The following is a 57671-nucleotide window of genomic DNA, read 5'->3' as shown; positions in this document are numbered from 1 at the left end:
CATGTTTTCTTATTTCGTTTTTATGTATTTTAATATCTTTTCTTGTAATTTATCTCTCGTAATAGGTTTTGTTATATAATCGTCAAAAATAATATTTATCTTTTCATCGTCCGCATCTTCAGCATTTGCAGTTAATGCTATTATCGGAATTTTATTGAATTTACTTTCGGCACGAATTATCTTTGTTGCTTCATATCCGTCTAAAACAGGCATTTGTATATCGAGTAAAATAATATCGGGTGTTAATGTTTCCAAAAGTTCCAACACTTCTTTTCCGTTATTTGCTTCAATAAGTTCAATATTATCATTTTCAATTAACATTTTAAAAACTTCTCTGTTAATTTCTAAATCATCGGCATAAAGCAGCTTAATATTTTCTTTTTGCGTAACAATTTGTTCGGCTTGATTCGTATTAACATCATTACCTGCATATATTTCTACATCTTTTAAACAAACTCTGAATTCTGAACCTTTATTGTTGCTTTTTACGAAGATTTTACCTCCCATCATCTCAACAAGATTTTTAGTAATTGACAAGCCTAAGCCGGTTCCTCCGAATTTTCGTGTGCTTTGTCCGTCGACTTGCCTGAATACATCAAATATTGAATTTATTTGATCTTCGGGAATACCGATACCTGTATCTTTTACGGTAATATGCAAATCTAATTTTGATTTTCTTTTATTATCAACACTTAAATTTACCGAAATTACTCCTTCATCAGTAAATTTAACGGCATTTCCTATTAAATTAATCAGTACTTGTTTTATTCTTAGCTCATCAATTATTAATGAATCGGGAATATCTTTTATTTTTGTTATATTATATTTTAATTTTTTATCATTTATTTGTTGTGAAAAAATTTCAGAAGTTTCATCCAATATAAGACATATATCAGCAGGAGTTTTATAAATTCTAAGTTCATTTGCTTCTATTTTAGATAAGTCTAAAATATCATTTATCAGATTTAGCAAGTTATTTCCGCTTATCAGAATTTTATCAACAAATGATCGATGCCTTTTATCAGTTAATTGATTATTAAGAATATCAGAAAATCCCAGTATTGCATTCATCGGGGTTCTTATTTCATGTGACATATTTGCTAAGAATTGACTTTTCAATTGATTTGCTTCTTCGGCTGCTTCCATAGTAGCAACCAATTGTTTCTCAATTCGTTTTCTGCCTGTTATGTCAACCATCGACACTATAACTTTTTTATAATTATCAAATACAAATAACTTCAGGTAAATATCTATACTGTTACCGTTTTTATCTTTCAAGACTAATTCGTCATAAAATGTTTTTTTATCATCGGCAAAAGCTATTAATATTTTTTTAAATAGTTCTAGTGTTTGTTCGGTAAAAAATCTAAGCGGGTTATTAATAATTTCTGTTTTTGAGTCAACTTTCAGAAGTTTTAAAGTTTCTTGGTTTACATTATTTACAATATAGTTTGAATCGCACAGTTCTACAAAATCAGGGTTAGAGTTAATATATTCTTTAAAATCTGAAATTCCTTCTGCTTTTTTATCATCCAGCAACTTTTTAATTTTCGAATAATCTTCTTCCCATAAAGAAACAGGGTTGTTTTCGAATAACATTCTATAATTGGATTCACTTGCAATAAGTTTTTCTGCCGCAATTTTTTCTTCGGTTACGTCTCTTACAATTGCAACAGTTCCGTAATGTGTTCCGTTCTTTATTTTTGGGATGGCTTTTACATTAATCAGCCTGTTTTTTTTGTCATTCTCTCTTATTATAGTTAATTCATAATTTCCGCTTTTACCTTTTGCTCTGTTTTTTGTTTCTTCCGAAATAAGTTCAATTTGGTTATTATCTAAAAAATCTTTTAAATTCCTGCCGATTAATGAATTATTATCTACACCGAAAATTTTATGTGCTGTTTTATTGGCAAAAACAAAATTTTCCTCGGGATCGTTCAAACATACACCTTCTGATAAATTATCAATTATATCTTTGTACCTCTCCTCACTTTCTGCAAGAGCTTTTTCTAATGTTTTTTGTTTTGTAATATCAATTATTATCCCGTTAAAGAAACGTTTTCTGGTCTTATCGTCTATAACTTGATTTGAAATAACATGCAACCATATCCATTGTTTTTTTAATTTATTATAATAACGAAATATTTCATTAAACATTTCGCCTGTTTTTCCTGAACGAATATTAGCTGCAGTAATTCTGTCGTAATCATCTTCATGTACATTTTCAAACCATTTACCGTAATCTTCGGGGTTGTCAATACCTAATATTTCTTTTATTGAAGGGCTGAAAAACACAGGTTCGCCGACACTATCTTTATTGTAAGCAACTTTAATTCTGTATATTACAAAATCGGTAGCATTATTCATAAATGATTCCAGATGGGCTTCGTTTACCTGAAGTTTGTGTTTAATTTCAGACTTTTCCTTTTTTTGTTTCTTAATTTCGTCAATACTTTCTATAAGTTTTATATTCTTTTTTTTAATTCTTAAACTAAGAAAAACTAGAAAAGCTGAAAGTATCACAAGAAACAAGACTCCGAATACAAGGTATTTTTTAATGCTTTGTTGTACTTCAATATTCTTTTTTGCGATAATCTGATTTTCCTTTAATAACTTGTTTTCTTTTTCTTTTTTTTCATATTCATAAGAAATTATCAGTTCTTCAATTCTTTTATTTTTTTCTTTCTTAAAAATAGAATCATTCAATATTTTTGCTTTCTCATAATATTTTAAGGCATTTTTATAGTTCTCGTTTTCTTTAAATAAGCTATACAGTTTTAAAAATGCATCTGATTTTATTTTTTTTGCTCCTATTTGTTCTGCAATTAATACAGCTTCTGTAAAATATGTTTCTGCCGTAGTTAACTCATTCATTTTATAATACATTTCGCCCATTCCCAAATATATAGACGCAATACCTTCTTTATTTCCTACGACATTATTCTCTTCTATTGCAGACTCGTAATACCTTTTAGCTTTATTGTATTTTTTTTGTTCTCTGTATGCATCTGCAATATTTTCGTAACATGTAGCTATGCCTATTAAATTTTTTAATTTAATATTTATTTCTAATGCTTTCTTATAATAATGCAAAGCATCTTCATATCTATTCTGTTTGAAAAGTAAAATCCCGTAATTAATAAAATATGTAGCAATACCGGTTTCATCTTCTAATTCTTCAGCTATTTTAAAAGATTGGTTTAAATATTTCCGGGCATTCTTAAAATCATTATTCGTAAGGTAAATTAAACCTATATTATTATATATAAAGCCTGCATCTTCTTTGTTTTCAATTTTCTCAATTATTTCCAATGCGGCAAAATAACTATCCAATGCTTTTGAATAATTAGCTTTACTGTCATTAACAACACCTATACCGTTATATGCTTTTATTAAATAGGCTGAATCATTAACGCTTTTTGCAATAAACAGAGATTTTTCAAAATACTTCTCTGCTAAACTCAGGTATGATTTATAATAGTAATTTATTCCGAAAGAATAGTTTATTTTTACAAGACTATATTTACAATTATTTTTTTTTGCAATCTTTAAGGCTTTTTCACTATAAAAAAGTGCAGAGTCAACTAAACCCTTCGATGCAAGATTTAAAGAAATTTTAATAAAAATGTCTGACCGTTCTATACTGCTTTCAGTTTTATTCACAAGCCTGAGTAAACTATCTACTTTTGAGTTTTGAGCATCCGATAAAAAATAAAAAAACAATAATATAAAATGTAAAATTATGTTTTTAAAAACTTTCATTTCATTTTCTTTAAAATAACTTATAAAAATAACAATTTTAAAATACAATTACAACAAAAAAAATGTAATTATTAATTTTAATTTCCTTTACAAATAAATTTTAGTAATTTTGAGTAAAATACAATTTACTAATAAACGTTTATTAAAATTTTAATACAATGAAAATTGAAAAAATCAAAGCCGCAGAAGTTTTGGATTCCAGAGGAAACCCTACAGTTGAAGTTGAAATCACACTTGAATGCGGTGTAAAAGCAAGAGCAATTGTTCCTTCGGGAGCCTCAACGGGGAAAAAAGAAGCTGTTGAATTACGAGACGGAGATAAAAAACGATACGGAGGAAAAGGTGTTTTGAAAGCAATTGCAAATGTAAACGATATTATTGCTCCTGCAATTATAGGTATTGATGCTTCAAAACAGCGTTTAATTGACCAAACAATGATTGAACTTGACGGAACCCCTAACAAAGCAAAACTCGGAGCGAATGCAATTCTAGGAGTTTCAATGGCTGTTGCTCGAGCTGCTGCCGAATGTTTTGATATGCCGTTATACAGATATCTCGGCGGTGTAAATGCTCATATACTCCCCTGCCCTTCAATGAATGTTATTAACGGCGGTTCTCATGCGGGAAACAATGTTGATTTTCAAGAATTTATGATTGTTCCTCATAACGCACCGTCTTTTAAAGAAGCAATAAGAATGGGTGCTGAAACATTTCATGCATTAGGAAAAATACTTAAAGAAAAAGGTTACAGCACAGGCGTAGGTGATGAAGGCGGTTATGCTCCGGAATTAAAATCGAATGAAGAAGCTATGGAAGTTATTATGGAAGCTATTGAAGCTGCCGGTTATAAACCCGGTGATGATATTTCTATTGCTCTTGACCCCGCAACAAGCGAAATGTTCAGAGACGGAAAATATGTTTTCTTTAAATCAGACCAATCAACTAAAACTTCCGGTGAAATGATTGCTCTTTGGAAAGAATGGTGTGAAAAATATCCGATTATTTCGTTGGAAGACGGTTTGGATGAAAACGATTGGGAAGGATGGCAAAACTTGGTTAAAGAACTCGGAGATAAAATTGAACTTGTAGGAGATGATTTGCTTTGTACAAATAAAGCAATTTTGCAAGAAGCAATTGATAAAGATGCGGCAAATTCTATTTTAATTAAAGTTAATCAAATAGGTTCTGTTACAGAAACACTTGAAACTATTGAACTTGCCGGTAAAAATAATTTCAACTGCTTTGTTTCTCATCGCTCGGGCGAAACAGAAGATACAACAATTGCCGACCTTGCAGTTGCGATTTCATCAGGTAAAATTAAAACCGGTTCAGGCTCAAGAAGTGAGAGAATTGCAAAATTCAATCAACTTATTCGTATAGAAAACGAACTGGGAGATGCTGCCGTTTATGCAGGACTAAGTGCTTTTAAAAATGCAAAATAGTAATTGACAAAAAGTACAGGTTAAAAACTATAAAGCCCCTAAATTACAGGGGCTTTTTTCATGCATCAAAATGAGCAAAAAATAATTGCTTTAAAAGAAGGCTTTTGTATTCTTTACTTCCGCGAATATCACTGATTGGTGAAACTTCCGAAACTAAAACTTCACTTGCTTTTTCGATATTATCGTTATTTAATTCTTTGCCTGTCAGAAATTCCCTTGTTCTATTAAAATATTTAGGAATTGCCGCAAGCCCACCTCCTGAAATATGAATATCCTCAATTACATTTTTTGCCAAAGTGTATGAAACTGCAGTATTTACACTTGCAATATCTAAATGTGTTCTTTTGGAAACTTTTTCAAAATTAAATTTGAAATCTTTTGAAGGAATTTTAAAAGTTAATTTCTGAATTATTTCATCTTCTTGTAAGTCAATTTGTTTATAATCTTTAAAGAAATCTTTAAGAGCAACAGTTCTTTCGCTGTCTCTTGCATCTTTTATAATCAGTTCAGCATTTAAAGCTAAAAAGAAAATAGATAAATCGCCAATAGGAGAAGCATTTACAAAATTTCCGGCAATGGTTCCTGCATTTCGGATTTGCTCGGATGAAATAAGTTTAAACCATTGTTTTATTTTAGGAAAATATTTATTGAAAATTTCAGAGTGCATTATTTCATTTGCCGTAACGGAAGCTCCGACGGTAATTATTCCGTTTTCTTCCGAGATTCCTTTTAATTTTTCAAATGAGAGCACAAATGACGCTTTGCTGTCAGAAGTTTCATCGGCTTTCTGAACATATAAATCTGTTCCGCCGCCTATTATTTTTTCACCTTTCGGAAGTTTCGGGAATTCAATTTCTTCAAGTCGATTTGCAATATCCGAGAAATAATCGGGCAAATATTTATTTTCAATTAACCAATCAAGCGAATTATTTTTGGTTTCTTTTAAACCTTCCGAAATATCTTTCGTTGCTCGTTCAATTGATTTATATCCCGTGCATCGACAAATATTTCCGGAAACAGAATTTATGGCTTCATCATACTTCCCGAAATCTTCTGATAATGCGTGCCCGGTTAAGGAAACTACAAAACCGGGTGTACAAAAACCGCATTGTGTTCCGGCATGATCGTCAAGTGCATGTTGAACAGGGTTTAATCCTTTATCGGAATTTAAACCTTCAACGGTAACAACATGTTTGCCTGCAATATTTCCGAGAGGCGTAAGGCAAGATGCTATACTTTTATAATTAATTTTTCCGTTTTCCAAAGTTCCTGTAAGAACTGTACAAGCACCGCAATCACCCTCTCGGCAACCTGATTTTGTTCCTTTTAAATGTTGTTCGTACCTGATAAAATCGAGTAAAATTGAACTTGCCGGTTTTTCGGTTTTTATGAGTTTGTTGTTTAGGATAAATTGTATCATTGATTATATTGTTAAAATGCTGAATTGTTTTATTATTACATTGTTTATTAAATTCTTAAATAATTATATTGTTGAATAACTGTAAAATTACTCCTATCATAATTGCGATACCGAAACTTAACATTGTTCCGATTAATACATATTCGGCTTTTTGCGTTTGTGCTTCTTTAAATCTTAATATTGATTTTGCAGCCATAATAAAACCGATTGCAGCATATTGTCCAAGAATTATTAATGTCAATGTTAAAATTCTTTCTGTTATTCCGATTAGTTTTCCTGCATTCGGAAGTTCGTCTTTTTCTGCTTCTAATTTATCAAGTTTAATCTCATAAAACTTAAATATTTCTCTGATTAAAATATTTGTCGGCTTTAGAATTAAAATATAGGCAAAAATATATAATAAATATTTTATATCGAGAATTTCTGTTAAAAAGTCAATTTCAAAAAATTTATTAAATAAAAATACAACAAAACCTATAATTGACAAGTGTAATATTTGATCAAAAAAGAACAGGTGTTTTTTAATCAGCCTAACATTTAACAGGAAACTTTTAATTCCGTCAAGAAAAAAATGTGAGGCTGAAATTATAAGCGAGAAAAGAATAAAAGTAAACTGAAAAGATAAAAATGCAGAAATAAAAAATGTTACGGCAATATGTTTGTATAAAAATTTTGATTTAAAACTATCCTTTTCTTTTTTATCTGAACAATTCTGACTTTGAAAAATAAAATCTGAAAGAAAATGAGCAATAAATTGCAAAATTAATAATTTATAAATATCCATATTATTTATTCTTTTCCTTTAACAAGATGCTCAAATCTTAAAACTGCTTTTTCAATTGCATTCCAACCTCCGCCTGTTGAATGCTGATTAATAGTCGATTGATTTCTATTTATTTTTATCGCAATGTCTTTTTCATCATAACCTCTTAACTTATAAAATATTATTTCCGATTGTTTTGCAGTATTTCGATTTATTATTTCATCTATTAAGCTTATTAACGGAATAAACTCATTTGTAAGTCTTTCATCATTTGTATGTATGTATAATGTTTCTTTAATTGATATTTTATTCTTATCGGAAGTCGTTTTTTTACTTAATAATCTTCCCGAAAAATATATAGCTTCTCCGTCAATTATCCCTTTATTAATATCTAATCTTGATAATTCACCGATACCGATTGCTAATCTTATTCCATATTTACTAAAATACAAGATTCTCTTATCTTTACTCTTAGAATTTTCGACAATTTCTTTTGCTATTGCCTTTATATAAGATTTGATAACTAAAGTAACTCTCAAAACTTTATATACATCAGGAACATAACATTCAATATAATCACCTTTTATAAGCCTGGAGAATACATTAAATTCATTTTTTAAAACTTCTGTTAGAGCAAGAATTTTATTATCAAATAAATTTTTACCTTCCTTATTTAAACTTGTGTATGCTATTATATCACCTGAAATTATTGCACTATTCATTCCTTTTTTTTACAAATATACAAAAATATCGGTATAAAGAACGATTTTATACATTTATCGGCCATTTTACCGATAAATAACAATTATCGGCTATTTTACCGATAAAATATTTAAGGGTAATTATTTTTCTTACAAAAATTTCCCGCAACAATGCTTATATTTCTTTCCGCTGCCGCACGGACAAGGCGAATTTCTGCCTGTTGTTTTTCGTTTTTTTATTTTGAAACGGCTTATACCGTCAGTTTTAAATATCTGTTCAAGCAATTTATAAAGTTTCGGATGTTTCTTCTTCAATAATTCAGGGCGTTCAAAAAAATATTCGCTGATAACAGCAAAAAATTCAGATTTATTTGTTGCTCCATACGGATTTATATCAGATTTCCCTTTATAAATTTCATCAATTTTTTGTTTTATTAAATCAATCCAAGGAATAGTGTATTGTTTTGCTAACAACAATTCAGGAACACCGTCAATTGCTCCGTCAGATTTATCGATTAAATGAACAAATTCATGAATGGCAGTATTCTTTTTATCTGTTTCGTTTCGAAAACCGTTGATTAAGCTTTGTTTCGACAAAATCATTTTGCCTTCCATATATCCGGAACCGACCATCCCGAGGACAGAACTTCCGGAATTAATATCAAAATTTGTATCAAAAGAAGCCGGATATAAAAGAACCTCATCAATATTCAAGTATTTCCACTCGGGGAATTCAAAAATAGGAATAATTGCACTTGAAGCCACTAACAATTTATCAGTTTCTGCAACCGTTGTTTTTATACCGGTTATTCTGCAATTCAATAAAAATTCTTGTATTTTATACTCAAATAGTTTTTTTTCTTCTGAATTTAAATTATTGTAAAAGATTATTTTTTCGGTAAGAATAATACGCCAATTTACAGGAAATTTATCTTTTGGAATTTTCCATGCGTTTTTCTTTCTGATGTATCTTATTATGATAATAACAAGAATGATGAAGATTGCTAAAAATATCTTTTCGAACATAATAAGCTATTGAATTTTGAACAAATATACTAACTTTGAGTAATTATTTTTCTTATCGACAGTTTTCATGACAATAAAAGAACAATACGACTACATCATCATCGGTTCCGGATTCGGAGGAGCAGTTTCTGCATTAAGGCTTTCTGAAAAAGGTTATAAAGTTTTGGTAATTGAAAAGGGGAAGCATTACAAAGATAATGAGTTCCCGAAAACAAATTGGAATTTAAAACGATGGTTGTGGATGCCTGCATTCAGACTTTACGGTATCCAAAAAATCGCATTTTTAAAACATATTTCGGCCATGAGCGGTGTGGGTGTAGGCGGAGGTTCGCTGGTGTATGCCAATACTTTACCGAAACCAAGCAGTCCGTTTTTCAATCATGGTTCTTGGACAGGACTTGCCGATTGGGAAACAGAACTTGCACCACATTACAAAACCGCATGGGAGATGCTCGGAGCAACAGAAAATACCTACTTCGGAGAAAGTGATTTAGCATTTAAACAACTTGCAAAAGAAATCGGTCAAGAGGATAAATTTAAAACTGTAAAAGTTGCGGTTTATTTCGGAGAGAATGATGTAACCGTTAACGACCCGTATTTTAAGGGCAAAGGTCCGACAAGAACCGGCTGTATTCAATGCGGTTCGTGTATGACAGGTTGCCGACATAATGCAAAAAATACTTTGGACAAAAATTATTTGCATTTGGCACAACAGCTCGGTGCTGAAATAATTGCCGAACAAGAAGTGACTGATATAATTCCGCTTGACGGAAAAAACGGAGCCGCAGGTTATGAAATAAAATTCAGGACTTCAACAAAATTTTTCAAAAAGAAAGGAAGCATAAAAGCAAAAGGAGTTATTTTATCCGGAGGAGTTCTCGGAACAGTACCTTTGCTTTTAAAACAGAAAAAGAAAAATTTGCCGAATTTAAGCGATAAAGTCGGCGATAACATACGAACAAATAACGAAGCTCTGATTTTGACGGTAACGGCAGATAAAAACAAAAATATGTCGGAAGGAATTGCAATAGGTTCTATTATTGAGCTTGACGAGAACAGCAATATTGAACCGGTAAGATACGGCAAAGGTTCGGGATTTTGGCGACTTTTGGTTATGCCTATGGTTAGCGAAAAGAATTTCTTTTTAAGAATTTTAAAATTATTTATTATTCCGTTTACGGCACCTTTAATGTGGCTGAAAATATTTTTTGCGCCGAATTTCGGCAAGCAAACTTCTGTTATTTTGTTTATGCAGCATCTTGACAGCACATTAAAATTAAGACGTAAATTTTTACGAACGGGAACCAAACTCGAAAAAGGCAAAAAACCGACTGCATTTATCCCGGAAGCTCATGAAGTTGCACACAAATACGGTAAAATAATAAACGGAAAACCTACGGTTATGCTTACGGAAACTCTTACAGGTATTCCTTCAACTGCTCATATTCTCGGCGGTGCAGTTATGGGTAAAGATGCAAAAGAAGGAGTTATAGACAAAAACAATAAAGTGTTCGGCTACGAAAATATGTATGTTTGTGACGGCTCTATGATTTCGGCAAATCCGGGCGTAAACCCGGCATTAAGTATAACGGCAATCAGTGAGCGGGCTATGGATTTAATTGAAGAAGATAGTGGGCAGTAGGCTGTTGACAATATTCAGTCAGCAGTCATCAATATAGGGAGCATCCATTGACAATCTTGTGATTTGGGAGGTTTGAAATTTACGGATAAAAAAAGTGTTATAATAACAAACTTTTATCGTCATCTTCTTTGCCGGTATTCTTTTGCTCAAATTCCATAAGATGGTTGTAGAAGTATTTCATGTCTAATTTTGAAACCATATCGGCACCGAGTTTTATTACCCGAAAAGTTAACCGCCCGCCCATTGACAGCAGAAGTGCCGCAATAATGTACCCTACAATGCTCCCGGACATTGTTATTGCATCTCCGCCCATTGAAATAACTTTAATTTCTTTCGGGAAACTTAACATTTTACCGAGGAATGTTATATGCTGTATATTCGTGAATATCATATAAATAACAGATATAATAATGTATGCCGCCCATAATCCGACAACGATTAATAATATTGCAATAAAAATTTTAGCAAAAAGAATTGAACTTGCAGCACTTTTAATATTTGAGTTTGATTCCGTTTTCATAATAATTTATATCAAATAGCTAATCTTCCGCTAAAACAATTATTTTATCTCCTTCTGAGAAAGTAATCATTTTATCTTTATCGGGATTTACTTTTATGCCGTAATTATCAGGCACAGAATGAGCATTTTTAATTATTCTGTAGCCTATTGCTGTTTCATTCTTGTAAGATGCCGCTTCTAAAATTGAGTAAAAATTAACAGGGGTATCTAATTTCACATAATCTTTAATATCTTTTAAATAAAACTCTGAACCTTCCGCTTCAAACAGAATATCCATTACTTTTTTCAAATCAGGGGTTTCCGAAAGTTGTGTCAAAAACAGGCTGATTAAATCTTCACTTATAATAAAATCATCGGCTTTTGTAACTTCGGCAAGTTCTCTGTTTTTTTGGTCGAACATTTCGCTTACAATACTAACTTTCTTAGCTTGTTTGTCTGCCATATTTCTGATATGCAACAGACAAATTAATGTTTTTGCATCAGCTTCTTTTACATCAATATCGTAATAGCTTAAAATTATAATATTATCGTAAGATGTAATATCATTTTTTTGAAGTTCTGCACTTCTTGTAATATCTCCGTGAATAAACTTTATTTTTTGGTTTTCTAAAATAGGTTCTAATTCAGTTTTTATTTCTTCCGAATTTTCAATATTTGAAATTACATGAATTTCCGAACCTTTTTCAACATATTCATCAAGTTCTCTTATTATTATTTTTGCTCTTTTATTCCAACCGAGAATAACATTTCGTTCTTTTTTTACCGAAGAAACAGCCTCTGTTTTAATTACGGCATCATTTTCAATTTTATAATCGGAGATGCCGGATAAAATAATTGTATCATCGTCTTCTGTTATTGCCAATATTTCGTCACCTTCCTTCAATACTGTATTCATCGGCGGATTTATATTAATTTTGCCGCTTTTATCTTTATACCCGAGAACAGCTGAATTATTATAAGAAAAAATTGCATCCTTATAGGTTTTCCCGATAAGTGAGGGTTCATTTTTAAAATACATTTCATCTCCCTCATAACAAAACAGTTGTTGGTATATTATACTTAAGCCGGATTGGCGACAAGTTTGTGCAGTAATTCGAGCAGTTAAATCGGGTGAGAGAACAAACATTGCTTCATCTTTTCCTACTATTCGAGCCACTTCCATGTTTTCTTCATCTTTAACTTCTGCAACAATATGATATTTGCCTTCTTTTCGTTCGGGGTTAAGTGTTAATGCTAAAATTGACTTAATAACATAAGTGTCGGCATTTTCTTTTTCGGGAGAAATTATTATAATCGAACGTGCACCGTCGGGACTAACAATCTTTAAATCAACTAAATCCAAAGGACTTCCTGTTCTGCAAATAATTTTTGTATTTTGTGTGTCCGGAATTTGCTCTCTTATCTCATCTTCCATTATTACCTTATCTTCTTCAGCAAGAATAACAATTCGAGGTTTAGTTTGGTTTTCATTTGCGATAATTAATTCGGAAATAATATGAATAACTTTGGGCGACCATCCGAGTATTAATGTATGATTTTCTTCAATAACCAAAGAACGTCCTTTCCTTAATTTATCAAGTTTTTCGTCTAAGCTTGTAGTCAGCACACCGATTAATGTACTTAAAATAAATATTCCGCCGATTGTTATCAGTAAACCTATAAGTCTGAAAACCCAACCTGTATCGCCTGCCATTGTTCCGGGGTCTATAGAACGAAGAAGTGTTTGCCACATTGATTCAAAGAAGTTCATTCCTTCTTCGCCTTCCATATTTATTCCGCTTACGGCATATAATATTCCGAAAACAATAATAACTAAAAGAGAAAGTATTGCCAACCACATTATAATTGCACTTGTTCCCTGCGATAATGTATTATCAAAATAATATTTGAGTTTTTGTTTTACAGTGTGTTTTCCTGACATAATTATTTATTTTAATTGTCTAATTATCTTATAAATAACAATATAATCCCCTACTCTGCTTTGAACGGTAGGATCATCCGTATCCCAAAGCCCGAAAGTTTTATATCCTTTAATTTTAATATTCTTATTATATATTTTTACAATTTCATCTCTTTTTACTTTCCCTTCCGAAATTTTAATAAAAATTTTATCGCCTTCGGTTTGAAAAAAATAGTTGAAAGCATCCTCATGAACACGTCCTGCTTTATCAACAAAATTAACTTTAACTATTTTTCCTTCATATATCGTCAAAGGTATTTTCATATTTTGTTCTTTTGTCAGTTCTTTGTTCAGTCCGCAATTAAAATTTAACAGGCCGAACAGAACGATAAATAAAAAATTTGCAAACTTCATAAAACAAAAATAAAAAAATTGTCGGAATAAAATCCCGACAGAGCAAAATAAGTTTGTTTTTTATAAATAACCGTACAAACTTGTTTATTATACGGTTTCTCTTTTATGCTTCCAACGTTTATGCGACCAAAGCCAATTTTCGGGGTTTTCTTTTATTATTTTTTCTAACTTCTGCATATATCGTTGTGTAAGTTCTTGCGGCTTTGTTTGAGCAGGATTTTTCTCAAAAATTGAAAGTTCTACGGTATAATAGCCTCTTTTTACTCGTTGAACATTACCAAAAACCATGGGGACATTAAATTTTACGGCATAATTTTCGGCACCGTGTAAACAAGCCGTGTCTTGATTCAGAAATTTTACCCATACAGCTTTTTTAACATTTGAAGGGCTTTGGTCTGATACCATAAAGAAAACTGCAGGTTTCTCATGCTTTTCATTAAATGCTTTAAAAGTATCTTTTATAGGAACTAAATTCATTCCCCAAGCTGCTCGAGATTTTTTAACATAAGAATCAATATATTTATTTGATAAAGGTTTATACAGTCCCACACTTTTATGCTTAAACTGAAATCCGAAACTGATAACGCCCCATTCCCAATTTGTATAATGAGCTGCAAGGCCTATAACATTCTGTCCTTTATTAAAAAACTCGTCTAATAATTCAATATTTAATACAGGGTATCTTTTTAATAAAGTTTTTTTACTCATAGACAAGCCTTTGATACTTTCAAGAGTAATATCGCTTAAATTTGTATAAAACTTTTTGGCAATACTATGAATTTCTTTATCTGCTTTGTCAGGAAAAGATTTTCTTAAATTATTATAAACAATTTTTTTTCTGTATCCGAAAACATGAAAAAAGAAAAAATAAAGAATATCGGAATAAAAATATAATGCCCAAAATGGTATCAGTGAAAAAATAAATACCAAAAACCTGAAAAATATGTATCCGATATATTGCATAATTGAATTTTTCTGAAAAAGTATTATATTTGAATAATAAAACAAAGATAAAACTTTAAATATGAAAAAAATAATACTGCTTACAATTATTAATTTTACATTCATTTTATTATACTCACAACAAATACCTAACGGTAATTTTGAAAATTGGACAAACGATTCTGATGCCGAAGGTTGGAACTCGGTAAACATAGGATTTCCCGTAAATTTCTATTCTGCACAACAAACAACAGACTCATACCAAGGCACTTATGCTGCAAATCTAACTACAGAATCAACAGCCTTAGGTGTAATACCCGGGATAATTACTCTCGGAGAAATTGATATTGAAAACCAGACTATTACCGGCGGAATTCCTTTTACCGAAAGACCTAACGGAATAAGTTATTTTTTTAAATATGTGCCGCAAGGAAACGACACATCTGTTATGATAAGTATTCTTACTAAATGGAATGAAACAACACAAGAAACTGACACAATAGCTATGACAGCCTATTTTACAGCTGATCAATTTGATGTATATACTAAAGTTGCTGTTCCGTATATATATAATTCAATTGATTCTCCGGATTCTTTAAATGTTATTTTTATATCTTCCGGATTTTCGGGAAATGCAGGAAGCTCATTACTAATTGACAGCATAGCTCTTGAATACGGTACCGTTGTTTCTCCTACAATATGTTTTCCGGCAAATGACACAACATCAACTCAGTTTACTGCAAATTGGATGCCTGTACCCGACCTTGCCTTAACTTCTTATAGTATTGATGTTTCCGATAATAATGTTTTTTCAACATTTGCCTCAGGCTATGAAAATGCTGATGCAGGTTTAAATACTCTTTATACTGTTACAGTACCTGCCGGGTTATATTTTTACAGAGTAAGAGTACATTACGGCACGGAAGTAAGCATTAACTCAAACACCGTTGCGATTCCGATGCCTGCGGAATGTTATGAAGCAACGAACATCACATACAACTCATTTACAGCCGGTTGGCAGGCAACGAACAATGCAACAAATTATTATATTGATGTTTCGGAAGATGTAAATTTTACAACATTTGCAGGCGGTTATGAAAATTACTCTGTCGGGAACAGCACAAATATTTCAGTTTCAAGTTTAAACCAAAATACAGAATATTTTTACAGAATAAGAACTGAATATGATACTTATGTAAGTAAAAATTCAAATACAGTTTCTGTTAATACAACAGCATCAGAAGTAAGTGATATTGAAAAAAGTAATGTAACAATTATTATTAAAAATATGGATGTTATTATTTATTCCGACATTAATAATATTGCAAAAAATATTGAAGTTTATGACATAAGCGGAAAGTTGATAAATAAAATTATCAGAACAAATGCTTATGAGAAAATTACTTTTAAAAACAAAGGAATATATTTATTAAAATTTGAATTTGACGATTATATTATAACAAAAAAGGTAATTATTTAACAATAAAAAGAGGTTACTGAATTTCAGCAACCTCTTCTTTATTTTCAATTAGTTTATTTATTCTTTTTCAATTAATTCAAATGAATTAAAGAACTTATCAACATTAGATTGGCTTGCAAATGAGCCGTCTCTCATTATTGCAATTTGATAAAGCCTGTTATTGACTAAGAATATTCTGTAATTTACATAAAATTGCGGGCTGTTTGCTCTAAATTCAAGTCCTTTATGCTTGCCGTAAGTTATTTCTTTTTCTTCAACAATAGTTGCTCCGAGATTACCGACTGCTCCTTCTTTTGCACCCTGTAACATATCATCGGGGTTACTTGCTTTAACCATAGCAGAGGGATAATCTGAATATGCAATCATTTCAGCCTCTGTTATACTTTTTTCATACATAAACATATACATTTCAATATTCCCCACATCAGTAGGAACACTTTCATTTGAAACATCAGGTGTTCCGCTGAAATTTACTTTAAATCTTCCGTCAACTGAATGATATTTATCAGACGAAGTATTATAGGCAGTTTCATCATTGTCGGCAGTTTCATCGGCTAAATCGTTAAGAGAATTTATAATCTCGTCAGCTTGTGCCTGAACTTCCTCGTCAGAAGGTTCGTTGCAGGAGGTTACAAAAAAAGAACCGATAAATAGTGTTGCAATCACAAAAAAGTTAATTTTCTTCATTTTTTTTTATTTAAATTTATATAATATTAACAAATCTAATATTTTTTTTTATTTGAGGGCTTCTAAAATTATTTTTTTACGGAAAAATTGATGAACGGTAAACTTATTTATTTAAAAAAATTATTTTTGTTTCAAGAAACCTTAAAATGAAAATTAATCAAGAATATTGGAATAATTTATACAAGAATAAAACACTTGGCTGGGATATCGGATACATCAGCCCGCCGTTAAAAGAATATTTCAATCAAATTGCCGATAAAAATCTAAAAATTCTTATTCCGGGAGGAGGAAGCGGTTATGAGGCAAAGTACCTTTATAAAAATGGCTTTATTAATACTTTTTATTTAGATTATTCGGAACTTGCAATTAACAACTTCAAAACCGACCACCCTGATTTTCCTGACACTCAAATAATTAATCAAGATTTTTTTGAGCATTGCAACAAGTATGATTTAATAATTGAGCTTGCATTTTTTACTTCCGTTGAGCCTGAGAACAGGAAAAAGTTAGCAAACAAAATGTATGAACTTTTAAATACAGGCGGAAAATATGTCGGTTTATTTTTTAATCACGAATTCAAATTAAACAAACCGCCCTACGGAGCAATAAAAGAAACCTATTTGGAGCTTATAAAAGATTTATTTGACGTGAAAACATTTGAAATTGCACACAACTCAATTAAGCCGAGAAAAGGCAGAGAATTATTTTTTATTTTTGAGAAAAAATAGGGTTAATTTATTTTTTTAGATATTTATTTTTCTGCTAATCATTAATTCATAATCTGAAAAGTCTTCAAACGCATATTTTCTGTATAGATTTGCTGCCTTACTATTTTCTTTATGCACTTCTAACTTTACTTGAAATCCAATTTCTTTGATTAATTTCATTGTTTCATCCATCAATTTATTTGCTAAACCCAGCCCTTGAAAATCGGGGTGAATACCGAAATGATGTAAATATGTTCTTCTGAAATCATGAGTTAACCAAACAGTTCCGATAATTTTGCTGTTTTTTTCCATAACTAAAAATCTTCCTCCTCCGCTTAGGCTTCTTGAAATTACTTCATCATCATCTTTCCTCTCTTTTCCTCCTAATCCGGTTAAATTCCACAAATTCTGTATTTCATCAAAATCATTCGGTTTATAATCCCTTATTTTAATTCCGCTTTTCATTTTTGAAAGTTCATAATTATAAATATGTCCTAATTTACAAACAGCCATGACAATTAGAATAAATTAAATTGCTAATATCTTAATTTTAATTAATTACGGCAAATGTTTTACAGTTGCTTTCAAAAATTACAAAATTAATTTTCAGCATTAACAAAGTATTCTTACTTTTATATCCTCTTATTAAGCATTTGTATGAGAAAAAGGTTTTCTGCACATAAAAAGGAAATTACAATTTCACCGAAAGAATTTGTAAAAGTTATTAAAGCCCCTGCATCTAAAAGTATCATGCAGCGAGTTACAGCTTTAGCAATATTATCTGAAGGAAGAACATTGGTAAGAAACCCGTCTTTTTCGGGAGATTCTCTTTCTGCAATAAGACTTGCAGGAGCTTTAGGCTCTTCGGTACAATATACAGCAGACCGCATTGCTTTTGAGCGAACTGAAGAAGTTACGGAAACAAATATTAATATAGGAGAATCCGGACTCGGAATAAGAATGTTCAGTCCTGTTCTTGCATTATTTAACAAGGAGTTTAATATTACCGGAACAGGAACACTTTTAAAACGTCCTATAAGTTCTGTTGAGGATGCTCTTAGGCAAGCCGGTGTGAAATCTGTTTCAAATAACGGGTATTTACCCTTACAAATTTCAGGAAAGCTAAAAGGCGGAAAAATTGAAATTGACGGTTCTTTAAGTTCTCAGGTTTTAACAGGTTTATTAATTGCATTACCAAACGCTGAGGAAGATTCAGAAATTACAGTTCACAAACTCAAAAGTAAACCGTATATTGATTTAACTCTTCAAATTATTAAAGATTTTCGTGTTAAAATTGAGAATTATAATTACACAAAGTTTATTATTAAAGGAAATCAAAAATATATAGCACAAGATTATACTGTTGAAGGCGATTGGAGCAGTTCAGCTTTCCTGTTGGTTGCAGGTTTAATTGCGGGAGAAGTTAAGGTTACAGGGCTTAACGCTGAATCAAAACAAGCAGATATTGAAATTTTAAAAGCAATTAGAAATGCAGGCGGAAATTTATCTGTTGAAAATGACTGCGTAATAACTAAAAAAACTAAACTTTCTGCTTTTGAATTTAATGCTGTTGATTGTCCTGATTTATTTCCTCCGCTTGTAACGATGGCGGTATATTGTAAAGGAGTTTCAAGAATAAAAGGCGTTTCAAGGCTGAAAAACAAAGAAAGCGACAGAGCAAATGTGCTAAAAAATGAATTTGCAAAAATAGGAGTAAGAATTGAAATAAATGAAGATGAAATGTATATTCACGGAGGCAAAGTTTCGGGCGGAACAATTGATTCCCACAACGACCACAGAATTGCAATGGCAGCAGGAATTGTCGCTCTCGGAGCAGAATCTGAAATTACAATTTTAAATGCAGACAGTATTAAAAAATCATATTCTCGTTTTTTTAGAGATATAATAAAAAAGTCCCGTTGATTTAACGGGACTTTTTTCAGTAATTTGAAATTAATACCTTTTAACCGGCCATTTATCTTCTCTTTCTTTTGCCAATTTTTCCCATTTAGGAAGTAAGTTAATTTTAAACAATTCCTTTTCTTTTTTCAACTTTTCTATATCTAAACCTATAAATGCCTGAGCTTTTGCTTTTGTAGATATGTCAGGATAAGGAACTTCCTCGTTATGTCCTAATTCAGCAAATAATCTTGCAAGTTTAATTCGTGTTTCTTGTGCTTCTGCAATTCCGCTGCTGATAACACGACCAATTTCAACAGGAGAATGAAAAGAACCTCCGTGACTTGCCGCAGCATAATCCCAACGCCACTGTGCATGCCTTATTCCTTGTAAAATATCTTTCATTTGCTCATCCGTTGCTCCCCAATCCCAAGCTTGTTTTGCTTCAACATGGGCTCTTACAATTAATTCTTCAAGTTTATCTCTGTTTTCAATAATTTTATCTTGTCGGTCATAAACATTCTTCACTAAAACATCTGTTTCTTCTCTATGGCAAACCTGACAAGAGTTTGCAATATTATTCAACGGACTTTGCATTTGATGATTTGTAAATTTTTGTCCTCCTTCTGTTTTATACGGCATATGGCAATCTGCACACGACACACCTCTTTCTGCATGAATTCCGGTCATATACACCTCGTAACCGGGGTGTTGAGCTTTCAACATAGGAGCTTTGCTTAATTTGTGAGTCCAATCTTTAAATTCAATATCATCGTAATATTTCTCCATTTCCTCAACAGAAAAACCGTTATCCCAGGGGAAAGTAAGATAAGGAACACCTTCTTCAAATTTGTTCTTTTTATTGAAATAATATTCCGAGTGGCATTGAGCACAAACTAAAGAACGCATTTCTTGGTGTGAAAATGAGTTTATATCTTTTCCTTGACGTTCCAAAGCCTCAACCAAAGCAGGTCTGGTTAATGTAAGATTCATTGACTCGGGTTCATGGCAATCGGCACAACCGATATGATTTACAATTTCATGCCCTTTTCCTGCCCATTTTCCTTTATAAAACTCAACAGGTCCCATTTCACTCATTAGCCTCGGAACATCAGGGCTTTTGCAAGTCCAACATGTTGCCGGCATAGGTCCGTCGTCAGCTCCGGTCGGTCCTCCCGTTCGTAAAGAATTAACCACATCATCAACGGCATAAAAATGCCCTCTTCCTTGTTTATAATCTTTTGAAAAACCGTATCCTGCCCATAAAATAACTAACCGAGGGTCAACTTCCAGCATATCAATCATTGCGTTTCCGTTGTATTTACTTCTGAAAGAAGTATCGGAAGTTTTAATATAAGATTGATATTGCCTTTCAAAATTTTCTCCCCAAACTTCATTTCTGGGTTCCCATTCCGCTAATTTTACTTTTGGTTTATAAACGAATGATTCTTCTGCTTTTCGCTCAGTAACCGAAGATGCTAACATCCCTAAACTAAAAACGACAACTGCGGTTATTGCAAAAATCAACCAGTTAATCCAAGATTTTCTTTTCTTTTCCATAATTTTAATATTAGATATTGATATTTTATTTTCTGTTTTCTATTTGTTTTTTAATCCAATCGGGTGTTTTAATTTTTTGTTGCGGTAAAATTACATTCGGTGTTGACGACAAGCTGTGTACTTTTCCGTGAGGAACTTCTCGGTGGCAATCCCAACAAAGTTTTCCGTTACCGGAATGAACATCTTTTATGTTCCAGTTATTTGCTGAAATGTTTTCATTAACGAAACCGTGGCAACGTTTGCAATTATTTTGCACGACTTCAATTCCTGCTTCTTTTATTTTTATAACTTCGGGTTCTTTACGCAATGTGAACATAGTTGCATGCCTTATTCCGTCGCCTGCTTTAAAATAATATTTATGAATCATATTATCATGCGGTACGTGACAATCATTGCAATTTGCATGTTCTCTGTGCGAACTGTGGTTCCAAGAAGCATATTCAGGTACCATAACATGGCAATTTATACAAGTTTCAGGTGCATCAGATAAATATGAAGTTGCATTTGAAACTTTAAATAAATAGATTGACAAACCGATAAAAGCACCTAAGAGAATTGCAACAGGCATTCGCCATTTTTTCGGAGGTTTTATATATTGTTTCATAAATTTAATATTTAATACAAAGTTAAGGTAAAACAGTTATTTTACTTGTATCATATGTTACTTTTTTAAGAATTGCTTATATGTTATTTAACAATCGAAAATCTGTCCGTCAAATTCTTTTTTGCATAGAAAATCCTGAGTTATTTTCAAAACTCAGGATTAAATATTATTAATTGAATTTATTTTTTAAATGTCCAGTTCGGTTTTACCGATAACATAATCCAGGCCCAATTATTTGTTCCTATATCATTATTATCTGTAATTGTTACACCTTTAAGCCCGTACATACTTTCTGTTGCAAACATTTGAGAATACCCGAATTGAATACTTGCAACTTTCGGTACTATGTGATAACCGGCCCATAAATCAATTTCTGTACCGAGAGCACCGAGGTTTTGAGTTGCTCCGTCTTTATCAACATAAGTTCCTTTTCCGGCAGGCAGAAAATAATGAGGTATAAGTTTAACAAAGAACTTATCTTTTTTATAAATAAATTTTGCATTGAAATCTTGAAGCCCGACATTGCTTCCGTGATTTCCTACATAAAAATAATCCATCCAACCGTTGAATTTATGATTAGTTCCGTATAAAGGAGCAAAAGCGTTGTCATCTGTTCTGTTTGCATCGGTAAAATCATTTCCTGAAAGCATTTCAAAACCGAGCCCTGCCTTAAAGTTGTCAGAAACTTTATACATTGCATCAAAAGCAATATTATATGCTGATATTTTTTGACCCTGACCTGCTTTATCGGCTAAACCTAAATCAGCAGCAACAACTCCTGTCGGCAAACTTTTTGCATCAACCCAATTTGCTGCCTTTTTGCCTGTTTGATAATATGTGTTAACAGCAAAACTTAAAGCTCCTAACTTATATGTAAAACGACCGCCTGCAATTTGACTGTAAGCATTTCCTTCTGCAACTCCTGTAAAAGTGGGGTCTGTCGGGTCTGAAAAATCTGCCCAAACACCATTTTCTGTTTTTCCGTTATTTAATGCAAGAATGCTGTATCCGAAATCACCGGATTTTCCGTTTATCCAAAGGAATTGCATTGCTTTGTATGCATCATTTATAATTACGTTTCCGTTTGCATCCGCAAAAGGACCGCCGTGAAATGCTATACCGAGATGTGCTTTAAAATTCCCTTCATATTTGAACAGAGCCAAATCATGTGAGCGAGCTTGTTGTGCCCAACCGACATTACCGAGAATTCTGTGATCGTCATATACAAGTTCCATTCGCCCTGCTTTTAAAGAAAATTCTTTTGTAAAGAAAACTTCACCCCATGCTTGATGTACAGAAACAGAATTTGCTTCATTTGCAACAAGTTGTTTTTGGCTTCCCCAGGTTCTTACGTCTTGAAGTACCATTCCGAATTTTACTTTATTTGCTTTATAGTTTAAATTTAGGCGAGACCTTTGACTTGTGTAGAGACTTGGGGGAGTTTTATAATAATCTTGTATCAAAAACTCGGTTACGGGTGTTTTATATCCGTGGTAATATTCTGTTCTTGGTCTTATTTCAACACCAATTGTAATTTCTTTTTTATTTTCATCTTTAACTACGTCCTGTGCCGTAATTTCGCCGAAGAAAAACAAAAAGCTAAATGCAATTATTAGATTTAATCGATTCATGATAAACTTTTTTATGATTAATAATAATTTTCAAAAATAAATAATATTCATTTGTTATTTTGTACCATATGTTACCTTATAACTATGTTTTGTAATATTTAATTTGTATCATCATTTAACAGCGGGATAACAGCAAATCAATATTTCTTTTTTAAATCACCTTGATATATAATATTTTTTGCATCAATATCACTGTTCATCCATTCCGGAATTTTATCATCAATGTTTTCTCTTAACTTGTCGAGTTCGTCTTCGTCATAAGAATAAACCATTTCGGCAGAAATAACATTTTCGATTTTTTGAATTTTCTGCAATTTCGAAATTTCTTCTTCTACTCCTTTGCCTTCAACAGTAATAATAATTTTACCCTTTTCATCATTCATGTGATACTCACATAATCCGCTGTTTTTAAGAGAACTAATCACATTTTCTATATGCTCTTTTTTTGTTTGAACTATAATACTTGATAAAGCCATTCTTTTAATTTAAGTTCCAAACCGTTATCATTTCATCTTCACGTGAGTTGATAGGTTTGTGTTGGTTTATAATGAACAAAATACTAAATTTAACTAAGTTTACTTAACTCCTTCATTTATTCTTTGGTCTAAATCAGATTTACTTTTGCTTTTATCGTTTCTGAATTCTGCTTCAAAAAGATTTCTCACATCAAGCCTCGCATTAGTTTGAGGAACATGACATTGCTCGCAATTGTACCTTGCAGGGCTTAGTTTACCGTTTAAATCTTTTGCAACGGTTAAACTTTTATTTGATTCTTGATAACGGTTACCTGATTTAACTATTTCGGGACGATAATTTGTAAAATGAGAAGCAGGCAAAGGAGTTGAACCTACTGCTTCTGCTTTATCAGGCATGTGACACGATAAACAAATATTATTTTTTTGAGTAATAGGGAAGAAGCCTTCAACCTTATGCGGAATTAAAGGTGGTGCATTTTCAAAGGCTCTTTCTTCTCGTTCATTTTTTCCGGGAGCATTGGCTGTTACAACAGCTTTTTCTCCTAAGCTGAAATCTTCAGAAAACAAATCTCCTTTTCTGAATGAAGTTCCGTTTTGTCTTGTATTATTTTTTTCATTTTTACACCCTGCTATGATAAGTGCTGCAAATAAAACTGACAGTAAAAAGATTTTTTTATACATAATTACATACTTTATATTATTCAAAATTAATCTGTACTATTTATTAATATTTTTATATTTAATAATTGAAAATTTTAAAGAAGCATCATCACAAACATCAATGCATCTTCCGCAGTTTGTACATTCACTTCCGAAAATTTGAGAATCTTTTATATTTATTATATTTACCAAAACTTGTTTTTCCGGACAAACAATAAGGCATTTGTTACATGCTGTACATTTATCTTTAATATGTTTAACTTTAAAAAGGCTTATTTTATTTATTAAAGAATAAAAAGCTCCCAAAGGGCAAACATATCCGCAAAATCCGTTCTGCAGAACAAATAAATCGAAAAAGAAAACCAACAATATAGCTGCCCAGCCGACTCCCATTCCAAAAATAATTCCTCTGTGAATCATTGATACAGGACTGATTAGTTCAAATGCGGCTACACCGAATATTGCAGAAAGAATAATGCTTAATGCTAAAATCCAATAACGCATATTCCGTTTTACGGGAATTTTCACATCTTCTTTATACATTTTAAGTTTCTTTCTTAACCAATTTGCGGTATCCGTAATAATATTAACAGGACACACCCAACTGCAAAAGGATCTTCCTCCTATTAAAGAATAGAATACAAGAATTATTAAGCCTCCTAACAATGTATCAATTGCAACAACAAAGCCTGATGCTAAAATTTGCAAAACCATGTACGGGTCAGCCATATAAAAACTGTCAAGTACTTTTGCGGAACTTAAATTACCGTCCAAAATTTTTAAAGCAAATTTATTTGATGCAATAAACAGAAGCAATATTGAAACTTGCACAATCCTCCTTAAAATAAGGAACTTATTATTTATGATAATATTACTCATCAATAAGATCTTTCCAGTCGCTGTTTAAATATTCCATTGCTTTGTTATTACTCTCATCATCATTATATTTTTCATCATCAGCTTTTTTCAGTCTGTTTTCATCATCAGGATCCCAACCTTTAATATAATGCGAACCTACTTCGCCGAGGACAATATTTCTCGGAAGAACTTTTATTGCAGGAATATCCGTTACACATACTTTTTCACATAATCCGCACCCCGTACATACTTCATTATTGACAACCGGTTTTAAAAAAGCATGCTTACCTGTTCTTTCATTCCGTTCATACTTAATACTTATTGCCTCATCCATCAACGGGCAAGCCCTGTAACATAAATCACATTGAATACCCCAAAAAGCAACACAAGTATTAGCATCAATTATTGTTGCTCCCATTTTTGCTTTGTTAATATCAAGTCTGTTAGTTTTTTCTTCATTTACGGAAGAAACCAAATCAATATCTAATGCACCGGACGGACAAACAGGAACACAAGGAATATCGGGACACATTTCGCAAGGAATATCTCTCGGTTCAAAATAAGGAGTTCCGACAGGCTTATTATCACCGGGTATTGCAAGTTTCAACGTATCATACGGACATGCAGTTACACAAGCTCCGCACTTAGTGCAAGCCTTTATGAAATCTTCTTCCGGAATTGCTGCCGGAGGTCTGAGGATAATATCAACAGCTTTTGCTTCATCAATATAAGCCCCCCAAGTTAAGCCGCCTAAACCTAAAAACCCGGCACCTTGCAGCATTTTTCTGATTGTTTCTCGCCTGGTTGCCATCTTGTCTTTTTTCATTAAGTATTTTTAAAAAAGCACAGCAAAGGAGTGTAAGTCCTTTGCTTATTTTTATGCTTTATAAACTTTTACTGCACATTTTTTATAATCAGGTTCTTTTGACATCGGGCAAGTTGCATCCAAAGTTACTTTGTTTATGAACACTTTCTCATCAAACCAAGGAACAAAGATTAAACCTTTCGGCGGTCTGTTCCTTCCTCTGGTTTCAATATGTGTTTTTACACGTCCTCTTCTTGATTCTATCCAAACCGTATCTCCTTGTTTAAATCCTTTTGCTTCTGCATCTTTCGGATTCATATAACATAATGCTTCCGGTACTGCTCGGTATAGTTCCGGAACTCTCATTGTCATAGTTCCGCTGTGCCAATGTTCTAAAACACGACCTGTTGACATCCAGAACGGATAATTTTTATCGGGCATTTCAACAGGATCCATGTACGGACGGAAGAAAATTTTTGCCTTATTGGTTAAATCATATTTGGGTTTCTCTTTATCGGGACCTTTTAAGTTTCCTTGCGGCATTTTTTTCAGAGCTTTACCGTAAAATGCAAATTCGCCGGTTCCGGCTTTTCTTGCATAAGGGTCATATTTTGAATTAAACCTCCATTGAGTCTCTTTTCCGTCAACTACCGGCCATTTTAAACCTCTTACTTTATGATAAGTATCGAAATCGGCACGGTCGTGTGCATGCCCTAAACCGAACTCGCGATATTCTTCCCATAGATATTTTTGAATAAAGAAGCCGTAACCTTTCCAGTCTTCGTCATGAGAACCTTTTATTGCTCTTTTATCTCCTTCGGCTTCGGTATTTTGAAATCCTTCTCCGGTTGGGTCAGGCCAAGCAAATGATTTTGCTTTTTCGTTTGCAAATAATACATCGTAAAGTGTATCTGTATGCCTGTAGCCCATTTCTATTGCAGAGTTAATAACATCGGGCAATCCTTCTTCTAGTCCGGGTATTTTTTGAGCACCCCAAACATCTCTTAATTGAAATCGTTTTGAGAATTCTACGATTTGCCAAATATCAGGCATTGCATCACCTACCGGAGTTACCTGTTGTTTCCAGTGTTGTGTTCTGCGTTCTGCATTTCCGTATGCTCCCCATTTTTCATAAATCATTGCTGTAGGTAAAACAAGGTCTGAAACTTTTGCAGAAATACCCGGATAAGGATCACTTGTAACAATAAAGTTATCCATTTGTCGTGCTGCTTTTATCCAATGATTTGCATTTGGAGCATTCTGATAAGGATTATTTACTTGCACCCAAATAAATTTAATTTTTCCGTCTTCAACATCTCTGTGTATTTTCATAAAATGAGAACCGACTTTAGGGTTTAGGGTTCCGGAAGGCAGTTTCCATATTTTTTCTGAAAATTCACGATGTTTAGGATTTTTAACAACCAAATCAGCCGGTAATCTGTGGGCAAAAGTGCCTACTTCACGAGCTGTTCCGCATGCTGAAGGCTGCCCGGTTAAACTGAATGCACCGTTTCCGGGTTTTGCTTGTTTTCCTAAAAGAAAGTGTATCATATAAGCTTGCTCATTAACCCAAGAACCTCTTTGATGTTGGTTAAACCCCATTGTCCAGAAAGAAACAACTTTTCTTCCTTTTTCTATATAATAAGCAGCAAGTGATTTAAGTTTGGCTTTAAAATCATCAATTGATTCATCCGGATTTCCTTTTGCAAGGTTTGCAACAAAATCTAAATTATAAGGTTCTAAGGCTTTCTCAAAATCTTTTCTTGAAATTATCCAATGTTTCAGTGCTGATGCTCTGCTTTTCATTTCGATTTTATCTCCTGATTTGTAATCAAGATATTTTAAGGTAATTCCTTCGTGTTCAGAAACTGTTTTGTTTGTTTCTTTTTTAGCTGTTTCAATTTCTTTCTCTGAAAATTTTTGATGATCGGAAGTTCTCATACCGTAACCGGTATCAACGGGCCCTGTTGCAAATACGTTATATTTCCTTACAAAGGCCTCATCAATTGCTTCCGGGTGGTTATAAACAATTTCGTGAGCTATATAATTCCAAATTGCTAAATCCGTATGAGGTTTAAAAATAATTTCGGTATCTGCAAGATCGGAAGTTCTGTTTGTAAAAGTAGTAAGATTAAAGATTTTAACTTTATCAGGGTTTGATAACTTCCTGTCGGAAACACGAGACCATAAAATAGGATGCATTTCTGACATATTTGCTCCCCAAGAAACAATAGTATCAGTTATTTCAATATCATCATAACATCCTGAGGGTTCATCAATCCCGAAAGTTTGGATAAACCCGACAACTGCCGAAGCCATGCAAAGTCTTGCATTCGGGTCAATATTGTTTGACCTTAAACCTGCTTTCACAAACTTAACTGCGGCATAACCTTCTTGAATTGTGTATTGTCCCGATCCGAATATTCCGATACCGGAAGGTCCCAGTTCTTTTAGAGTTTTTTTCATGTGCTTTTCCATTTCATCGAAAGCACGCTTCCAACTTACAGGCTTAAATTTTCCGTTTTTATCAAATTCTCCTGCTTCATTAACTCTTAAAAGCGGTTTTGTCAGCCTGTCTTCTCCATACATGATTTTTGCATTAAAATATCCTTTAATACAATTCAAACCTCTGTTAACCGGAGCAGCCGGATCACCTTTTACTGCAACAATTTTATCGTTTTTTGTTGCTACCATTATGCCGCAACCTGTACCGCAAAATCGACAAACTGATTTATCCCACCTCCAATCACTTTCTATTTTATTTTTAGCAGCTTTCATTTCTGCGGGAATGCTCAACCCAATTGCAGTTGCAGCAGTTGCAACAGCTGATTGTTTAATGAAGTCTCTTCTTGATATACTCATAATAAATAAATTCAATATTAAACATTAAGGCAACTAATATAAGAAAAAACAAAATACTGTTTTGTGTCATTTGGTACAAAACAATATCTCGCCACCAATTTAGAACAATTCTAAACAAGGTAAAATACACATAACATCGTGTAAATTAGCAAACTCTAATTTACCGACATAACAAATATATAAAAATTGTTTAGGTTTAAAAAGTTAAAATAATATTTGGTTTTTATAAATAAACAAAAAAGGAAGTTCGAACTCGAAAACTGAGAATACTACACAGAATGAATATGGTCTTCATATTTCAAATATGCTGAAATTTTTTCTTTATCTTTAATTTCAATATATTTTCCTTTTACCGTAATACAACCTTCGTTTGCCAATTGTTTTACAGCTCTTGCAACCGACGGGCGAGTAGCTCCGAATATTTCAGCAAGTTCAAGCTGTGTGTTTTTAAGTTTAACGGAAAAAGAATTTTGTTGTTGAGCTAATTTTAATAAATAAAATGCAAACTTTCCTTTTAATGTTCTGAATGATAAAAATCTGATTTTTTTAATAACATGCTGCGTTCTTGCGGAGATTGTATTCAAAAAATTTATAAGAAATTGAGGACACAAATTGAAGAATTTCAAAACTTCTTCTTTCGGCATTAACAAAACCTGAACATCTGTTTTTGCAATTATATCAACCGGCAACAAGTTTGAATTTCCGAATAAGAAAGCAGGTGCTAAGCTTTCATACTCTTTTATATCTGCCATTTTAACGGTTGCTCCTTTAAAATCAGTCATTTCTGTTTTAACAATACCTTTAATAACTATCATTAAGTTTTTATACTCCGTATTTCTTGCGGCAATAAAAGTTTCTTTTTCAAAAGATTTTATTTGAAAGTGTATTTGCTCAAAAGTTTCGTAAAGTCTGTTAACTTCAATATTTGAAAATAACTTACAATTTTCTATATTTTTGTCTTTTAAACTATTCATATTTATTTTTTGCAAATATACACCGGCTTATTTAAATCTTGAACTTTTTACACAAAAAACCTAATGATTCAAATAAAAAAAGCCTGTCAAAACAGACAGGCTTTTAAAAAGTTTCAGATAAATATTAAACTAATTTAACATCTACTGCGTTAAGACCTTTTTTTCCTTCTTTTAAATCAAATTCTACTGCATCGCCTTCATTAATTTCATCAATTAATCCTGATACATGAACAAAATATTCATTTTTTGATTCATCATCAACAATAAATCCAAATCCTTTGGATCCGTTAAAAAATTTTACTGTTCCTTTTTTCATTTTAATAGTAATTGTAATAAATATATAAAACGCAAATTTAATTAATATTCTTGAATAAAGAAATTTTAAAGATTAATTGTTGTTATTTATAAATATTTTAATCAAAATTTAAAGATATTTTTACATTTTTGCAGAAAATAAAATAATGATATGTTAAGTTCAAATGAAATAAGAAAAACATTTATCGACTTCTTTAAGTCTAAAAATCATAAAATTGTTTCTTCGGCACCTATGGTTGTTAAAGATGACCCAACCTTGATGTTTACTAATGCAGGAATGAATCAATTTAAAGATATTTTTTTGGGGAATTCTGAAATAGTAAACAGCAGAATTGCCGATACTCAAAAATGTTTGAGAGTTTCCGGAAAGCACAATGATTTGGAAGAAGTAGGGCATGACACATACCATCACACAATGTTTGAGATGTTGGGAAACTGGTCTTTCGGTGATTATTTTAAAAAAGAGGCAATTGACTGGGCTTGGGAATATTTAACCGAAGTATTGAAAATTAATAAAAATAATTTATATGCTACTGTTTTTGAAGGTTCAAAAGAAGACGTAACAGAAGCAGATAATGAAGCATTAGAATATTGGAAACAATATCTTCCGGAAGACAGAATTTTATACGGAAATAAAAAAGATAATTTTTGGGAAATGGGTGCAAGCGGACCTTGCGGACCATGTTCTGAGATACATATAGATATAAGAGATGATGAAGAAAAAACAAAAATACCCGGAAGAGATTTGGTAAATAAAGACCATCCTTTGGTTATTGAAATTTGGAATTTAGTTTTTATTCAATATAACAGAAAAAAGGGAGGAGAATTAGAAAACCTTCCCGCAAAACATATAGATACAGGAATGGGCTTTGAACGCTTATGTATGGTTGTTCAAAAAAAACAATCTAATTACGACACTGACATTTTTCAGCCGATTATTAAAAAGATTTCCGAACTGAGCGGAAAATTATACGGGAAAAATAACGAAACAGATATTGCAATGCGTGTAATTGCAGATCACTTACGAGCTGTTTCATTTTCAATTACCGACGGACAGTTACCCTCAAATACAGGAGCAGGTTATGTTATCAGACGAATTCTACGCAGAGCTGTTCGTTATGCTTATACTTTCTTGGAAATGAAAGAACCTTTTATTAATAAATTAACCGACAGTTTGACAGACGTAATGGGAGGTGCTTTTAATGAGCTGGTTAATCAAAAAAATATAATAAAAAAAGTAATTTATGAGGAAGAAGTTTCTTTTTTAAGAACATTAGAAAAAGGAATTAAGTTGTTAGATAAAGTTATTAAAACAGAAAAAGAAAATAACCAAAAAGTTGTTGAAGGTGCTGCTGTTTTTCTTCTTTATGATACTTTCGGCTTTCCTTATGACCTTACGGAATTGATTTTAAAAGAACACGGGCTTAAAATAAATAAATCCGGTTTTGACGAAGCAATGAAACTTCAAAAAATGATGTCGAAAGATGCTGCAGTTGAAGATAAAGACGATTGGGTAGTTATTTCGGAAGATGATATTGAAGAATTTATAGGTTACGACAGAATGGAAGCCGAAATAAAAATTACAAGATACAGAAAAGTTAATGTTAAAGGTAAAGATTTTTATCATTTAGTATTCAATTTTACACCGTTTTATGCCGAAAGCGGCGGACAAGTCGGTGATAAAGGATATATTGAATCAGATTCCGATAAAATTGAAATTATTGATACTCAAAAAGAACACAATGTAATTATTCATATTGCAAAAAAACTGCCTGCTGATACAAATGCAACTTATAAAGCAGTAGTAAGTTCGCAACAAAGAAAACTTACAACGGCAAATCATTCCGCAACCCATTTAATGCATAAAATTTTAAGAGATGTTCTCGGAAACCATGTCGAACAAAAAGGTTCTTTGGTTAACCCGAAACATTTACGATTTGATTTTTCGCACTTTCAAAAAATGACGGATGAAGAAATTTTAGAAGTTGAAAAGGCTGTTAATGAGAAAGTAAGGGCTAATATTTCTTTGGATGAAAAGAGAGCAATTCCTATGGCAGATGCAAAGAAAATGGGAGCAACTGCATTATTCGGGGAAAAATACGGGGATTTAGTAAGAGTAATAAAATTTGACGATTCAACAGAACTTTGCGGAGGAACACATGTTTCGGCAACCGGCGAAATAGGCTTCTTTAAAATAATATCTGAAAGTGCTATTGCTGCCGGAATTCGCAGAATTGAAGCAGTAACTTCAGTTGAAGCCGAAAAGTATATTTATAAAAATTTGCAATTGATTAATGATATTCAATCATATTTTAAAGCTTCAAAAAATTTAAAATTGAGTATTGAAAAAACTTTGGAAGAAAACAAAGCACTGAAAAAACAAGTTGAAGAATTTGAAAAAGAAAAAGTTAAGATTCTGAAACAAAAACTGAAAAGTAATGTTAGGGAAATTAACAGCATTAATGTTATTGCCGAGAAAGTTGAGGTAAGCAATGCCGGACAAATAAAAGATATGGCTTTTCAATTAAAAGGTGAAATTGAAAATTTATTTTTTGTAACAGCTGCCGATATTAACGGAAAAGTGAACTTAACCATTATTATTTCGGATAATTTAGTTAAAGAAAAAGGATTAAATGCCGGACAAATTATCAGAGAAATTGCAAAAGAAGTGAAAGGCGGAGGAGGAGGACAAGCAGGTTTTGCAAGTGCCGGAGGTTCTGATGTTTCAGGAATTGATAAAGCTTTGAAAAAAGCAGTTGAATTTGTTGAAAAAAAGTAATATATTTAAAATAAATTCTAAAACAAGTTGTTTAGCACTTTTGAAGTGCTTAGCAACTATAAAATATAGATACATGAAAAAAATTATTCTGACATTTAGTCTAATCTTTGCATATTTTATTAACTATTCGCAAGGTTCAATAAAAATTTATACAGATTTAAAAGAAGAAACCGCACAATTTATGGTGTGGATTAATGAAGAACCGCAAGACGCATATCCTTCTGACGAAGTTGAAATTGAAGATTTGCTTCCCGGTAAGTTTATAATACAAGTAAGTTTTAATGCTGATACAATTGCCGATTGGGTAAAAACAATAAAATTGAAAAAGAACGAGCAAGTAGTTTACAAAGTTGTTAAAATGAAAGAAATAGGCAAAGAAGCAGGAAAGATAGGACGAAATTTAAATAAAGAAACAAGAGAAGCCGGTGATGATTTAATTCAATATTACAGATTAGTAAAGGAAAGGGAAAACTAGTTACTGAACTAACATTATTAGCTCAAAACCGATTCACATAACCCAAATGTATTTTTGAATTTGACAGTAAAACCGAATTACCTCCTTGTTTACCTAATGCGTAAGCAATTGAAAAAATACCTGCTTTTGTATTAAAATTTGTTCCGAAACCGAAACCTGTTAAATTTATTGTTCTATCAATTTGTTTTATTCTTGCATAATCAATGAAAGCATAAACATTGGAGTTTCGTTCAAATAAATAGCGTAAATCTCCGCTGAGCATCGAAAAACCGGAAGTAAAAAATGCATCTTCGTCAAAACCTCTCACAGAATTAAAACCTCCGATTTTATACATTTCGTTTTGAAATAATTGCGACTCTGAGAACATATAGTTGTTTTTTAAAGATGATTTAAGCACAAACTTTCCGAATAACCGTAAATAATAATCAAATTTTAATTTCAAATCTAAAAACGAATATGTTGAATTTGCTAATTTACGATTTCCGCTTGCAATATCAGAATACAGAAAAAAACCTTTTGAAGGATTGTAAATATAATCAATATTTTTTGTTTCGTATGCAATACCGAAAAGGGTTGATTTTACATTTTTAAAAATTGTAGTATCAATATTTTGAGATGATAAAATAAATGAATTTGCAACTTTTGCATAAGCAATAATTTTATCATTATTTTTAAATGAATAATCTATTCCTGCTTTTCCGAATACCGACATAAAAGTTGTATCTCTTTTATCAAGTTTAAAATTTGTGTTTAAACCGAAAGGACTTTTAAACAAAAAAGGAATATTTGTTCCCACATTCAATTTTTGCGATAATTTTTCCGTTCTGTTCCACTTTAAGTAAATTTCCTCTCCTTTTGTGAAATTATTCAGTAATCTAAAATCAATTTCTCCGGTAAATGATAATTTATAATCATTATTTTTGACAGGTATAAATCCGACAACTCCGTTAAAAAGGTTTGCTTTTTTATTTTTCAGATATAAATATACATCGGCATTATTTCCGTAAAATTCAATTTCGGGTTTTCTTATTTGCGATAAAAAGCTTAGTTCTTCAATTTTTAAATTTATCGATGAAATTATGTTTTCATTATAATCATCATTTTCAAATAGAGATAAATATCTTTTAATGTAAATTTCGGAAAGTTTCGGGTTTCCTTTTATTATTATTTTATTAATTTTTACTTGTTTGCTTCTGTTAATCAGTAGATTAAGTTTTATGTTATTGTCAATAACTTCAACTTTCTCAGGAATTATGATTGCAAACGGATAAGCATTATTTTCGTAATATGTAATAATTTTATTGTAAAAATCAAGCAGTTCGTGAGGTTTAATTTTATTTGCTTTGATTTTTTTTTCAGAAATATTTAGTTTTCTCAGAAGTTGTTTGTCAATTTCTTGAATATTAATTTCTTGCAGTTTATATTTAATTCCTGTGAACAGATAAGCTGTTACCCTTGCAGAATCAAAAATAACACTGTCGAATGATGCACTTATGTAGCCTTTTGCAAATAATTTACTTTTAATTGCTTCTAATTCGGAAAATAAACTTAGAGAATCGTTAAATACTTTATCATAAGCCTTTTTCTTTAAGAATTTTTCTGAATTTATGCTGTCGGAAATAATTGTTAAATTATATTTCTGTGCATTTGCTTTATTTAATACAAGTAAAAAAAGGAACAAATAAATTGTTCCTTTAAGGTTTTTGAATATGAGTTTGTTATATTGTTTATTCAATTTCATTAATCATTTTATCAATTTCATCTTTAAAAGCAAGAGAAGTTGTATAGTCTTCAACGTCTTCTCTGTCTTTATATTTTTCATTTAATAAAGATAATTGATTTGCATATTCCGCTTTAAGTTCAAATTCTCTTTCAAGTTCTTCAAGTTTAATTGTATCGGTCATTGCATCAACATATTCATTCTCGGCACCGTCTAATTGTTTAATTCTTTCTTCATGTTTCGTAATTTTGTCTTCGGCAACTTTTTCAAGTTCTAACTCTTTCAATTTCTCTTTTGTTTCCTTGTATTTTAAAACTAATTTATCATACAGTTGTAGTTTCGATTCTCTTAATTTTATTTGAGTAAGATATGCTTTAACTATTTTATCACATTTTTCAACTTTCCCCGAATCTATTTTGTCGGCATTTTCTGTTTTATATTTCTCGTAATTTTCAAGTGCATCATTTTTATATTTTTCACGATAGTAAGTTAAATGCCCGTTAGGAAAAATTTCAGCATAAGTTTCAACGATAACTTCTGCCGCCCAAGATCTTATTTTCTCAATTTCGTTGCTTGCATCTCTTTTATCGTTTTCGGCATTTCTCAGTGCGTTTTCAATTTTTGTTTTAAAATCTATACCTTCTTGATTTTGAAGTTTATTTTTTCCTTTTTTAAATATGTTCCAACCCATTTTAGTTTTTTATTGATAAGTTTATGTTTTGTTTTTATAATTTGATGTTAAAATTACTATTATGAAACCAAAATTGCAAATAATTCTTTTTATCTTTGTTTAAATTTAAAAAAGAAATATGAAGGCTTTCAAATATTTAACAGTTTTATTTGTATTAATTATTGTCAGTTCTTGCTCAATTTCAAAGAAGATTGAAAAAAGCATTATCGGTAAATGGCAAATTACCTCTTTAGAATCGACCGGGGATAACAAAGCAAGTGATTCATATAAAGATGCAATAATCGGCTTGTTATCAGGCTCATATATTGAATTTAAAAATAACAAATCTTATGAACTTTCACTTGCAGGAAAAAAAATTACAGGAATTTGGTCAATTTCAGAAGACGGGAATAAAATATTGAGTGATGATAAAAATAATTACTTCGAGATAATAAACAAATCTGACAGTAAAATGACGTTGAAAAGTTTCAGAAAAGCTAAAAGAATTATTATGGTTCTTTCCCGAATTTAGCGAACAAAAGGTTTACCTAATGGGTTTTTCAGGTTTTTATATTCTGTTAAATCACATTTTACGGTGCTTATTCCCACTTTTAATCTAATTTTTACGGGAATGAAATTACCGTCGTCTGAGAACCAAACTTGCATGTCTTCTTCTTTTTTAAAAGGACTTTTTGCATCAAGCACAGGAACAAATCTCATACATTTCAGTTTGCCGAACTTTGTTCTCACTTTTTCAGTTTCTTTATATTTTACTTTTACGATATAAATTTCTTCATCAAAATAAGTTGTTAAATTTATTACATCATTTTTTTTTATCTTATCTTGAAATATTGACCTGCGAGCAAAATAAAATGCAGAAAGAACGTCTAATGTTCCGGGCGGCACTTTGTGTTTGCCTGATTTTAAGCTGATAACTTCATTTTTTTCTCTGTCGAAGATTATTTCATTATATCTTAAGTATGAGTTTTCATTTATATCTCTTATTGCTTGCAGTGGCAGCCCTGTTCCTATTTCAATGAAACTTTCGTATCTGTCGCTGACACTTGCAAATGCTCCTACCAAGCCTGCTGTTTTTGCGAGTGCTTTAACATGAAAATACCAATCGTATCCTATTTTCTCGATGTCGATTTTCATTTCGGCATAACCGCCGTTTATTAAACCGTATTTAACTTTATATTTTAAATATTCACCTGCTTTAAAAGCTGTATTGAAAACAGGAACAGAATCTTTTTGAGAAAATGCTGAAAATGAATATAAAAAGAGTGAAAATATTATTAATGTTTTTTTCATAGACTGCTTGATTATTTATTATTGAACTGAATTTAAAATAATTTATTATCGAAATAGTATAAAAAAAGCGGGAAAACCCGCTTAAAAGAAGTTATATTTTAAAATATTAAAAACTTATAATATTAATTTCGACTCTTCTGTTAAATCCTTCTTCCTCCTCAGTTTCGGGTATAGGATAAACTTCGTTTTTGCTTCCCATTCCTTCAATTCCTATTCTTGATTCAGAAATTCCGTTATCAACCAAATATTCTTTTATAAGGTTTGCTCTGTCGGTTGATAATTCAAAATCAACATCAGTACTGGGGAATAAGCCGTTTGTATGTCCTTCTAAAACAATTTCAGCTTGTTCATTCAATGTCATGAATTTTAACAATTTTCTTTTAACATATTCTGATGTAGGAACAATATTTACATCATTAGGTTGGAAGTATATTACTCCTAAGCCTTCATTGTTTGTTCCTTTTTTAACTCTGTTCAGTTTGAATTCAATTTTTTTATCATTTAATTGGTTTGCTTCGGCTGTTGAATAAATTTTATACTCAGGGAAATAATTATCGGAGTAAACACATAATTCATATTTCGGGAAAGTGTTTGATTGGTTGTTTAATAAAATATCAATCTCATAAGAACCTTTTTTTTCTGTTTGAGATGTAACAAAAACATTGTTGTTTCTTAAATTCCACCATCTTATTTCGGCTTTTATCGGTTTCCCGTTTTTGCTGTTAACAACAGTTCCTGATATTTTTATTGTTTTAAGTTGTTTGAAAGAAATTGTATGTCCTTTACCATTTTTATAAACATTATTTAGAACTAAATAAAAAACATCGCCTTTGCTTACCATTAAACCTTTCTCATAATCAAGAGCTGCTCCGCTGTAAGACAATCCGGTAAGACCTTTTGCATTTTCTTGTCTGCTGAAGTTAGATCTTATGGGAGTTATTTGTTTTGCTTTAAACTTTTCGCAAAAATTATCGTCAGCTTTAAAAAGCATAAAATCGTAATTATCCTTAGGGTTTTGCGGAATAATATCAAACAATAATATACCGTCTTTATTTATTGTAAATTTATACCAAGTAGGATGTTTAGTAAGGTCAAAGCTGTTACTTTTTGCTGTTTTAAGCTCAACCGGAGCAGTTGTCGGACCGAAAATCGTAAATCTTGAAATATCTAAGGCTTGTTCGCATGTGCTTGTATTTGAAATATCAACATAAGTTTGTGCAATGCTTGATAATGATATTGACATAAAAAATGTCAACGAAAGAAAATATATTTTTCTCATAAGTACAATATTGTGTGTTTAATAATTATTAATATAAACTTTTGCTGTTTTAAGTATTGAATTATTGAATGTTCTTACTCTTAATAAGTATATCCCGGCATTAAAACCGGATGTATTTATATATATGTCTTCGGTAGAATATATATTTTTAACTATTGATTTGCCGGACATATCAGTTAATTCACAAATTACCGGTAATTCAAATTCTTGATTTAAGAATACTTTTAGATTATTTTCTGTTATTATCGGATTTAATGAACCGGCGGCTCTTTCCGGTTTAATTGAATTATTATCAACCAAGAATCTTGCTCTTTTATTTTCTTCATCTGACTTTACAATTATTTCTAATTCTTCAGTTTTAATACCCGGAATTTCAGGATGAAGATAATATTTTCCTTCGGGTAAATGTTCAAAAATAAAAACTCCTTCAAAGCTGTCAGCAATTCTGAAATCTATTGGTTTTCTCTTTTCATTAAGCAGGATTATCGGAATCGGGATATATCTTCCTCCTCTGTACCCGAGGTCATACTTTATTTTTCCGGATATCATTGAGTTTCCGTAAAACGGTTCGGCAAAAGAAATCAAGTTTATATTATTTTTTGTTGCTCCGTTTAAATATAAAATACTTTTAGAACTCTCCCACTTAAATGAATTGCCTGAATATGTCGGAATATATTTCGGAAAATAAAAGAAATCATAATCATGTTCAGGTATAACATAAAGCATATATTTTCCGGATTTTAAATTACTGAACAGGAATGCTCCTTCATTAACTTCTGTAACATCTTCCGTGGAATATATATTTTTGGAATTGTCTATTAAATAAACTTTTCCTTTCGGAAGTAAGTTTTCTCCCATAAATACATAACCGGAGTATGTATTTTCACTTTTTGAAATATTTTTACCGTTTTGTGTAAAACCAAGTAAAGGGAGTATTATTAAAACAAAAAGAAAACTTAATTTATTCATGTTAAAATAGCTTAATTTCAAAAAGTTAATTTATATCTTAATCCAAACTTAAAGCCAAAAGTATTAAATCTTGAAACAATCGGATAATCTACATAAACCGAGTGAATATTCTTCCTGAAATATGCACTCGTAAAAAAATCTAATCTTCTTGTTAAAAGATAGTTAAATCTTAAACCTGCATAAAAAGATAAATTTATTGCTGCAAATTTAGTTTCATCTTTTAAGCTGTTACTTTGGTCAAGATTAGCCAAAGATACAATTTTTCCTTTAGAATTAACAAAAAAACTTGTAATTATTCCGAATTGGGGTGAAAAAAAATAATTTGTTCTGTAAATATTAAAACTTAAAATTAAAGGAATTTCAATGTATGAATATGAGTTAGATGCTTTATCATTTACCTGAAACGAAACCGAATCAATTTTAGAAACAAGGGCTGAATCTAAAGTCTCAATATAGTTTGTATCCCTGAACCAGTAATATACCGTATCGCCGGTTGCTAAAAGAGTATCAATATTAATTAAAGGAATTGAATCAATTTGCATCCGGGTTTCTGTAAAATAACCGTATGCCGTAATTGTATCAATTTTATAGTTTGTTGCTAAAAAATTAAAACTTTCTCTGTATTTGGTAAAATTTATTCCTGAACTGTAAGTTAAAAATGGTTTATGAAAGTTAATTCCGAAACCGGATGATATACTTAAATCTTCTTGTACCGAATTTTGATTTTTTACTGAAAATTCTTTGTAAATTAAATGAGACTGAAAGTTATGAATTGAATACATCGGTGAAAAAAAGAAATCAAACGAAAACAGATATCTGCCCGAAGGTATTAAATTACTTGTTTTATTAAACAGGAAGCTTGATTTTGCGGATAAAAACTCTTTCTCTTTTAATTTATTAATTTTAATTTTTATTGTATCAGAATATTTATCTGACAAAAATACTGTATCATATACAAAAGTTGTATCATAATAATATACGGTATCATAAATATATATTGTATCTTTTGTTTCGGGTATTTTATTTATCCCTGGCTTAAAACTGCTTAATAATACAAACAAAAATACGGCACAAAAAAATACCGACACATATAGTATAATATGTCGGTATTTGTTCATTTTTAATACTTTTTAGAATTTATAACTGTCTTTTAAAATTAATTTCTTTAAACTTCATTTATATAACGGTAAAATTCTACCTCAAAGTATCTTTTACAATAATTTCTTTCCTTATTTCAACATTCTTTACAACAGGCACCTCAACTCTTATTACAACATCCTTCTCTTTTGTTTCTTTTACGGAAGCACTGTCTTTTATTTCAAATTCTTTTTCAATAAATAAAGGTTTTGCACTTTTACTCGAGTTATATTTATCAGAAACAGCAAAATCATTATTATTAATTGTATTTTTATAAACGGGTTTCATTCCTTCCTTATTATAACTGTTTGTGCTGAAAAAAATTCCGGCAGTTATTACGGATGCTCCTGCAACAGAAAACAAAATATTCTTTGTTGTTAAATAGTTTTTGAAATTAAATTTTAAATTATCCTCAACAATAAACTTTCCTGAATAATTTTCTTTGAATAATTTCCAATCAGTTTCAGGAATAACTTGATAATTTTCAAGTTTCCCTTTTGACAATTTGTCAATATATTTCATACTGTTTTTCATCAAAAAATCTCCTTTTTTGTATTTTTTAATTTAATGAGTGCATTTTCATATAAAATCCCTTCCAACTTTTTTCTTGCTCTCAACAATTGTGATTTAGATGTTCCGATACTTATATCAAGTTCTTTTGCAATTTCTTTATGTTTTAACTCGTCAACTACATACATATTAAAAACGGTTCTGAAACCTTCGGGCAATTCTGTGATTGCATCAAATATTTCGGACTGTGTAAATTTAGCATTTTCAATTATTGATTTCGGATTTTTAAGAATGGTATTATCTTCATAAACCTCCGGTTGCCTGACATCTTCAATTATATTCGAAATAATTTCTTTTTTATCTTGCCTTAATTGCATTAATGCCGTATTAATAGTAATGCGTTTTATCCAGCCTTCAAAAGAACCTTTACCGTTATATTGCTTTATTTTAGTAAAAATTGTAATGAATGCGTCTTGCATTACATCTTCAGCCTTTACTCTGCTCTTCATATATCTCAAACTGATACCGAAAAGAACAGGAGAATATTTATTAAAAATAAATTCCTGAGCTTTTTCATCTCCCTTTTTACACTGTCTTATTATATCTTTGTTGACAGGCATTTGTTATGAATTTAAGATGCAACCGATTAAAAAGGTTGCAAGTATAGATAGTAATTTAACAAGAAATACTTACATTTTTCTTTTTGACTTGCAAAAATAGTTAAAATAAAAAAACTTCTCTTAAAAAGAGAAGTTTTTTGTATGTTAATACTGAATTGCCTTACATCATTCCGCCCATACCTCCCATTCCGCCGGGTGGCATCATAGGTGCGGCAGGCTCATCAGATTTTTCTTCAACTAAAACAACTTCTGTTGTTAAGAACATTCCGGCTACTGAAGCTGCATTTTCAAGAGCTATTCTTGTTACTTTTGTAGGATCGATAACTCCGGCTTTTAATAAATTCTCAAACTTATCTGTTCGTGCATTATATCCGAAATCAGCTTTTCCTTCTTTTACTCTTTGAGCTATCACAGCTCCTTCTTTTCCCGAATTCAATGCAATTTGCCTCAACGGTTCCTCAACAGCTCGTTTAATAATTTCAATGCCTATATTTTCATCGTCATTATCTCCTTTTAAATTTTCAAGAGAATTTAATGCTCTGATATATGCAACTCCACCACCGGGAACAATACCCTCTTCAACTGCTGCACGTGTTGCACTTAATGCATCATCAACTCTGTCTTTTTTCTCTTTCATTTCAACTTCGGAAGCTGCACCGACATATATTACTGCTACTCCGCCTGCAAGTTTTGCAAGTCTTTCTTGGAGTTTTTCTTTATCGTAATCAGAAGTAGTATTCTCAATATGTTTTTTGATTTCGTTAACTCTTGCTTTAATTAAGTCTTTTTCTCCTGCACCGTTAACAATTATTGTATTTTCTTTATCCATTACAATTTTTTCGGCAGAACCGCACATTTCAAGTGTTGCGTTTTCTAATGAAAATCCCTTTTCTTCATCTATTAAAGTTGCTCCTGTTAAAATTGCAATATCTTCTAACATTGCTTTTCTTCTGTCTCCGAATCCGGGAGCTTTAACGGCAGCAACTTTTAAAGTTCCTCTAAGTTTATTAACAACAAGTGTGGTAAGGGCTTCTCCGTCAATATCTTCCGCAATAATCATTAAAGGCCGTCCTGCTTGTGCGGCGGGTTCCAGAACCGGCATTAAATCTTTCATTGATGATATTTTTTTATCATGCAATAAAATATACGGGTTTTCAAGAACAGATTCCATTTTTTCTGTATCGGTAATGAAGTACGGAGAAATATAACCTCTGTCAAACTGCATTCCTTCAACAACTTCAACATTTGTATCCATTCCTTTTGCTTCTTCAACGGTAATTACACCGTCTTTTTTAACAATTTTCATTGCATCGGCAATATGTTTTCCTATTTCAGCATCATTATTTGCTGAGATTCTTGCAACTTGTTCAATTTTGTTACTGTCTTCGCTAACTTGTTCAGATTGTTTATGTAAGTCTGCAACAATTGTTTTAACTGCTTTATCAATACCTCGTTTTAAATCCATCGGATTTGCTCCGGAAGTAACATTTTTCAAACCTACATTTATTATTGACTGTGCAAGAACAGTTGCGGTAGTTGTTCCGTCACCTGCATCATCACCTGTTTTTGAGGCAACTTCTTTTACCATTTGAGCTCCCACATTTTCATAAGGATCTGAAAAATCAATTTCTTTTGCAACCGTAACACCGTCTTTTGTAATTTGAGGTGCACCGTATGATTTTTCAATAACAACATTTCTTCCTTTCGGACCTAATGTTACTTTTACTGCGTCTGCAAGTTTATCTACGCCTTTTTTTAATGCGTCTCTTGCTTCAATGTCAAATAAAATTTCTTTTGCCATTTTTATATTATTTTATATTTAAAATTACATTTTATACATGTTGTGATTTTACATAATTTATGCCAAATACATTTTTGATACTATAAGGCATAGATTTAAAAGAATAAAATTAAGTTGTGTTATAATCTTTCCTCAAAAAAACTATAATCAACTTATATTCAATAATATATATATCTTTTGAAAGAATGATAATTTTGGCAGACTTAATGACAATTCGACACTATTCAACTGTAAGTTTATTGTGAATCATTCTGTAATTATAATCCTGAATAAGGGCTTTTATTTTTTTTTCAAGTTTATCTGCAATATTCGGTTTTTTCGAAAGAACGTTTTCGGTTAACGAATAATCTTTTTCATAATTATATAAAGCAATTGACTTATCGTTGCTGAACTGAAGAACATAATTACCTGAAATTAATTGAAACGTATTGTTTAGATAATTAAAAGCAAAATTATCTTTTTGGTTATTAAAGGTATCGTTTCCGTATGAGACAAATTTCCCTTTATAATTAAGATAGTTTAAAACTGTCGGCATAATATCGGCTTGTTGTGTAACGGTACTGTCAATTCCGGTTAAAGCACTATCGGAGGGGCAAAAGTAGATTATAGGAATTGCATAATTACCGACACTTGAATGATATTTTTTTAAATAACTTTGACTTGCATGGTCAGCTGTTATCACAAATAATGTGTTTTTATACCAATCTGACTTTTTTGCTGTTTCAAAGAACTTTTGTAATGAATAATCGGCATATCTGACGGAGCGATGTATTTCAATTTCGCCTTTTTGGAATTTACCTTCATATCTTTCGGGTATTTTAAAAGGATGGTGAGATGATAACGAAAAAAAAGTTGTATTAAACGGTTGTTTAAATGTATTTAATTTTCCGGCAAAAAATTGAAAAAATTCTTCGTCCCAAATTCCCCAAGAGCCGTTAAAATCATCATTATTGTTATATTCAGACATTCCGTAGAAGTTATCGTATCCTGCAATTTTCATAAATGCCTCTAAGCCCATTGCACCATTCGGGGCACCGTGAAAAAAAGATGAATTGTACCCTTCTTTACTTAATAAATCTGCAATTGTGTTAATATTATTTGATGCGTAAGCAGAACTTACATAGGCTTGCTCAACAGTAGGAATACTTGCAACAATTGCGGGTAATGCTTCTATTGATTGCCTTCCGTTTGCAAAAGCTCTTGTAAAAACTTTGCTTTTTCTTATTATACTGTCCAAAAACGGTGTGTAACCTTTATATTTTCCGTTTTGAATATCAGGATTCAAACTGCCTGTGTATTCTCGTGAAAAACTTTCCATTATAATAATTACAAGGTTTAATTTTCTAAATTCTTTTTCATTATTTATTACTTTAACCGGAGAGTATATTTTTCTCAATTCATCAGGTTTAAAATATTTTTTTTCGAGCAGCGGTTTTCTTTCAATTGTTTTAATTATTGAAAACGGAGTATTTAAAACAATTGCCATTTCAATGGGTTTGTTTGTATATTTTCCTGCATCGCCTACCGTAATCGGAAATGTTGCATTTACAAAACTTCCTCTCATTCCTATTACGGAAAAATATCCTGCCGTTACTAAAATTACGGTTCCGAATATTGAATATGATAATCGCGAAATCTTTTTTTCAGGTTTTTTTAATTTAATACGATTATGTATCAATATAAAACTTGTAATAAGAATTATTCCGAGGAGAGTTCCGTACCAAAAATCAATAATAAAAAGTGAAAACAATTTTAAGATGTTACCTTCTCCGGCAAACATAAATACATCTGCGGTTGTTCTTTTAAGGATGTAGTCAAAATAAAATATATCAGCAGTATTTATTGCAACAGCAATTGAGTTGGAGATTAAAAATAAATACTTCAATATTAATTGATATTTTTTGTTATATTTAAAGGAGAAAGGCAAAAGATATAATAAAATATATAAAGCATTTATAAACATTATTGCAGAAATATCAAATTTAACTCCTCCTGTCATTATTCTTAAGAATCGGGGGAAGTTTATTTCAATAAAATGCTCTGTATTAAAAATATAGAAAAAGATACGCATAATTGAAAATAAGACAATTAAGAGCAGCAATCTTTTTAGGAGTACAAATAGTTCGTGTATGTGTATGTTTATTTTATTCATATTATTTATTCGTTGCTCCGAACTTATATCAATATCGGGGTACATCTTTTATTATAAAAAGCAGCTAATATTTCAGGAGTTACTAATTCTTATTAAATTACTTTCCGGATGAAAGTTTTTCCAAGAAAACCAATACTCATCAGAAATTGCAAGTGGTTCAAGATTGCTGTTAACGATGCCGCCTATATATTTTCCTGTTAAATCCCAAGTTGTTTCACTTTTAGAATCGGTAATTGTTTGCCGGTCTTTTAATGACAAATATATTTCATGCGTTCCTACTTTATTTTTAAATCCGTTTACGGTTTTGCCCGTACTTATTAATGTAAAGCATAAATCGTCATTTCTTAAAACCTTTTGTGACAGAACTTCTGATTTTAAATAAACAACTTTTGGGTTAACAGATGCATCAATTATTCCGATAACGTGCATTTTTGAGGGGAATGTTTTATCTTTATTTGATAAGCCCGGAGTTAATTCGGTTGACATTACTTTTTTCCAAACACCCGGTATAGGAAGTTTAAACGATCTGAGGTCATTTTCGGTTATCACGGCAATTTTAGGAACAGGTTTTAATTTTTTAACATCTTCCCATGATAAAATTTGAAAAGAAATCATCTTTAATGTGTAGGGGTGAAGTTTTCCTATTATTGAGTTGAATGATGCTTGTTGAAAAAATGTTTTTGTCTTTTTATCTGCCACAACCATATTAGCATTTTTAAAAGAGGCAACAAATAAGGGACCTATTTCTGTAACATCAAAAGGGATAATGCTCCTGCACATAGCACAATAGGTAAGAGCAATTACAGTTTCGTTGAATTTGTCATTCACAATATGATGATGAATGACAAAGTCTAACGGATATGCTTTAATAATTCCGTTGATTTCGATAACAGCTAATTGGCTTTCTTTTGATAAAGGTATATTTTCTGTTTCAGAGGTCATTTTCGGAAAATTGATTGCCTTGAACCAGGTTGATTGATGGACTTTATAAGTCATAATTACAGCTAAGCCTATTATCAGCAACGGCGGAATTGAGTTTACGGAAAAACCGTTTGTTGAAATCAGTATTTGCCAAACTAAGACTCCCGTAAAAATAATCCAAATCAACGGTTTTCTTATTCGGTAATGATAATACAGCAACTTAACCGGGAATTTTTCTATCAAAGTAAAAACAGCACCCATCCCTATTATCAAAGATATAAATGCAATTATATAAAGTATTAACATAATTATTGATTTTATAAGAAATTGTAACGCAGGACAATATAAAGCAGATTCTTATAACCTCCAATTTTATATTGTAAATCATCAGTTCTTTAAAATGACTTATTAGAGGGGTTTTGTGCATCAACAACCGCAATTGCTGCCATATTTACAATTTCTCTTACCGATGAACCTAATTGAACGATATGAACAGGTCTTCTTGTTCCGCATAAGATAGGACCGAGAACTTCGGCCTCACCTATTTCCTGCATCATTTTATAAGCAATATTTCCTGAGCTTAGGTTCGGAAAAATTAGTGTATTTACTTTTTTGCCTTTTAATTTTGTAAACGGAAAATGTTTATCTCTTAATTCAGTATTCAGAGCAAAATTTGCTTGCATTTCTCCGTCAATAATAATATCTTGATGCTCTCTATGCAGTATCTCTATCGCTTTTCTCACTCGCTCGGGGCTTCCGTCTTCTGTTGCTCCGAAATTTGAATATGCTAACATTGAAATAATCGGTTTCTCTCCTAACCACTTAATAGTTCTGGCAACAGTTAAAGTTGTTTCAACTAATGTTTGAGATGACGGCATTTTATTAACAGTTGTATCGGCAAAGAATAAAGGTCTGTTTTTTGTTTTTACAACATACATACCGGCAATATTTTTAACTTCTTCAGAACATCTGATTACTTCAAGTATCGGGCTTAGAGCTTCTGAATATTTTGTTGCATAACCTGTAATAAAAGCATCGGCTTCTCCGTGTTCTATCATCATCATACCGAAATAATTACGATTATACATTTTTTCATTTGCATCTCTGTATCTTACGCCTTTTCGTTTTCTTTTTTCATAAAAGTATTGAGCATATTTTTGTCTTCTGGGTCTTTCTTCAACTGAATAAGGTTCTATTATTGTTGCAGATTCAAGCAAGTCATCTAATTTATATTCGGTAATAATATCTAAAATTTTTGCTTTTTGACCTAATAAAATCGGTTCCGCAAAACCTTCATGAATACATACTTCTGCAGCTCTCAGCACATTATAGTTTTCAGCATCGGCAAAAATAACTTTTTTGGGATTTGCTTTTGCTTGTGTATATATTCTGCGTACTAATTTATTGCCTGAACCGGTTCTTTCGATAAGTTCTTCCTCATATTTTTCAAAATCTTCAATAGGTTTTTTTGCTATACCCGAATCCATTGCAGCTTTTGCAACGGCAATTGAAACTTTCGTTATTAATCTGGGGTCCATTGGCTTAGGGATGAAATAATCTCTTCCGTAAACTAAGTGTTTCGTATTATATGCATTACTTACCTCTTCCGGAACATCTTCTCTTGCTAAATCTGCAATTGCATGAACTGCGGCAATTTTCATTTCTTCATTAATACCTGTTGCTCTAACATCAAGTGCTCCTCTGAAAATAAAAGGAAAGCCCAAAACATTATTTACTTGGTTGGGGTAATCTGAACGACCGGTTGCCATTAATACGTCTTCTCTTGCATCTTTTGCGTCTTCGTAAGTAATTTCAGGGTCGGGATTAGCCATTGCAAAAATAATCGGATTTTTTGCCATTGACTTTACCATTTCTTTTGTAACGGTATCTTTAACTGATAAACCCAAAAATAAATCAGCATCTTTCATGGCATCTCCTAAGGTTTTAATCTTTCGCAAAGTAATATATTCTTTTTTGTATTTATTTATGTCCTTTCGGTCTTTATTTATAACACCCTTACTGTCACACATTACAACATTTTTCTTTTGAACCCCCAGAGATATAATCAGATTTGTACAAGCCATTGCTGCTGCACCTGCTCCGCTGATTACAACTTTTATGTCTTTTAATTTTTTCTTTGCAAATTGAACCGCATTTACTACACCGGATGCAGTAATTATTGCTGTTCCGTGTTGGTCGTCATGCATTATGGGAATATCAAGAGCATCCTTTAAACGTTTCTCGATTTCAAAACATTCAGGAGCTTTAATATCTTCCAAGTTGATTCCTCCGAAAGTAGGAGCAATAATTTTAACCGTTTCTACAAATTTATCGATATCTTCTGTATCTAATTCAATATCAAAAACATCAATATCTCCGAATATTTTAAATAAAAGACCTTTTCCTTCCATTACCGGTTTTCCGGCTAATGCTCCTATATTTCCCAGCCCTAAAACTGCAGTTCCGTTAGAAATAACTCCTACTAAATTACCTTTTGCAGTATATTTATAAGCATCGTCTTTATTTTTTTCTATTTCTAAGCAGGGTTCTGCAACTCCGGGAGAGTATGCTAATGCTAAATCACGTTGTGTTGCATGAGGAGTTGTCGGTATAACTTCAATTTTGCCCGGTCTGTTCTCTGAATGATACTTTAAAGCATCTTCTTTTTTTATTTTTGCCATAACTCAAAGATATTTTAAACAAAAATAACATTTTTTTAACTTTAACATTCATAAACAAGTATGTTTATAGACATTATTTTTAAAGATTTAATACATAAAAATTTGCAGATAAAAATAATTAATATATTTTTGCATCCGTTTTCAGGGCGATTAGCTCAGTTGGTTCAGAGCACTTGGTTTACACCCAAGGGGTCACAAGTTCGAATCTTGTATCGCCCACGGAATATGGGTCAAAAGTCAGAAAGTTTAATGTAACTTTCTGACTTTCTGTTTTTAATGAAATTTTCTTTTATCTTTTTGTGGACCATATTGTAAAAATATAATATACTGATAAACAGCAAGTAATAATTTTTATATTTAAAGTAATGATACATTTGTGATACACATTTTAAATTTGTGATACAAAAAAATTAAGTTTTAGATATTTGCTGTATTTTATAAAAAAAAGAAAAATTCAAAAGTTGGTTTTTTATTTTCTGCTTCTTATCGGGAACAAACAAGTGTCAACACATCTTTTCAGGCACAATAAAGCTAAACAACTAAAAGCAAAGGGTTATTCAGATATTAAAGTTCAAACTTATCTCGGAGAGAAAGATTTGAAAAATGCTTTGGTTTATATAAATTCAAAGATTTACTTGTTGTAAATTTCGTTCCTGTTTCTTAATATTCTTGTTTGCAACTTCGATGCAACCGATTATTGAGCTTGTCGAAATATCCGTTGTAGGTTCTTTTAATGGTTCGATGTAACCTCTTTTTAAATCACATTGCAACTTCATTGCAAGTTCTTTCACAGCTTCGTTGCACATTCTTAAAATAATCATTATTCACTAATCAATAATCATTTTTAAGCTTCGTTTCAGCCTGTTTTCAAAACTCGTTGAAATCTGTTTGGTTGCTTCGTTAAACCTCATTCAGGTTTCAAGATTCTTAAAATAAGGCAATAATTATCTTCATCAGTAAAAAATATTCATCATAAATTCTAAATATTTTTGGATTTCAAGAGTCAGATATATAGCATTTTATCATATTAATATCAAAAAATGTCTTTTAATTTTCGACTCAATATCGGATATTTATGAACCATTTCGAACCAATTGTTTTTTATTTACGAATAATCTATCGTATATTTGCGAACCTAAACGAACCATATGTTACAAAATATTCATACATTTCATTTAAAATTGACTATGAAGCTGATGTCTGAAATCAGTAAAGTAGACAGATTTGATGCTTCTTGGTCTCTTATAGAGAAAAGAGAAGGGCAAACTCTAAAACAACTTAAAGCAATTGCAACAGTTAGAAGTGTTGGAGCATCAACAAGAATTGAAGGCTCTAAAATGACTGATAATGAAGTAGAAGTATTAATAGAGAAACTTAAAGTATCTAAATTAGAAGAACGGGACGAGCAAGAAGTCGCAGGTTATTTTGAAGTACTTGATACAATTGCAGAGTCATACAAAGACATTCTTATTTCGGAAGGGAACTTGAAGAATCTTCACAAAATTCTAATGAATTATTCTAAAAAAGATGAGTGGCATCGAGGAGAATATAAACAAGTTAGCAATTCTGTTGAAGCCAAACGGCTTGATGGTAGTAAACAAATTATATTTGAAACAGCAGAACCGGGACTGGCAACAGAGCAGGCAATGAAAGATTTGATTGAATGGTATCATTCAGATAAAGAAACCCTTCCAATAGTAAAGACTGCCTTATTTGTTTATGATTTTTTAAGTATTCACCCCTTCCAAGACGGGAATGGACGATTAAGTCGATTACTGGGAACTTTATTACTATTAAGGAGTGGCTATACATGGATTCAGTATGTTAGTTTTGAACACGAAATAGAACATAGAAAAGCAGAGTATTATAAGGTGTTGATGAAAACTCAAAAACAAAGACCGGGAGAAAATATAGATGAATGGCTTATCTTCTTTTTAGATTGTCTGCTAAATATACAAGATAAGCTAATGATTAAGTTAAATACTCATGAAAATTTATCAAAAAAAATAGCTCCCAGGACTAAAAATATATTAGCATACATAGAAAACCATCCGGGTAGCAAATCAAGTGAAATTTCAACAAAACTGGATATCCCTCTGTCAACTGTAAAAAAGGCACTTACTGCCATGGTGAAAAACAAGATGATAGTAAAATACGGAGTTGGAGCCGGAACAAATTATTTAGCTGAAAAATTGAGTCCGATGAAATCAGATTTAATGTTCCAATTGACAAATAAAATAAAAGAAAAAGAGTTTTTATTAATGAATCCAAGTTCATTTATTGAAATAAAGAAAATTATACTTACACCATTATTTGAATGGGAAAAACCGGATGAATGGTCAACAAAATTAGTAAATCAAGGACTTTATTTTAAGGTTACAGGAATTACTAATACTAGTAGTTCTTTCAGTCAGCCATACACTTTATTGGCATTTAATAGCCCTCATTATTTTCAACCTGTGTTTACACTCAATAGTCCAATAAAGATTCCGTTACACGTTAAAGGAGAAATTCCTAATCTCAATGAATTTCCAATAAAAATAAAAATTGAATTACTAGGTTCAGAACTAACTTTTAAATTTGACGTAATGTTTGTATATGATGAAGTATAAAAAGAAGTTACGAGAAGAATTGCTAAAAAAGATTAAAAATAAATAATAGAACACATACACAACTCCGCAGATTATTAACTATTAAACTTATAAATATGGAAACCTTAACAACAGTCTTATTAGGCGGATTAGGAGGTGCAATAATTGCACCGATTATTACTATTTTTTATGACAAATACAAAAAAAACAGAAGAGAAAAAAATATATTTAGAGGATTTATTTCTGAAATGGAAGCTAACAAAGAATATCTGAAACATAATTATGGATTAGCTGTTTTGATTCTAAAAGAAAAGAGTAAGCCTAGTGTATTTATTCATGTAAGAAAAGAGATATGTGTAACATTGCTTACTTCCGGAGAACTGAAAATTGATAAAAATTTTCGTAAAAAATGCAATCATTATCTTGTGACACTTGATCATCATGAACAAATGATTAATACCATTAAAAGTCTTTCAGAAAAAAGCAATGAATATAATACTGCACTTGAAAGGATAAAGAGGTATTGCAGATTAGAACAGGGCAATTATTCTGAACAATTTGATTATGTTTCAAAGCATATTGATGAAATTAAAAATATGTTAATTATTGAAAAAAAATACTTATAAAGATTTGTTTTAAAACATTTTAAAGCGTGACGTAATTCACGATTCAGAGAAAGTACTTCATTTATAAAACAAATAAGATTTTAAATATTACCTTTGCTTTAATTGTTAAATTTATTTAATAATAAGAATATAATATACATTGCTTTTTTATAATTATCATTAAAAATTGAAATCATGGCTACTAAAATTAAACTTTCAATTATTTTTATTTTATTCATTTTTTTTAATTTAGGATTAAGTGCTCAAAATTGGAAAAGTTCTTTAATGAAGAATCCAAACCCTACATTTTTTGAAATTCAAGAAGCTTTTTACACCTACTTTGATGCTAATCCTGAGAAAACAAAAGAAAAAGGTAGCGGATACAAACAATTTAAAAGATGGGAATGGTTTTGGGAAACAAGAGTAAATTCTAATGGAACTTTCCCAAAAAATACAGTTGTCATAGAAGAATGGGAAAAGTGGACAACCAAAGAATCAGATAATAATGTAAAAGTGTCTTCAGATTGGACATTTTTAGGGCCTTCAACAGCAGCAGGAGGATACGAAGGAATAGGGAGAGTAAACTGTATTGCTTTTCACCCGACAGATTTTAATACATTTTGGATAGGTACACCTGCCGGAGGTCTGTGGAAAACAACAGACTTTGGTGCAACATGGACAACTAATACTGACAATCTTCCAGTATTAGGTGTTTCAGATATTGCAATTGATTATACAAATCCGGACATAATGTATATTGCAACAGGAGACGGGGACGGAGGTAGTTTATATGCAGGTCTTGGTGATACAAAAAGTATTGGTATATTAAAATCTACAAATGGAGGTGCAACATGGACAAATGTGTTGAGTGCTACACCAGACCAAGGTGTTTTAATAAGACGGTTACTTATACATCCAACAAATCCGCAAATTTTAATTGCAGTAACTTCTGTAGGAATTTTCAAAACAACAGATGGAGGCACAAATTGGTCTGCTACTCAAATAGGATATTTTATTGATTTGGAGTTTAAGCCGGGAGAACCATCAACAGTTTATGCAACAACCTTTGATAATACAGGAGCTGGGAATGCACAAATTTATCGTTCAACAAATACTGGGGATACTTGGACACAAGTAACATCTTTATCAGGTATAAACAGAATTAACATTGCCGTAAGTGCAGCAGCACCAACTTTAGTTGATGCAGTTTGTTCTAGAAGTGACAATGGTGGTCTTGCGGGACTATGGTATTCTAGTAATAGTGGTGCTTCATTTTCTCAGTATTGGCTTCCTGCATGGGGTAACTTCTTAGGTTGGTATGGTGATGCGGTATCTGATGAAAACGGACAAGGAAGTTATGATTTAGCCTATGCAATAGACCCAACTAATGCGAATAATATTTTTCTTGGTGGTATAAATACATGGAAAACTAATGATGGTGGGGCATCATGGTCACCATCTAACTGCTGGACAGAATCAAGTACTTATAATACTACAGGAGCAGATGTTGTCCATGCAGATAAACATTTTCTTACTTTTCACCCCCTAAACTCAAGTTATTTATTTGAATGTAATGATGGAGGAGTTTATTATTCAAATGATGGAGGTACTACTTGGAACGACATTAGTAATGGTTTACAAATTACACAGTTTTATAAATTTAGTAATTCAACATTAGTACCTAGTACTATTGTCGGAGGTTGTCAGGACAATAGTACTAAATATAAAGATGGTTCTAATTGGGGTATGATATATCCCACTGGTGATGGTATGGAATGTATTGTTGACTATACTGATGAAAACATATATGTTTCAGGCCCAAAGGGTCTTATTACTCGATTGAATTCGGGCAGTGGTGTTCATGATTTTTCTGCTAACATTTCCGGCAACCCGGAAGGGCGTTGGGTTACACCTTATGTTATCCATCCTACAGATAATCTGACATTTTATGCAGGTTATGATAAAGTTTATCAAACATCAAATCAGGGAGCAACATGGTCAGCAATATCTCCAATTTTAGATGGTGGTTTACCTATAAATTATTTAGTGGTATCCTCTTCAAATCCAGATTATATATATGCAGCAACTCTTTCCGATATATATAAAACTACAGATGGAGGAACAAGTTGGTATGATATTACACCTGTACATACTGCAAATATAAGTTCTTTAACAGTTGATCCCACAAATGCAAATGGTATATTAGTTACATTATCAGGATATATTGACGGTGAAAAAGTATTTTTAACAAATGATGGAGGTTCAACCTGGTATGATGGGTCAGGAAGTTTACCTAATCTTCCTGTCAATTGTTCAGTAATAAATAAAAATCATGGAACAATTTACCTAGGAACAGATGTAGGTGTATATGTTTGGGATGATAATTCATCAGACTGGATATTGTTTAATGATAACTTGCCAAATGTTGTAATTACAGAACTTGAAATTCAGTATAGTGCATTAAAAATAAGAGCTGCAACATTTGGACGTGGCATTTGGGAAAGCAATCTATATTCAAGTATCAATGTCGTTTAGTTAATACTTTGTCATAAACCCTTGTAATTCATAGAATAAGGTTTTTTCTACCGATGCTTTCTTTTATTTTTCCGATTAGGTCTAATGATTTCTCTTGTATTGTAAACTATTTTATCAAAAGATTCTAATGCTTGTTTGTATTGCTTTTTGATAAACATTCCAATCAGTATATCTTTTGTTTTTGCAATACTATTTGTTCTGTTTATTTTTTGACTGTATTTTCTTTTTTCATCTGCCTTATATTTTTCTTTAACCCTCTCTTCAATTGGATGTGCATAAGCAGCACTTAGGGTAAGCAAAAATATTTTTGCATGAAAATCCTGCTTTACGGCTTTTGCCGTTTTTCCTGAGAAATTTTCAAGTTCTATTCTGTTTTTCAACAATTTATATGCCTCTTCTTCATTCCAACGAAAATGATAAAGCTCTTTAAATTGTCCATAAGGATACTTTTCTTTATCTGTTAATGAAGTACATAATATTTCAATTTCTCCGCTGTCCAATTCAATTTTTATTAGTCTGCATTTTATAGTTCTGTCAGTAAATTCAGAATATTCACTTAACGTTTGTTCATCTTTTCCAGGCAAACTGAAATTTACAATCTTTTCTTTTTCTGAACTCTCTCTGAACTTGCGAACCTCTTTCCACCAACTGCCTTTCATTCTGATACAAAACTCAACCGATTGTGCTTTAAGTTGAAAAAATAATGCCAAACTCGGATACCCTCTGTCAAGTAGCAACAAATCATTTGGTATTAGTTTTTTCATGTGCTTTTGCAACAATGCCTGTTCACTACTCTTTTTGGCTCCGGGGCTCTTGAAAGGTGCAAGTTGAGCATCAATTGATATTTGATTGAGAACATCATAAAGCATCGAAGCCAAAGCCATTGAACGTTTGCTGTCAGCTTTCGGTCCGAATGAACATTCTCCGAATTCGGCTTTAACAGTCTTATGATTCGGCAACATCAAACGTGTGCCGTCAACTGCTAACAGCCGATGACCATTCCATACGTAATATTCAGATTGAGAATAAAAAGTATCTGCCGCAATTTCATTTAAGCGAATAAAACCCCATTCATTTAATTTTGCACGTGCTTGACTAAAAGCTCCTTTGGTTGCTTCTCGAATTGTATAATCAGATGAATCTACTTTTTGAAAAAAACTATCAAGTTCTCGTTGAATTGCTCGATTTAAAGACATGATTAAAATAATTAATGCTCTGATTGTCAGCTTTCTCTTACGTGAAAACATACCGTTTGGTCCGTCTTTTGAACGGCTTTGGAACTTTTCTTCATCAAGTTCATAATCAATATTTTTTGTTAATATTATTCGATAGTCTTCACTTTGGATTTCTTTGGGATTACAATTACCCCCTATATATACCGTAAAGATAAAGTCAATATGAATAAAAACAAACTTTCAAAGAACTTTTTGTTATAAACTGCTAAATTTTAAACAATTATATTGAAATACTAACTAAACGACATTGATTCAAGTATTAATATTTTAGCAAGTGTCAGTCCTATAAATAGTGGAACAATTGCAGGAGATGGAATATATGATTATGGAACTACTGCAAATTTAATAGCAACAGCAGAAACAGGTTATAATTTTGTAAATTGGACAGAAAATGGAACTCAAGTTTCTACAAATACAAATTATAGTTTTACAGCAACCGAAGATAGAACACTTGTTGCAAGCTTTGAAATTCAAACTTTTAATATTTCTGCAAGTGCAAATCCAAGTAATGGTGGTAATGTGACAGGTGCAGGAACGTATGACTATGGTCAAACTGCAAGTTTAACAGCAACAGCTGAAACAGGCTATGTTTTTGCAAATTGGACAGAAAACGGAACTCAAGTCTCTACAAATACAAATTACAGTTTCACAGTAACAGAAAACAGAACACTTATTGCAAACTTTGAAATTCAAACTTTTAATATTTCGGCAAGTTCAAATCCCAGTAACGGAGGGACTATCACAGGTACAGGAACGTATGATTATGGTGCAACTGCAAGTTTGACAGCAACAGCAGAGACAAATTATGATTTTGTAAATTGGACAGAAAACGGAACTCAAGTTTCTGCAAATGCAAATTATAGTTTCACTGTAACAGATAATAGAACTCTTGTTGCAAACTTTGATGAAACTATATCAGTAAACCAATTAGAAAGAAATTCTTTTCAAATATACCCAAATCCAACATCTGCAAATTTATATGTTAAATCAAATCTGTTTACCGAATACAATTCCAAAGCATATAAGTTATATTTAATTGATTATTTAGGTCGAGAGTTTAAAATTAATTATAATAGAGAGGTTTCAGATGTTATTCAAATTGACATGAATAGTTTTGGTTCCGGAGTTTACTATTTGAAGATAATGAATAATAACAAGTTAATTGGTTCTTTTGAAATTATAAAAATTGATTAATAATATAACTATGGACTACAAAGTATTAATATCATATGATTTAGACTGCAAAGACAATAATCACAATAACTGGGAAGAGTTTAAAAGATTTATGATTGAGCAAATATTATGGGATGGTTTAGGTGGAGTTGATTCTACCTTTAAAAATAATTTAAAAAAAGTTTTCCCATTAAAAACAGAAGAAAGAATAAAAGAGTTAATTGAAATTGATTTAAAGGAAGCAATATTTCAATTAGATTTTTTGAACAGTATTTCTTATACTTTTCAATACAATGATGAATTTGAAAGTGAAAGTTTTACATTAAATAACATTGTTGTCCGATAAAACTTTTTAAAAGCGGGAAACTCGATTGAGAAATCCCACTTTTTTATATCTTTATTTTTCACTATAAAAATTAAGATATGAACAAAGATACAAATTTTATCGGACAGCCGA

At 31.4% G+C, this 57671-nt stretch carries 49 protein-coding genes and 1 tRNA gene (1 of these 50 running past the window's edge); 14 read left to right on the top strand and 36 right to left on the bottom strand.

The window, feature by feature from the left end:
* Both L3J35_00250 and L3J35_00245 read right to left on the bottom strand, forming a co-directional pair.
* Positions 1-3 carry the beginning of an OmpA family protein gene (locus L3J35_00250; GenBank protein ID MCF6364614.1) on the bottom strand. The gene continues 2100 nt to the left of window position 1, outside the view, so only the first 3 of its 2103 coding nucleotides appear in the window; its start codon is at positions 1-3; its stop codon lies beyond the left edge, outside the window.
* A 6-nt stretch (positions 4-9) separates the two neighbouring features.
* Entirely contained in the window at positions 10-3762 is a 3753-nt protein-coding gene (locus L3J35_00245) for a tetratricopeptide repeat protein (protein ID MCF6364613.1), read from the bottom strand.
* 158 nt (positions 3763-3920) lie between these two features.
* Between L3J35_00245 and eno the strand changes: the two genes are divergently transcribed.
* Entirely contained in the window at positions 3921-5204 is a 1284-nt protein-coding gene (gene eno / locus L3J35_00240) for a phosphopyruvate hydratase (GenBank protein ID MCF6364612.1), read from the top strand.
* 58 nt (positions 5205-5262) lie between these two features.
* On the opposite strand, the gene L3J35_00235 is transcribed toward eno, so the two are convergent.
* From L3J35_00235 to L3J35_00220, 4 genes are all read right to left on the bottom strand, one after another.
* Positions 5263-6624: an FAD binding domain-containing protein gene (locus L3J35_00235; protein ID MCF6364611.1), complete on the bottom strand. Its 1362-nt coding sequence runs from the start codon at positions 6622-6624 to the stop codon at positions 5263-5265.
* A 55-nt stretch (positions 6625-6679) separates the two neighbouring features.
* Entirely contained in the window at positions 6680-7408 is a 729-nt protein-coding gene (locus tag L3J35_00230) for a DUF3307 domain-containing protein (GenBank protein ID MCF6364610.1), read from the bottom strand.
* Between the two features lie 5 nt (positions 7409-7413).
* Positions 7414-8109, bottom strand: a complete 696-nt coding sequence (locus L3J35_00225; protein MCF6364609.1) for an RNA polymerase subunit sigma-70 — start codon at positions 8107-8109, stop codon at positions 7414-7416.
* Between the two features lie 129 nt (positions 8110-8238).
* Positions 8239-9114 carry a zinc-dependent peptidase gene (locus tag L3J35_00220; protein MCF6364608.1) on the bottom strand — a complete coding sequence of 292 codons (876 nt, stop codon included), beginning with the start codon at positions 9112-9114 and terminating at the stop codon, positions 8239-8241.
* Positions 9115-9181: 67 nt separating this feature from the next.
* Between L3J35_00220 and L3J35_00215 the strand changes: the two genes are divergently transcribed.
* Entirely contained in the window at positions 9182-10756 is a 1575-nt protein-coding gene (locus L3J35_00215; protein ID MCF6364607.1) for a GMC oxidoreductase, read from the top strand.
* A 97-nt stretch (positions 10757-10853) separates the two neighbouring features.
* On the opposite strand, the gene L3J35_00210 is transcribed toward L3J35_00215, so the two are convergent.
* The 4 genes from L3J35_00210 to L3J35_00195 all read right to left on the bottom strand — a co-directional run bounded on the left by L3J35_00210 (position 10854) and on the right by L3J35_00195 (position 14553).
* A complete protein-coding gene (locus tag L3J35_00210) occupies positions 10854-11276 on the bottom strand; it encodes a hypothetical protein (protein ID MCF6364606.1) in 423 nt (140 codons plus the stop codon).
* A gap of 19 nt (positions 11277-11295) precedes the next feature.
* The gene (locus L3J35_00205; protein MCF6364605.1) at positions 11296-13197 is read right to left on the bottom strand and encodes an NAD-binding protein; all 1902 of its coding nucleotides are present in this window, start codon (positions 13195-13197) and stop codon (positions 11296-11298) included.
* Between the two features lie 6 nt (positions 13198-13203).
* Positions 13204-13500: a hypothetical protein gene (locus L3J35_00200; GenBank protein ID MCF6364604.1), complete on the bottom strand. Its 297-nt coding sequence runs from the start codon at positions 13498-13500 to the stop codon at positions 13204-13206.
* Between the two features lie 177 nt (positions 13501-13677).
* Positions 13678-14553, bottom strand: coding sequence for a lysophospholipid acyltransferase family protein (locus tag L3J35_00195; protein ID MCF6364603.1), 876 nt, complete (start codon positions 14551-14553; stop codon positions 13678-13680).
* Between the two features lie 61 nt (positions 14554-14614).
* Here L3J35_00195 and L3J35_00190 point away from each other — a divergent pair, with 61 nt between their 5' ends.
* The gene (locus L3J35_00190; protein MCF6364602.1) at positions 14615-16012 is read left to right on the top strand and encodes a T9SS type A sorting domain-containing protein; all 1398 of its coding nucleotides are present in this window, start codon (positions 14615-14617) and stop codon (positions 16010-16012) included.
* Between the two features lie 57 nt (positions 16013-16069).
* Here L3J35_00190 and L3J35_00185 read toward each other — a convergent pair whose 3' ends face one another.
* A complete protein-coding gene (locus L3J35_00185; protein ID MCF6364601.1) occupies positions 16070-16699 on the bottom strand; it encodes a hypothetical protein in 630 nt (209 codons plus the stop codon).
* A 146-nt stretch (positions 16700-16845) separates the two neighbouring features.
* Between L3J35_00185 and L3J35_00180 the strand changes: the two genes are divergently transcribed.
* Complete coding sequence (locus L3J35_00180) at positions 16846-17427, top strand: TPMT family class I SAM-dependent methyltransferase (protein ID MCF6364600.1); 582 nt, start codon at positions 16846-16848, stop codon at positions 17425-17427.
* A 15-nt stretch (positions 17428-17442) separates the two neighbouring features.
* Here the strand turns inward: L3J35_00180 and L3J35_00175 are convergent, their stop codons facing one another.
* Positions 17443-17919 (bottom strand): GNAT family N-acetyltransferase, encoded by a 477-nt coding sequence (locus tag L3J35_00175; GenBank protein ID MCF6364599.1) that lies wholly within the window; start codon positions 17917-17919, stop codon positions 17443-17445.
* 144 nt (positions 17920-18063) lie between these two features.
* On the opposite strand from L3J35_00175, the gene aroA reads away from it, so the two are divergent.
* Complete coding sequence (aroA, locus tag L3J35_00170) at positions 18064-19329, top strand: 3-phosphoshikimate 1-carboxyvinyltransferase (GenBank protein ID MCF6364598.1); 1266 nt, start codon at positions 18064-18066, stop codon at positions 19327-19329.
* Between the two features lie 30 nt (positions 19330-19359).
* On the opposite strand, the gene nrfA is transcribed toward aroA, so the two are convergent.
* From nrfA to L3J35_00120, 10 genes are all read right to left on the bottom strand, one after another.
* On the bottom strand, positions 19360-20865 hold the full coding sequence (gene nrfA / locus L3J35_00165) for an ammonia-forming cytochrome c nitrite reductase (protein MCF6364597.1): 1506 nt from the start codon (positions 20863-20865) through the stop codon (positions 19360-19362).
* A 25-nt stretch (positions 20866-20890) separates the two neighbouring features.
* Complete coding sequence (gene nrfH / locus L3J35_00160; GenBank protein ID MCF6364596.1) at positions 20891-21469, bottom strand: cytochrome c nitrite reductase small subunit; 579 nt, start codon at positions 21467-21469, stop codon at positions 20891-20893.
* A 179-nt stretch (positions 21470-21648) separates the two neighbouring features.
* Positions 21649-23100, bottom strand: a complete 1452-nt coding sequence (locus L3J35_00155) for a hypothetical protein (GenBank protein ID MCF6364595.1) — start codon at positions 23098-23100, stop codon at positions 21649-21651.
* Positions 23101-23237: 137 nt separating this feature from the next.
* Positions 23238-23576 (bottom strand): chaperone NapD, encoded by a 339-nt coding sequence (locus L3J35_00150; GenBank protein ID MCF6364594.1) that lies wholly within the window; start codon positions 23574-23576, stop codon positions 23238-23240.
* A 99-nt stretch (positions 23577-23675) separates the two neighbouring features.
* Complete coding sequence (locus L3J35_00145; protein MCF6364593.1) at positions 23676-24257, bottom strand: nitrate reductase cytochrome c-type subunit; 582 nt, start codon at positions 24255-24257, stop codon at positions 23676-23678.
* Positions 24258-24293: 36 nt separating this feature from the next.
* Entirely contained in the window at positions 24294-25115 is an 822-nt protein-coding gene (napH, locus tag L3J35_00140; protein ID MCF6364592.1) for a quinol dehydrogenase ferredoxin subunit NapH, read from the bottom strand.
* On the bottom strand, positions 25108-25920 hold the full coding sequence (napG, locus tag L3J35_00135) for a ferredoxin-type protein NapG (GenBank protein MCF6364591.1): 813 nt from the start codon (positions 25918-25920) through the stop codon (positions 25108-25110). The genes napH and napG overlap by 8 nt, the downstream gene beginning before the upstream one ends.
* 51 nt (positions 25921-25971) lie before the next feature.
* Entirely contained in the window at positions 25972-28761 is a 2790-nt protein-coding gene (gene napA, locus L3J35_00130) for a nitrate reductase catalytic subunit NapA (GenBank protein MCF6364590.1), read from the bottom strand.
* 269 nt (positions 28762-29030) lie between these two features.
* Positions 29031-29735: a Crp/Fnr family transcriptional regulator gene (locus L3J35_00125; protein ID MCF6364589.1), complete on the bottom strand. Its 705-nt coding sequence runs from the start codon at positions 29733-29735 to the stop codon at positions 29031-29033.
* A 124-nt stretch (positions 29736-29859) separates the two neighbouring features.
* On the bottom strand, positions 29860-30051 hold the full coding sequence (locus L3J35_00120; protein MCF6364588.1) for a cold shock domain-containing protein: 192 nt from the start codon (positions 30049-30051) through the stop codon (positions 29860-29862).
* Between the two features lie 150 nt (positions 30052-30201).
* Between L3J35_00120 and alaS the strand changes: the two genes are divergently transcribed.
* Both alaS and L3J35_00110 read left to right on the top strand, forming a co-directional pair.
* Complete coding sequence (gene alaS / locus L3J35_00115) at positions 30202-32829, top strand: alanine--tRNA ligase (GenBank protein MCF6364587.1); 2628 nt, start codon at positions 30202-30204, stop codon at positions 32827-32829.
* A gap of 73 nt (positions 32830-32902) precedes the next feature.
* A complete protein-coding gene (locus L3J35_00110; protein ID MCF6364586.1) occupies positions 32903-33304 on the top strand; it encodes a hypothetical protein in 402 nt (133 codons plus the stop codon).
* A gap of 22 nt (positions 33305-33326) precedes the next feature.
* Here L3J35_00110 and L3J35_00105 read toward each other — a convergent pair whose 3' ends face one another.
* A complete protein-coding gene (locus tag L3J35_00105) occupies positions 33327-35045 on the bottom strand; it encodes a hypothetical protein (protein MCF6364585.1) in 1719 nt (572 codons plus the stop codon).
* Positions 35032-35715, bottom strand: coding sequence for a hypothetical protein (locus tag L3J35_00100; protein ID MCF6364584.1), 684 nt, complete (start codon positions 35713-35715; stop codon positions 35032-35034). The genes L3J35_00105 and L3J35_00100 overlap by 14 nt, the downstream gene beginning before the upstream one ends.
* A gap of 118 nt (positions 35716-35833) precedes the next feature.
* Between L3J35_00100 and L3J35_00095 the strand changes: the two genes are divergently transcribed.
* Positions 35834-36226, top strand: coding sequence for a lipocalin family protein (locus L3J35_00095; protein ID MCF6364583.1), 393 nt, complete (start codon positions 35834-35836; stop codon positions 36224-36226).
* On the opposite strand, the gene L3J35_00090 is transcribed toward L3J35_00095, so the two are convergent.
* From L3J35_00090 to L3J35_00045, 10 genes are all read right to left on the bottom strand, one after another.
* Complete coding sequence (locus tag L3J35_00090; GenBank protein MCF6364582.1) at positions 36223-37005, bottom strand: DUF3108 domain-containing protein; 783 nt, start codon at positions 37003-37005, stop codon at positions 36223-36225. The genes L3J35_00095 and L3J35_00090 overlap by 4 nt on opposite strands.
* Positions 37006-37111: 106 nt before the next feature.
* The gene (locus tag L3J35_00085) at positions 37112-38284 is read right to left on the bottom strand and encodes an OmpA family protein (protein MCF6364581.1); all 1173 of its coding nucleotides are present in this window, start codon (positions 38282-38284) and stop codon (positions 37112-37114) included.
* A gap of 18 nt (positions 38285-38302) precedes the next feature.
* On the bottom strand, positions 38303-39253 hold the full coding sequence (locus L3J35_00080) for a T9SS type A sorting domain-containing protein (protein MCF6364580.1): 951 nt from the start codon (positions 39251-39253) through the stop codon (positions 38303-38305).
* Positions 39254-39270: 17 nt separating this feature from the next.
* Positions 39271-40371, bottom strand: coding sequence for a hypothetical protein (locus tag L3J35_00075; GenBank protein ID MCF6364579.1), 1101 nt, complete (start codon positions 40369-40371; stop codon positions 39271-39273).
* A 76-nt stretch (positions 40372-40447) separates the two neighbouring features.
* The gene (locus L3J35_00070) at positions 40448-40924 is read right to left on the bottom strand and encodes a hypothetical protein (GenBank protein ID MCF6364578.1); all 477 of its coding nucleotides are present in this window, start codon (positions 40922-40924) and stop codon (positions 40448-40450) included.
* Positions 40924-41520, bottom strand: a complete 597-nt coding sequence (locus L3J35_00065) for an RNA polymerase sigma factor (GenBank protein ID MCF6364577.1) — start codon at positions 41518-41520, stop codon at positions 40924-40926. Before L3J35_00065 ends, L3J35_00070 begins: the two co-directional genes overlap by 1 nt.
* A 160-nt stretch (positions 41521-41680) precedes the next feature.
* Entirely contained in the window at positions 41681-43321 is a 1641-nt protein-coding gene (gene groL / locus L3J35_00060; GenBank protein ID MCF6364576.1) for a chaperonin GroEL, read from the bottom strand.
* Between the two features lie 220 nt (positions 43322-43541).
* Complete coding sequence (locus tag L3J35_00055) at positions 43542-45518, bottom strand: sulfatase-like hydrolase/transferase (protein MCF6364575.1); 1977 nt, start codon at positions 45516-45518, stop codon at positions 43542-43544.
* Between the two features lie 27 nt (positions 45519-45545).
* A complete protein-coding gene (locus L3J35_00050; protein MCF6364574.1) occupies positions 45546-46700 on the bottom strand; it encodes a DUF3179 domain-containing protein in 1155 nt (384 codons plus the stop codon).
* 89 nt (positions 46701-46789) lie between these two features.
* The gene (locus L3J35_00045) at positions 46790-49075 is read right to left on the bottom strand and encodes an NADP-dependent malic enzyme (GenBank protein MCF6364573.1); all 2286 of its coding nucleotides are present in this window, start codon (positions 49073-49075) and stop codon (positions 46790-46792) included.
* 144 nt (positions 49076-49219) lie between these two features.
* On the opposite strand from L3J35_00045, the gene L3J35_00040 reads away from it, so the two are divergent.
* A tRNA-Val gene (locus L3J35_00040) sits at positions 49220-49294 on the top strand.
* A gap of 404 nt (positions 49295-49698) precedes the next feature.
* Here L3J35_00040 and L3J35_00035 read toward each other — a convergent pair.
* Positions 49699-49896, bottom strand: coding sequence for a hypothetical protein (locus tag L3J35_00035; GenBank protein MCF6364572.1), 198 nt, complete (start codon positions 49894-49896; stop codon positions 49699-49701).
* 375 nt (positions 49897-50271) lie between these two features.
* Here L3J35_00035 and L3J35_00030 point away from each other — a divergent pair, with 375 nt between their 5' ends.
* The 3 genes from L3J35_00030 (at position 50272) to L3J35_00020 (ending at position 54806) form a co-directional block, all read left to right on the top strand.
* A complete protein-coding gene (locus L3J35_00030) occupies positions 50272-51687 on the top strand; it encodes a Fic family protein (protein ID MCF6364571.1) in 1416 nt (471 codons plus the stop codon).
* 95 nt (positions 51688-51782) lie between these two features.
* Positions 51783-52292, top strand: coding sequence for a hypothetical protein (locus tag L3J35_00025; GenBank protein MCF6364570.1), 510 nt, complete (start codon positions 51783-51785; stop codon positions 52290-52292).
* 174 nt (positions 52293-52466) lie between these two features.
* A complete protein-coding gene (locus L3J35_00020; GenBank protein ID MCF6364569.1) occupies positions 52467-54806 on the top strand; it encodes a hypothetical protein in 2340 nt (779 codons plus the stop codon).
* A gap of 47 nt (positions 54807-54853) precedes the next feature.
* Here the strand turns inward: L3J35_00020 and L3J35_00015 are convergent, their stop codons facing one another.
* The gene (locus tag L3J35_00015; GenBank protein ID MCF6364568.1) at positions 54854-56053 is read right to left on the bottom strand and encodes an IS4 family transposase; all 1200 of its coding nucleotides are present in this window, start codon (positions 56051-56053) and stop codon (positions 54854-54856) included.
* Between the two features lie 507 nt (positions 56054-56560).
* Here L3J35_00015 and L3J35_00010 point away from each other — a divergent pair.
* On the top strand, positions 56561-57235 hold the full coding sequence (locus L3J35_00010; protein ID MCF6364567.1) for a T9SS type A sorting domain-containing protein: 675 nt from the start codon (positions 56561-56563) through the stop codon (positions 57233-57235).
* Between the two features lie 10 nt (positions 57236-57245).
* Entirely contained in the window at positions 57246-57560 is a 315-nt protein-coding gene (locus tag L3J35_00005; GenBank protein ID MCF6364566.1) for a hypothetical protein, read from the top strand.
* Positions 57561-57671 lie beyond the last annotated feature (111 nt).

Source organism: Bacteroidales bacterium (genome assembly GCA_021648725.1).
Taxonomy (GTDB): Bacteria; Bacteroidota; Bacteroidia; order Bacteroidales; family JAADGE01; genus JAADGE01.
This window is presented reverse-complemented; position numbering and strand designations above follow the sequence as displayed.

What these genes read in the sequence shown, in the direction of transcription:
- L3J35_00035 (MCF6364572.1), bottom strand. Translation starts at nt 49,896, where the DNA reads ATGATTATTTTAAGAATGTGCAACGAAGCTGTGAAAGAACTTGCAATG.
- napG (MCF6364591.1), bottom strand. Translation starts at nt 25,920, where the DNA reads ATGAAAAAAGACAAGATGGCAACCAGGCGAGAAACAATCAGAAAAATG.
- nrfA (MCF6364597.1), bottom strand. Translation starts at nt 20,865, where the DNA reads ATGGAAAAGAAAAGAAAATCTTGGATTAACTGGTTGATTTTTGCAATA.
- L3J35_00070 (MCF6364578.1), bottom strand. Translation starts at nt 40,924, where the DNA reads ATGAAAAACAGTATGAAATATATTGACAAATTGTCAAAAGGGAAACTT.
- L3J35_00195 (MCF6364603.1), bottom strand. Translation starts at nt 14,553, where the DNA reads ATGCAATATATCGGATACATATTTTTCAGGTTTTTGGTATTTATTTTT.
- alaS (MCF6364587.1), top strand. Translation starts at nt 30,202, where the DNA reads ATGTTAAGTTCAAATGAAATAAGAAAAACATTTATCGACTTCTTTAAG.
- L3J35_00125 (MCF6364589.1), bottom strand. Translation starts at nt 29,735, where the DNA reads ATGAATAGTTTAAAAGACAAAAATATAGAAAATTGTAAGTTATTTTCA.
- L3J35_00025 (MCF6364570.1), top strand. Translation starts at nt 51,783, where the DNA reads ATGGAAACCTTAACAACAGTCTTATTAGGCGGATTAGGAGGTGCAATA.
- L3J35_00210 (MCF6364606.1), bottom strand. Translation starts at nt 11,276, where the DNA reads ATGAAAACGGAATCAAACTCAAATATTAAAAGTGCTGCAAGTTCAATT.
- L3J35_00185 (MCF6364601.1), bottom strand. Translation starts at nt 16,699, where the DNA reads ATGAAGAAAATTAACTTTTTTGTGATTGCAACACTATTTATCGGTTCT.
- L3J35_00180 (MCF6364600.1), top strand. Translation starts at nt 16,846, where the DNA reads ATGAAAATTAATCAAGAATATTGGAATAATTTATACAAGAATAAAACA.
- L3J35_00215 (MCF6364607.1), top strand. Translation starts at nt 9,182, where the DNA reads ATGACAATAAAAGAACAATACGACTACATCATCATCGGTTCCGGATTC.
- L3J35_00080 (MCF6364580.1), bottom strand. Translation starts at nt 39,253, where the DNA reads ATGAATAAATTAAGTTTTCTTTTTGTTTTAATAATACTCCCTTTACTT.
- L3J35_00005 (MCF6364566.1), top strand. Translation starts at nt 57,246, where the DNA reads ATGGACTACAAAGTATTAATATCATATGATTTAGACTGCAAAGACAAT.
- L3J35_00030 (MCF6364571.1), top strand. Translation starts at nt 50,272, where the DNA reads ATGTCTGAAATCAGTAAAGTAGACAGATTTGATGCTTCTTGGTCTCTT.
- L3J35_00050 (MCF6364574.1), bottom strand. Translation starts at nt 46,700, where the DNA reads ATGTTAATACTTTATATAATTGCATTTATATCTTTGATAATAGGGATG.
- L3J35_00065 (MCF6364577.1), bottom strand. Translation starts at nt 41,520, where the DNA reads ATGCCTGTCAACAAAGATATAATAAGACAGTGTAAAAAGGGAGATGAA.
- L3J35_00220 (MCF6364608.1), bottom strand. Translation starts at nt 9,114, where the DNA reads ATGTTCGAAAAGATATTTTTAGCAATCTTCATCATTCTTGTTATTATC.
- L3J35_00055 (MCF6364575.1), bottom strand. Translation starts at nt 45,518, where the DNA reads ATGTACCCCGATATTGATATAAGTTCGGAGCAACGAATAAATAATATG.
- aroA (MCF6364598.1), top strand. Translation starts at nt 18,064, where the DNA reads ATGAGAAAAAGGTTTTCTGCACATAAAAAGGAAATTACAATTTCACCG.
- napH (MCF6364592.1), bottom strand. Translation starts at nt 25,115, where the DNA reads ATGAGTAATATTATCATAAATAATAAGTTCCTTATTTTAAGGAGGATT.
- L3J35_00020 (MCF6364569.1), top strand. Translation starts at nt 52,467, where the DNA reads ATGGCTACTAAAATTAAACTTTCAATTATTTTTATTTTATTCATTTTT.
- L3J35_00085 (MCF6364581.1), bottom strand. Translation starts at nt 38,284, where the DNA reads ATGAGAAAAATATATTTTCTTTCGTTGACATTTTTTATGTCAATATCA.
- L3J35_00205 (MCF6364605.1), bottom strand. Translation starts at nt 13,197, where the DNA reads ATGTCAGGAAAACACACTGTAAAACAAAAACTCAAATATTATTTTGAT.
- L3J35_00175 (MCF6364599.1), bottom strand. Translation starts at nt 17,919, where the DNA reads ATGGCTGTTTGTAAATTAGGACATATTTATAATTATGAACTTTCAAAA.
- L3J35_00110 (MCF6364586.1), top strand. Translation starts at nt 32,903, where the DNA reads ATGAAAAAAATTATTCTGACATTTAGTCTAATCTTTGCATATTTTATT.
- L3J35_00190 (MCF6364602.1), top strand. Translation starts at nt 14,615, where the DNA reads ATGAAAAAAATAATACTGCTTACAATTATTAATTTTACATTCATTTTA.
- L3J35_00230 (MCF6364610.1), bottom strand. Translation starts at nt 7,408, where the DNA reads ATGGATATTTATAAATTATTAATTTTGCAATTTATTGCTCATTTTCTT.
- L3J35_00015 (MCF6364568.1), bottom strand. Translation starts at nt 56,053, where the DNA reads ATGTTTTCACGTAAGAGAAAGCTGACAATCAGAGCATTAATTATTTTA.
- L3J35_00100 (MCF6364584.1), bottom strand. Translation starts at nt 35,715, where the DNA reads ATGGGTTGGAACATATTTAAAAAAGGAAAAAATAAACTTCAAAATCAA.
- nrfH (MCF6364596.1), bottom strand. Translation starts at nt 21,469, where the DNA reads ATGAAACAATATATAAAACCTCCGAAAAAATGGCGAATGCCTGTTGCA.
- L3J35_00145 (MCF6364593.1), bottom strand. Translation starts at nt 24,257, where the DNA reads ATGTATAAAAAAATCTTTTTACTGTCAGTTTTATTTGCAGCACTTATC.
- L3J35_00105 (MCF6364585.1), bottom strand. Translation starts at nt 35,045, where the DNA reads ATGAAATTGAATAAACAATATAACAAACTCATATTCAAAAACCTTAAA.
- L3J35_00045 (MCF6364573.1), bottom strand. Translation starts at nt 49,075, where the DNA reads ATGGCAAAAATAAAAAAAGAAGATGCTTTAAAGTATCATTCAGAGAAC.
- L3J35_00200 (MCF6364604.1), bottom strand. Translation starts at nt 13,500, where the DNA reads ATGAAAATACCTTTGACGATATATGAAGGAAAAATAGTTAAAGTTAAT.
- L3J35_00095 (MCF6364583.1), top strand. Translation starts at nt 35,834, where the DNA reads ATGAAGGCTTTCAAATATTTAACAGTTTTATTTGTATTAATTATTGTC.
- L3J35_00150 (MCF6364594.1), bottom strand. Translation starts at nt 23,576, where the DNA reads ATGGCTTTATCAAGTATTATAGTTCAAACAAAAAAAGAGCATATAGAA.
- L3J35_00120 (MCF6364588.1), bottom strand. Translation starts at nt 30,051, where the DNA reads ATGAAAAAAGGAACAGTAAAATTTTTTAACGGATCCAAAGGATTTGGA.
- L3J35_00090 (MCF6364582.1), bottom strand. Translation starts at nt 37,005, where the DNA reads ATGAAAAAAACATTAATAATATTTTCACTCTTTTTATATTCATTTTCA.
- groL (MCF6364576.1), bottom strand. Translation starts at nt 43,321, where the DNA reads ATGGCAAAAGAAATTTTATTTGACATTGAAGCAAGAGACGCATTAAAA.
- L3J35_00235 (MCF6364611.1), bottom strand. Translation starts at nt 6,624, where the DNA reads ATGATACAATTTATCCTAAACAACAAACTCATAAAAACCGAAAAACCG.
- L3J35_00225 (MCF6364609.1), bottom strand. Translation starts at nt 8,109, where the DNA reads ATGAATAGTGCAATAATTTCAGGTGATATAATAGCATACACAAGTTTA.
- napA (MCF6364590.1), bottom strand. Translation starts at nt 28,761, where the DNA reads ATGAGTATATCAAGAAGAGACTTCATTAAACAATCAGCTGTTGCAACT.
- L3J35_00075 (MCF6364579.1), bottom strand. Translation starts at nt 40,371, where the DNA reads ATGAACAAATACCGACATATTATACTATATGTGTCGGTATTTTTTTGT.
- L3J35_00155 (MCF6364595.1), bottom strand. Translation starts at nt 23,100, where the DNA reads ATGAATCGATTAAATCTAATAATTGCATTTAGCTTTTTGTTTTTCTTC.
- eno (MCF6364612.1), top strand. Translation starts at nt 3,921, where the DNA reads ATGAAAATTGAAAAAATCAAAGCCGCAGAAGTTTTGGATTCCAGAGGA.
- L3J35_00245 (MCF6364613.1), bottom strand. Translation starts at nt 3,762, where the DNA reads ATGAAAGTTTTTAAAAACATAATTTTACATTTTATATTATTGTTTTTT.